Consider the following 53,959-nt stretch of genomic DNA (forward strand, 5'->3'; position numbering starts at 1 on the left):
TCCCGTACGAGGCCTCGCGCCCGGCACGCCGAGAGCACGCACCTGACGCCGCGGGGCCGCCCTCCGGGCGACGGCGGGAGTTCGACGACAGGCCCCAGGGCGCGACAAATTCCGTGGGCGGAGCGGGCCCGCGTGCGTAGGGTCGGGGGATGGCTGTCGAACTGCGCGTGGTGACCGAGTCCGAATTCCCCGACTGGCTGCGGGCGTTGCGGACGGGCTTCCTGAACGAGCCGGTCGTCTCCGACCGGGTGGTCGCCGACCGGCTGGCCCATGTCGACCTGGACCGCACGCTGGCCGCCGTGGACGGCGGCCGGGTGGTCGCCACCTTCCGTTCCTTCCGGCAGGAGCTCAGCACCGTCGGTGGCGGCGGTCTCGTCGCGGACGCGATCACGCAGGTGACCGTCTCGCCGACGCACAAGCGGCGCGGGCTGCTGAGCCGGCTGATGGCGCGGGACCTGGCGGCGGCCCGGGAGCGGGGGGACGCGGTGGCGACGCTGATCGCCGCCGAGTACCCGATCTACGGCCGGTACGGCTTCGGCCCGGCGAGCTGGTCCACCGAGTGGAGCGTGGACCTGCGGCGGGCGGGTCTGGATCCGCGCCGCAGCGGCCGCCCGGAGGACGGGGGCCGGATCGATCTGACCGACGGGGCGGAGATCCGTCGGATCGGGCCCGGGCTGCACCGGCGGCTGGCCGGCGTCCGGGCCGGCGTGACCGGGCGGCTGCCCCGCAACTGGGACGTGGGCACCGGCGGCGGGCAGCACCTGGAGCCGTGGACGGAGCCGTACTACGCGGTGTACCGCTCGGCGTCCGGGGAGCCCGAGGGGTACGTGTCGTACCGCTGCGACGACAAGTGGGGCGACGGCAAGCAGCCGGAGAACACGCTGACCGTGCGGGATCTGATCGCGGCGACGCCGGCCGCCGAGCACGCCCTGTGGCGGTACGTCTGCTCGCTGGACTGGGTGGCGACCGTCCGCAGCGGTTCGCGGGCGCCGGACGACCCGCTGCCGCTGCTGCTGCCGGATCCTCGGGCGGCGCGGACGGTGACCCACGCGGACATGCTGTGGCTGCGGGTCCTCGACGTGGTGCGGGTCCTGGAGGAGCGGACGTATCCGGTGACGGACGGGCTCGTCCTGGACGTGCGGGACGCCGACGGCTTCGCGGGCGGGCGGTACCTCCTGGACGCCTCGCCGAAGGGGGCCTCGTGTGTGCCGACGACCGCCTCCGCGGACCTGGTGCTCGACGTGGCCGAGCTGGCCCGGCTGGTCCTCGGCGACGCGTCGCCGGTGCGGCTGGCGCTGCTCGGCCGGATCGAGGAGGCGGTGCCGGGGGCGGCGGCCCGGGCGGAGCTGCTGTTCCGGACGCCGCTGCGGGCGTTCTCGCCGGACATCTTCTGACGCCGGTCCCCGGTTCCGCCCGGCCTGTTCCCAGGACAGCCGCACCCTGCGCCGGCCGGTGGATCCGGGGTGTCGGCGCGGGCGGCGGGGCTGCTCGACTCGGGGGTCCTGGACCGGACCGGCGCTTCCCGGGCCGCCGTCAGGCGGCCATCGCCACCTCGGGATCCGCGCTCCCCGCGCTCTCCGCCCTCTCCCCCCGCTTCGTGCGCAGGACGGCCGCGGCGATCACGAGGGCGGTGACGAGGAGTCCCGTGCCGACCCCGAAGGCCAGGCGGTAGCCGCCGGTCAGGGCCTCCGCGGCGCTCCGTCCGGCCGCGTCGAGCGTCTCGGTGCGGGCGGCGGCCAGAGTGGTGAGGACGGCGACGCCGAGCGCCATGCCGATCTGCTGCGTGGTGTTGAAGAGGCCGGAGGCGAGGCCCGCGTCGGCCTCGTCGGCACCCGACATCCCGAGGGCGGTGAGCGCGGGCAGGGCCAGGCCGAATCCGGCGGCGAGCAGCATCGCGGGGAGCAGGTCGACGGCGTACGAGGCGTCCGCCGGGAGCCGGGTGAGCAGGCCGAGGACGCCGATCAGCAGGGTGAGGCCGGTGAGCAGGACGGCGCGCTCGCCGAAGCGGCCGATGAGCCGGGCGGCCGCGCCGAGCGAGACGGCGCCGATGGCCAGGGCGGCCGGCAGCATCGCGAGACCGGTGGCGGTGGCGCCGTACCCCTGCGCCTTCTGGAGGTGGAGGGCGACCAGGACCTGGAAGGCGAACAGCGCCGCGACCATGAGGAGCTGGACGAGGTTCGCGCCGGCGACGGCCCGCGAGCGGAGGATCCGCAGCGGCATCAGCGGGGTGGCGGCGGTGCGCTGGCGGACCAGGAAGCCGGCGAGGAGGGCGAGGGCGAGCGCCCCGAGGCCGAGGGTGTGGGCGGAGCCGGCTCCGTACTCCTCGATGCGCACGACCGCGTAGATGCCGGTCATCAGGCCCGCGGTGACCAGGAACGCGCCGAGTGCGTCGGCGCCGGCCCGCAGGCCGAGTCCCCGGTCGGCGGGGAGGGTGCGGGTGGCGAGGGCGATCGCGGCCGCGCCGATCGGCAGGTTGATGAGGAAGATCCAGTTCCAGGAGAGGGCGTCGGTGAGGAGTCCGCCGAGGACCTGGCCGACGGAGGCGCCGGCGGCGCCGGTGAAGCTGAACACGGCGATGGCGCGGGCCCGTTCACGGGGTTCGGTGAAGAGCGTGACGAGGATGCCGAGGCTGACGGCGGAGGACATCGCGCTCCCGGCGCCCTGGAGGAAGCGGGCGGTGATGAGGACGGCGGGGGAGGCGGCGGCGGCCGCGAGGAGGGAGGCGCCGGTGAAGACGGCGATCCCGGAGAGGAACATCCGTCTGCGTCCGATGAGGTCGCCGAGTCGTCCGGCGAGCAGGAGGAGCGAGCCGAAGGCGATCAGGTAGGCGTTGACGACCCAGCTCAGTCCGGCCGGGCTGAAGCCTAGGTCGGCCTGGATGGCGGGCATCGCGACGGTGACGATGCTGCCGTCGAGGACCGTCATGAGCATGGCGCTGGCGAGGACGGTGAGCGCGAGGGAACGGGTGCGCATGGATCTCTCCTGTCGAGGGAGGCAACAGGAGAGACGTTAGCAGAAGGTTTTGTTGCAGACTATTTTTTACGGAACCTTACGAGGGTGGCGAGAAAGCGCGGGCTCAGTTCTTCTGGCGGGCCCGGCGAGCGGTCGCCGGTGCCTCGACGGGCGTCTTCAGGTGGTCCTCGGCCAGCCGGCCCAGCGCGCGGACCAGCACCTCCCGCTCCTCCTCCGGGAGCGAGTCGAGGGCGCCCGCGTGCACGCCGTCCACGATCCGCCGGCTCTCCGCCGCGAGTCGCGCGCCCGCCTCGGTGACGGCGATGATCCGCGCCCGCCGGTCGGTGCTCGACGGCCGCCGCTCGGCCAGTCCGGCCTTCTCCAGGGCGTCGACGGTGACGACCATCGTCGTCTTGTCCATGTCGCCGATCTCCGCGAGCTGCGCCTGGGTCCGCTCCTCCTCCAGGGCGTGGACGAGGACGCAGTGCATCCGGGCCGTGAGCCCGATCTCCGCCAGCTCCGCCGCCATCCGCGTCCGCAGGACGTGGCTCGTGTGGTCGAGGAGGTAGGAGAGATCGGGCTCGCTGCGGCGGGGCGTCAAGGCGGTCATGCCGCCAGGATAGGCGAGGTCGGTCCGTCGCGGATTATCGGAAACCGGAGGACCGGTCCGGGTCGCCGACGGAGCTTCCGGGAGTCAGGAGAGCGGCTGCTGGAGGACGATCTGATTGCCCGCCGGGTCCAGGAAGGCGCACTCGCGGACGCCGTACGGCTGGTCCACCGGCTCGCGGAGCACCTCGGCGCCCGAGGCGGCGATCCGCTCGAAGGCGGCGTCGCAGTCGCCCGTGCCGAAGATCGCCGCCCGCAGCAGGCCCTTGCGCATGAGGTCCACGACCGCCTGGCGGTCGGCCTCGGAGGCGGTGGGGTCGGCCAGCGGCGATTCGAGGACCACCGACACGTCCGGCTGCGCGGGCGAACCCACGGTCACCCAGCGCATGCCCTGGAAGCCGACGTCCTTGCGGACCTCCAGGCCGAGGGCGTCGCGGTAGAAGCCGAGCGCCTTCTCGTGGTCGTCGACGGTGATGAAGGTCTGGGAGAGGTTGATGTCCATGCGCTCCACGCTAGGGAGCGCTGTCGAGCGGCGCTTCTCCGTTCCTGACCGGTCGCGAGGCGACCTTGGCGACGCAGGCGGGCAGGGCGGCGTCGCCGCCGTGCGCCCGGGCCCGGTACGCGCTCGGCGTCTCGCCCACCAACTGGGTGAAGCGCGAGCTGAAGGAGCCGAGCGAGGTGCACCCCACCTCCATGCAGACGTCCGTCACCGACAGGTCCCCGCGCCGGAGCAGCGCCTTGGCCCGCTCGATCCGGCGGGTCATGAGGTAGCTGTACGGCGTCTCCCCGAAGGCGGCCCGGAAGCTCCGCGCGAAGTGCCCGGTCGACATCAGCGCCGTCTGCGCGAGCGCGGCCACGTCCAGCGGCCGCGCGTACTCACGGTCCATCCGGTCCCGCGCCCTGCGCAGGCGCCGGAGGTCGTCGAGGGGGATGCGGCTCGTCACGTCCTCACGGTACCGGGGACACTCTTGCAAGCAGCATGCTTGCAAAAGTTAGCAAGCGGTGGCAGGGTACGGACCATGGCATCGCTCAACGTCGGCAATCTCGGCAGCCTCGGCGACTACCTCCGCGAGCAGCGGCGCACCGCGCAGCTCTCGCTGCGGCAGCTCGCCGAGGCCGCCGGGGTGTCGAACCCGTACCTGAGCCAGATCGAGCGCGGACTGCGCAAGCCCAGCGCCGAGGTGCTCCAGCAGGTCGCCAAGGCGCTGCGGATCTCGGCCGAGACGCTCTACGTGCGGGCCGGCATCCTCGACGAGAAGGACCGCGAGGAGCTGGAGACGCGGGCCGTCATCCTGGCCGATCCCTCGATCAGTGAGCGGCAGAAGCAGGTGCTGCTCCAGATCTACGACTCCTTCCGCAAGGAGAACGCGGCGGAGTCGGAGGCGACCGGCTAGCACGCCGGCCCGTGCGCCGCGTTCGGACGCCGCGCCGGTACGCCCGTTTGCATGCCACACGCTCGTACGCCCTACCCGGGAGGACCATCAGCATGGCCATCATCGACGAACTGCGTACCCCCCTCTACTTCGCCGCCGGCACCGCCGACCTCGCCGTGCGCCAGGCCCGCAAGGTGCCCGCCCTGATCGAGCAGCTCGCCGCCGAGGCGCCCGGCCGGATCGAGGCCGTGCGGAAGACCGACCCGAAGGCCGTGCAGGAGAAGGTCCAGGAGAAGGTGCAGGCCACCGTCGCCGAGGTCGTCGGGGTCGTCGGCGGTCTGGACACCGACCTCAAGAAGCTGGGCGAGACGGCGCAGGACCTCGCCCTGCGGGGCGTCGGCGTGGCCGCCGAGTACGCGGTGAAGGCGCGCGAGAAGTACGAGGAGGTCGCCGCCCGGGGCGAGGAGACCGTCCGCGCCTGGCGCGGCGAGACGGCCGAGCCGGCCACGGAGATCACCGTCGTGGTCGAGCCGGAGCCGGAGGCCCCGGCCGCGGAGCCCGAGCCGGCGGCTGCGGCGGCGGAGCCCGAGCCGGCCGTGGAGGCCGGGGCCGCGTCCAAGCCCGCCGCCCGCAAGCCCTCCACCCGCAAGGCCCCCGCCAAGAAGACGGCCGCCGCCAAGGCGGACGTGACCGCCGAATAGCGGATCCGGGCACCATTCCCGGGGTCCGACGCGTTGGAACGGGTACCTTGACCGCGAGGCGCGTACGTACCCCAATGATTCCTAGGCGGTGTTCAGCATGCTGATGGACCGGTTCGACAACACCCTGAACCTGTTGATGTTCCTGGTCTTCACCGGCTTCGCCGTCGCCTCGTTCGTCATCGCGGCGATGGTGAGGGAGGACGCGTACCGGGCCGCGGACAAGCAGACGAAGAAGTTCTGGCTGATCCTCCTCGGGGTCAACCTCGCCCTGAACCTCTTCCTGCCCGGTCTCCTCTTCCTCCTCATCGCGGGCCTGATCGCCGCCATCGTCTTCATGGTCGACGTCCGCCCGGCCCTCAAGCAGGTCATGGGCGGCGGGGGCCGCCGCGGCGGCTCCAGCAGCGACGGCCCGTACGGTCCCTACAACGGCGGCCGGTAGGCGGCTGGGCGCGAGGGCGCGCCGTCACGCATGAGGGCGGCCGGTGGCCGTCCCGTACGAGGGCGGACGCGGCCGTGACCTATGAGGGCGGGCGGTGGCCGTTCACCGCGTCGGGCGCGGGGCCCGGGGGACTCACCCCCGGGCCCCGCCGCGTTCCAGGGCCAGCAGGGCCACGTCGTCGGTCAGCTCGCCGCCGTTGAGCGTGCGGGCCTCCGCCATCGCCGCCTCCAGGAGCGCCTCGCCGCGCAGGCCCCCGGTCATCTGCCGGTTGATCATGTCGACCATGCCGTCCTGACCCAGCCGGGGCGAGCCCGGTCCGGCGGTCCGGCCCTCGATCAGGCCGTCGGTGTAGAGCAGCAGGCTCCACGCCCCGCCCAGCTCGACCTGGCGGCGCGGCCAGCGGGCGCGCGGCAGCAGGCCCAGGGCCGGGCCCCCGTCCTCGTACGGCAGCAGCCGCGCCGTCCCGCCGTGCTGGGCGACCAGCGGCGCCGGGTGGCCGGCCAGGCAGAGCCCGGCGCGCCGCCCGTCGGGCGCGATGTCGACCGTGCAGAGGGTCGCGAAGATCTCCTCGCTCTCCCGCTCGTGCTCCAGGACCCGCTGGAGGGTGGAGAGCAGCTCGTCGCCGCAGAGCCCGGCGAAGGTCAGGGCGCGCCAGGCGATCCGCAGCTCGACGCCGAGGGCGGCCTCGTCGGGGCCGTGGCCGCAGACGTCGCCGATCATGGCGTGGACGGTGCCGTCCGGGGTGCGGACGACGTCGTAGAAGTCGCCGCCGAGCAGCGCGCGGGAGCGGCCCGGCCGGTAGCTGGCGGCGAAGCGGAGGTCGGAGCCGTCCAGGAGCGGGGTGGGCAGCAGGCCGCGCTCCAGGCGGGCGTTCTCCTGGGCGCGCAGCCGGGACTCGGCGAGCTTCACCTTGGCGGCGTCGTTGCGCTTGCGCTCGACCGCGTACCGGATGGCGCGGCTGAGGAGCCGGCCGTCGAGCTCCTCGCGGAAGAGGTGGTCCTGGGCCCCGACGCGGACCGCCTCGGCGGCGAGCCCCGCGTCGGCGGAGGGGGCGAGGGCCAGGACGGCGTGCCGGGGCGCGAGGCGCAGGATGTGCCGCAGCGGGGCGAGCGGGTCCTCGTCGGCCGCGCCCCGGGGCACGGGCAGCGAGAGGTCGACGAGCACGCAGTGCACGTCGTCGGTGAGGAGCCGCTCGGCCTCGGTGAGGTTGCGCGCGGTGCGGATGCGGATCCGGGTGCCCGCGGCGCCGGCGGCGTCCAGGAGTTCGGGTACGGCGAGGGAACCCGCCGGGTCGTCCTCGACGACCAGGAGGGTGAGGTCGGTGCGGTCGCGATCGGTTCCTGTGCCTGTGGTCGTGCTGGTTCCTGCGCCTGTGCCGGTCCCTGCGTCGGTCGCGGCGTCGGTCGCGGCGGTGGCGTCCATGGCTGCGGTGTCGCATGGCCCCGCAGCAGAGACGATTCTCTGGCGCGGTACGGATACGGGCATCGGTCCGGGTTTCCTTCCCTCCCCCGAGGGTGCGCCGGGCGCCGGGTGGCGTCCCGCCCGTCCGGGACCATAGCGGCAGTGCGGCGCCCGGCGGAATGGCGATCACTCCGCGGGCGCCGGGGTCTTCCTTGGCATATGCCGCGGAAGGGGAGGTAGTTGCGCCGCGAGGGGGCGCGGACGGGCCCGCGACCCATGAGAAAGGTCACTCGGTCCCGGTGCTCCGCGCCCCGGAGTCCCGGTGTCCCGGTGCCCCGGTCGTGCGTCGGGCCATGGGGGAGGGGAGTGGAGGGGCGGGATGGGCCCGGGTGTCAGGAGGGGCGGACGATGCCGAGGATCTCCATCGAGCCGGCGCCGGCGACGGTCACGTTCCGGCCGGGCCGGGGGGCGTGGACCATCTTCCCGTCGCCGATGTACATGCCGATGTGGCTGGCGTCCTTGTAGTAGACGATCAGGTCGCCGGGGCGCATGTCCTTCGGCTGCACCCGGGGGAGCAGCCGCCACTGCTCCTGCGAGGTGCGCGGGATGCGCTCGCCCGCGGCGGCCCACGCGGACTGGGTGAGGCCGGAGCAGTCGAAGGAGTCGGGCCCCTCGGCGCCCCACACGTACGGCTTGCCGACCTGCGCGAGGGCGGCCTCGACCGCCTTGCGGCCCTCGGCGGTGGAGGCGCCGCCGAGCTCGTCGAGGATGCCGGTGTCCAGCCACTTGGTCTGGGCCCGCTGCCGGGCCTGCTCCTCCAGGCGGCGCAGCCGCTCGCGCTCCTCGGCGGCGAGTTCGCTCTCCAGCTTCTTCGCGGCGGCGATCTTCTCGTTGATCTCCTTCTTCGCGGCGGCCTGCCGGACGCGGTCGGCCTCCAGCTTGGTCCAGTTGTCACCGGCCTCGGAGGCGTAGGTGTCCAGCTCGGCCTGGGCGCGGGTGAGTTCGCCGAGGAGGTCGGTGGTGGCCTTGGCGCGCTCGCGGAGCCGGCCGGCCGTGTCGAGGTAGAGCTGCGGGTCGCCGGCGAGGGCGAGCTGGGCGCTCCGGGGGATGCCGCCGCTGCGGTACTGGGCGCGGGCGGCGGCGCCGGCCTCGGCCTTGAGGGTGTCGATCCGCTTGCGGCCGCCCTCGATCATCCGGGCGAGCCGGACGATCTCGGCGGACTGGGTCGCGGTGCGCTCCTCGGCGAGGTTGTACGCGTCGGTGGCGGCGGCCGCCTGGTGGTACAGCTCCTCGATCTCCGTCCGGACCTCTTCGAGGGTCTTCGCGGGCGCGGCGGGCGGCGGCGGGGGGAGCGGGACGGCGGCGGCCTGGAGGGTGAGCGCCGGGGAGGCCAGGACGGCCAGGGCGCAGGCCACGGTGACCGCGGCGGCGGCGTACGGACGTCGGCGTCGTCGGTTCACTGGTTATCCCCCTCACGGCCCGGGTTTCCCCCCTGGGCCGCTTCCTGATTTACCGTCAGTAACTTGTGTGGTCCTGGCGATAGTGCCACGTGAATCCGGAAAACGACAGGTACCCCACCAGAGTGACGCCCGTGGACCGGCTGACGTTCCCCCGCTCGGGCGTCATGATCGGAAACCTGGCCCGCGCGGCCCCGGACGCCGCCCGCGCGCCCCGGACGTCGCCCGTGCGCCCGGACTCGCCTGCGTACCCGGTCGTCGCCTACGCGCGCGGCGCCAGCGCGTCCCAGCGGACCGTGACCTCGCCCTGGCGCCAGCGCTTCGGGCCGTCCGTGACCGGCCAGTCCGCCGCCAGGTCCCGGACGGCGCGGATCCAGCGCTGCCGGGCGCCGAGGGAGGCGTACGGGGCCGCCGCCGCCCAGGCCCGGTCGAAGTCCCGCAGGAACGCGTGGACCGGCTCGCCGGGCACGTTGCGGTGGATCAGCGCCTTCGGGAGGCGTTCGGCCAGGTCCGAGGGGCGGTCGAGGGAGCCGAGCCGGGTCGCGAGGGTGACGGTGCGCGGTCCGTCCCGGTCGAGCGCCACCCACACGTGCCGGCGCCCGATCTCGTCGCAGGTCCCCTCGACCAGGAGGCCGTCCGGCGCGAGGCGCCCGCACAGCCGCTCCCACACGGTCGTGACCTGCTCCTCGTCGTACTGGCGCAGCACGTTCGCGGCGCGGATCAGCGAGGGCGCCCCCGGCACCGGCACCTCGAAGCCGCCGTGCACGAAGCGCAGGCCCTCGTGCCGCTCCTCGTACGGCTTCGCGGCCTCGACCCTGGCCGGTTCGATCTCGATCCCGTACAGCAGGGTGCGGGGCTCGGCGGTGCGCAGCCGCGCCAGCAGCTCCACGGCGGTCCAGGGGGCGGCGCCGTACCCGAGGTCGACGGCGACGGGCGGCTCCGGGGACCGGCGCAGAGCCGGCCCGTGGACGGCGGCGATCCAGCGGTCCATGCGGCGCAGCCGGTTGGGGTTCGTGGTCCCGCGGGTCGGCGTGCCGACGGGGCGGGTGGTGCGCGGGGCCATGGGACGAGGATACGGAGCCGGTCACGGGCCCGGCCCCCCCCGCCTCGGCTCGCGGGGGCCGGGCCGTTTCGGCTCCGGCATGAGCGCCTTCCCGTGCGCCGCGCGATCACCCCGCTCGCCGACCGAGCGGCACCCCCGCCGGGCGACCAGCCCCACCAGGCGCCCGGGCCCCATCCCGCACGCACCCAACCCCTCACCCCCACCCCCCCACACCCCCCGTAACCACCCGCATCCGTCCCCGTAAGCCCCAGCCGCCCCTCAAGTAATGAATTGGCAAAACGCCGGACGTGACGGAAAGGGCGGAAATGAAGGAGGTCGTTCCGGCGTTGTGCGGGGCGGAGGGCGTGGATCGCGTCCTCCGCCTGTCATGTCCGCACGCCAGGCCCCTCTCGCGGAAGGACCGCCGACGTGAGCCAGTACGTGTCCCGGTTCGCCGGCACCCGGCACCGGCACCCGGCAGCGGCCTCCCGGCTCCGGCTGCCGGGCCGCTCCCGGGCCCCCCGCCGGGTGGCCATGCTCTCCGTGCACACCTCCCCGCTGCACCAGCCGGGCACCGGCGACGCGGGCGGCATGAACGTCTACATCGTCGAGCTCGCCAAGCGGCTCGCCGCCATCGACATCGAGGTCGAGATCTTCACCCGGGCCACCACCGGCGGCCTCCCCCCGGTGGTCGAGCTGGCGCCCGGCGTCCTGGTGCGGCACATCGACGCCGGCCCGTACGAGGGCCTCGCCAAGGAGGAGCTGCCGGCCCAGCTCTGCGCGTTCACGCACGGCGTGATGCAGGCGTGGGCGGGCCACCGCCCCGGCCACTACGACCTGGTGCACTCGCACTACTGGCTCTCCGGACACGTCGGCTGGCTCGCCGCCGAGCGGTGGGGCGTCCCGCTCGTCCACGCCATGCACACCATGGCCAAGGTCAAGAACGCGGCGCTCGCCGAGGGCGACACCCCCGAGCCCGCCGCGCGGGTCATCGGCGAGACCCAGATCGTCGCCGCCGCCGACCGGCTGATCGCCAACACCACCGAGGAGGCCGACGAGCTGGCCCGCTTCTACGACGCGGACCCCGGCAAGATCGCGGTCGTCCACCCCGGGGTCAACCTCGACCGCTTCCGGCCCGCCGACGGCCGCGCCGCCGCCCGTGCCCGCCTCGGGCTGCCGGAGGACGCCTTCGTGCCGGTCTTCGCCGGCCGGATCCAGCCCCTCAAGGCCCCCGACATCCTGCTGCGCGCCGCCGCCCTGATGGTGGACCGGGACCCCTCGCTGCGCTCCCGCATGGTGGTGCCGGTCGTCGGCGGTCCCAGCGGCAGCGGCCTCGCCAAGCCGGAGCAGCTCCAGAAGCTCGCCGCCCGCCTCGGCATCGCGGACCTCGTCCGCTTCCACCCGCCGGTCGGCCAGGAGCGGCTCGCCGACTGGTTCCGGGCCGCGTCGGTCCTCGTCATGCCCTCGTACAGCGAGTCCTTCGGCCTGGTCGCGATAGAGGCGCAGGCGGCCGGCACCCCGGTCGTCGCGGCCGCGGTGGGCGGCCTGCCCGTCGCCGTACGGGACGAGCGCACCGGCTTCCTGGTGCGGGGGCACGACCCGGCGGAGTACGCGCGGGTGCTGGACCGTTTCGCCGCCGACCCGGGCCTCACGGACCGGATGGGCGAGGCGGCCGCGCGGCACGCGGGGTCCTTCGGCTGGGACACGGCCGCGTCGGGCACCGCCGACGTGTACACGGCCGCCCTGCACGACCACCGCCAGCGCACGCACCACCGTCGCGTACGCTCCCACCATGGCTGACGCTCAGGACGCACGGCAGACCGAGGCCCGGCGGATCGTCGAGGACACCCTCACCGAGGCGGAGCTGGAGTGGGAGAGCCCCGCGCCCGGCTCGTACGTGGTCAAACTCCCCGGCACGCGCAAGCTGTTCACCACGCTGTCGCTGCGCCTGGGCCGCCACTCCCTCTCCCTCAACGCCTTCGTCGTCCGCCACCCGGACGAGAACGAGGCCGGCGTCCACCGCTGGCTCCTCGAACGGAACCTCAAGCTGTACGGGGTGGGGTACGCGATCGACCCGCTCGGCGACATCTACCTCGCCGGCAAGCTGCCGCTGGCCGCCGTCACGCCGGAGGAGCTGGACCGGCTGCTCGGCTCGGTCCTGGAGGCGGCGGACGGCGACTTCAACACGCTGCTCGAACTCGGCTTCGCGTCGGCCATCCGCCGGGAGTACGCCTGGCGGGTCTCCCGGGGCGAGTCGACGCGGAACCTCGACGCGTTCAGGAGCCTGACGCGGGAGCCGACCGCTTCCGCTCCGGCTTCGGCGCCGGCTCCGACTCCGGCGTCGGCTTCCGCTCCGACTCCGGCTCCGTCGGAACGGGACTGACGGGCTCCTCCTCGGCCAGCGCCCCGCGCAGCCGCAGCGTGTAGCCGACGGCGGCGAGGACGCCGACGCCGAAGGTGCCGGCCCACAGCACGTCCGAGCCCGGCCCGTCGACGATCGCGCCGGCCAGGATCGGCGCGACGAAACTGGCGACGGCCCACGACATGCCCATCACGCCCTGGTAGCGGCCGCGGGCGTGCTCCGGCGCGAGCCGGGCGGTGGCGGCGGCGTTCGTCGGCACGTGCACCATCTCGCCGACCGTCCACACGACGACCGTGGCGGCGAAGGCGACGGACGAGCCGGCCAGCGCGGTGGCGCCGGTGCCGACGGCGTAGAGCAGCGAGGAGAGGGCGAGCAGGACCACCGGCGAGCGCCGCTCGGTCACCTTGTTGACCAGCAGCTGGAAGCCGACGATCACGACGCCGTTGACGGCGATGACCAGACCGTACGAGGACGGCGGCAGGCCCTGCTCGGCCATGGTCAGCGGCAGTCCGATCCAGGGCGCGGTGAAGACCAGGCAGACCAGCAGGTTGAGCAGCACGAGCGTCCGGAAGGGCGCGTCCCGCAGCACGTCGAGCATGGACACCTTCTCCGCCGGCTCGCTCCGCCCGGCCTTCGCCGCGGGCCGCTCCGGCCGGGTCTCCGGCAGCCGCAGGAAGACGATCACGGCGCAGAGGGTGGTGGCGACGGCGTCGACGAGGAAGAGGGTGCGGTAACCGAGGAAGGCGGCGGCGCCGCCCGCGATCGAGGCGACGGCGAAGCCGAGGTTGAGCGCCCAGTAGTTGAGGGCGTAGGCGCGGCGCACGTCGTCGGCCGGGACCATGTCGGCGATCGTCGCGTTGATGGAGGGGCGGACGGCCTGCATGGCGACGCCCATGAGGAGCACGACGGCGGCCACGCCCCAGGCGCTGGTGACGAAGGCGAGCGCGGCGGCGCACGCGGCGGCCCCCAGATGCATGGTGATCATGGTGGGCCGGCGGCCCCAGCGGTCGGTCAGCATGCCGCCGAGCGGGGAGCCGGCGACGCCGCCGAGTCCGTGGAGGGCGACGACGAGACCGGCGAACCAGGCGGAGTGCCCGAGCTCGACGGTCAGGTAGTACGAGAGGAAGGTGAGGACGAAGGCGCCGGTCCTGTTGACGAGGGTCGACAGCCAGAGCCACCAGAAGCCCTGGGGAAGGCCGGAGACGGTGGAGTACGCCGACCGTCTGAGCGATTCGATGGACATATGAGGTGCTCCCCCCGCGTGCTGTAAGACCCTCCAACAGCTCACGAAACTTACGCATCTCGGCTGGCGGACGCCAGCGAATTGACGACGCGCGTCAATCGTCAGCGGTCCATTAGGCTCGTACGCATGGCCGACGCACCGTACAAGCTGATCCTCCTCCGCCACGGCGAGAGCGAGTGGAACGAGAAGAATCTGTTCACCGGATGGGTGGACGTGAACCTCACCGCGAAGGGCGAGAAGGAGGCGACGCGCGGCGGCGAGCTGCTCAAGGACGCCGGCCTGCTCCCCGACGTGCTGCACACCTCTCTCCAGAAGCGCGCCATCCGCACCGCGCAGCTCGCCCTCGAGGCCGCGGACCGCCACTGGATCCCGGTGCACCGCTCCTGGCGCCTGAACGAGCGTCACTACGGCGCCCTCCAGGGCAAGGACAAGGCCCAGACCCTCGCCGAGTTCGGCGAGGAGCAGTTCATGCTCTGGCGCCGCTCGTACGACACCCCGCCGCCGCCGCTCGCCGACGACGCCGAGTACTCCCAGGCCGGCGACGCCCGCTACGCCACCATCCCGCCGGAGCTGCGCCCGCAGACCGAGTGCCTCAAGGACGTCGTGGAGCGCATGCTCCCGTACTGGTACGACGGCATCGTCCCGGACCTCCTCGCCGGCCGCACCGTCCTGGTCGCCGCCCACGGCAACAGCCTCCGCGCCCTGGTGAAGCACCTCGACGGCATCTCCGACGCCGACATCGCGGGCCTCAACATCCCCACGGGCATCCCCCTGGCCTACGAGCTCGACGAGAACTTCAAGCCCCTCAACCCCGGCGGCACCTACCTCGACCCGGAGGCCGCCGCGGCCGCCATCGAGGCCGTCAAGAACCAGGGCAAGAAGTAACCCCCACCCACGAAAGAGCCCCCCGCCGGCGGACTGCCGGCGGGGGGCTCTTTCGTGGGGGTGGGGTGGGTCAGGAGACGTGGTTGTAGGGGGGCTGGTCGGTCAGGATCGGGCTGGTGGCGCGGCGGGCGAAGGGGGCTCGGTGGTCGCCGGTGCCGGCGTAGAAGTAGGCCGTCTTGTTCGGGCCGTACGCGAGCAGGTCGGGTCGGCCGTCGTAGTTGGCGTCGCCGATGCCGATGGTGTCGGTGTAGGCGCCCCAGCCGCCGCCGATCTGCTTGCGGGCGGTGAAGGTGCCGTCGCCCTTGCCGAGGTAGAGCCAGAGGACGCCGTCCTTGTCGCGGGCGATGAGGTCGCCGGCTCCGGCGCCGCCGATGTTGCCGGTGGCGGTGATCTGGTTGTAGATCCCCCAGCCGCCGGTGCCGATCTTCTGGCGGCGGCTGAAGGGGGCGCTGATGTCGCCGGTGCCCTTGTAGAGCCACAGGGCGCCGGTCTTGTCGGCGGCGACCAGGTCGGGGCGGCCGTCGCCGGTCAGGTCGCTGCCGCCGGTGATCTGGGCGTAGGTGTTCCAGCCGCCGCCCAGGGACTTCCGGGGCGCGATCGTCGCGTGGTAGCCGTTGCCGGTCACGTCGTACAGCCAGAGGGTGCCGGCCTTGTCCCGGGCGATGAAGTCGGCGGCGCCGCCGCCGATGCCGCCGACGGTCTCGATCCGGTCGTAGCCCTGCCAGCCGCCGCCGATCTTCCAGGCGGGGAAGCCCCTGCCGAGCGTCTTCCCGCGGCTGTCGTACGCGGTGTCGAGGTTCCAGAGCACGCCCTGGGCGTCACGGGCCAGCAGGTTGGGGGCGCCGTCCCCGTCCAGGTCGTGCTGCGAGGGAACGTTCCTGCCGGCGGTGAAGCTGCCGGACGCCTTCAGGTCCGGTCCGACACCGTTCTGCGGGCGGGCCGTGAACGTCCAGTCGTACGTCCCGGTCGCCGCGTCCTTGCCCATCTGGGACTCGGCCGCGATCTCCTTCCAGGTGATGCCGAACTGCCCGTCGCCGTAGTAGTACGGGCTGCCGGCGGACTCGCTGTAGAGGTGCAGCGTCTTCGAGAACGACGTGCCGGTCGCCCGGTGGGTGATCTTCAGGTCGACGTCCGCGTTCTCCCGGGACAGCTCCCACTTGAGCGGGGTGGGGGAGGCGAGGTCGAAGGGCTGCGGGATCCGCGTGCCGAGGTGGACGAGCCCCACGGGCTTCCCCGTGGTGGCGACGAGCTGGGCGGTCGGCTTGCCGTCGGCGGCGAGGGAGACGCGGTAGAGCCCGTCGCCCCGCTCGACGTGACCGCCGCGGACGTACAGCGTGTTGTCGGGGCCGGGCTCGATGGTCGAGACGTAGTCGAGGAGCCGGATGCTCTCGCCCGTGGTCAGGGACTTCGCCGTGAGGGGGAGCAGCCGCGGGCCCAGGCCGGTGCCGTCGCCCTCCAGGGATCCCGGGGTCCCGTACATCGCCCACGCGCCGAGCAGGCCGACGGTCAGGCTCTCGCCCTCGGGGAGCTCGGTGTCCTCGATCACCGTCTCGACGCCGGTGGCACGGTCCACGGAGTAGAGCTTTCCTCCCGCGTCCGCCCAGGTCAGGTGGGTGTCGGAGATCGCGGGGGAGCCCGGGTAGTAGGCGAGCCGGCGGACGGGGACGGCCTTGGCGGCGGCGAGGTCCACCACGGCGAGCTCACGTTCCCACGACGTTCCGTCCTGCACGGAGTACGAGAGCAGGACCGATCCGTCGCGCACCGGCGTGGCGGCGGGGGACTGGGCCGCGGCCGGGACGCCCTCGACCTTCCGCTGGGTGAGGGTGCCCCCGGTGCTGGTGACCAGGTGCAGCTCCACCGTGCCGTCCGTCTTCGTCACCTTCGCCAGGATCGTGTCCTTGGAGACGGCCTTGACGTAGGTGGCGTTCAGCGGGCGGAGGTCCATCGTGACCGTGCCGCCGCCGGGGGCCATGTCGCGCAGCTGCAGCACCAGGGAACGGGCGGGCGTCGACCCCTGCCCTGTCATGATCACGTCCGAGCCGCTGGAATCGGCCACCGGGGCGTCGATCGTGATGACCTTGCCGTCCGCGTACCGGGTCCACTGGTACGTCCGGCCCTTGTCCCACGCCCAGGCGAGGAAACCGGTCCTTCCGGCCGCGGTGAGGATCCCGTAGTTCGGGTACGGCAGGGGCGCGGTCCGCGTGTCCGTCACGGCCGCTTCCGCCGCGGGCAGGGGGGCGGCAGTGGCAGGGGCGGAGAGGAGGCCGGCTCCGAGCGTTGCGGCGAGGACGGTGGTGATCGCGGCGGAGACACCCCGACGGGTCGTGCGGGCGGAGATCAAGGTTCCTCCTGGGAAGTCGATATCGACGCCTTTTGTCGCCGGCGCCGTTCCGTCAGACTCCCGCCCCCGTCGAAGGGTTGTACGGGACGGCCCGGTTCAGTGCTCCTGGGTGCCGCCCGCGGCCTCGTCGCAGGCGCGGTCGCGGAAGTCGTCGAGGGAGGAGACGCGGATCTCGTCGTCGAGGGTGTAGCGGACCTGGCCGGGCTTGAGGCGGGCCAGGTCCTCCGGGGTGAAGCTGACCGGGGTTGCCGACCAGGTGTCGTCCTCGGTCCAGCCGGCGAGGCGGTAGCTGCGGCCCTTCTCCAGGCGGGCGGTCCGGGTCTCCGGGGTCCAGCGCTCCGCCTCGGGGGCGCCCGCGGTCTGCATCAGGGGCCAGGAGGTGAAGCCGGTGACCGGGCCGTCGTGGCGCCAGTCGCCGGTGATCTCCCGGGACTCCTTCGGCACGTCGTCGGGGTAGAGCATCGCCCCGTCCACGTGGTCGTGGCACATCAGGAGGACGCCGAGCGGGGTGCCGTCCTCCGCCACCGAGACGCCCGCGAGGCCGGCCGGGGTCGTCGCGCAGCCCGTGAGCAGCAGGGCGGCGGCACCGGCCGCTGCCGCCGTCAGAAGGGTCGCTCGCGCGGAGGGCATGGCCGCAATTCTGGCGGGCCGAGGGGCGGCCTGCCCAGGGGGTGACCGGCGGTAATTCGAGGTCGGCCGGGGCGCGCGGGCGTTAACGTCCTGTCCATGACACGATCACCGCGCCTGGAGCCGGTCACCCCCGCCACCCTGGACGCCGCCCTCGCCCTGCGGGTCCACCCCCATCAGGAGGGGAACGTCGCGCCCGTCGTGAAGTCGCTGGCCGAGGCGTACGTCCACGGCGAGGCCGCCTGGCCCCGCCTGATCCTCGACGGCGACCGGGCCGTCGGTTTCCTCATGGCCTTCCTCGACCTCGTCTGGGACGCGGAGAAGGACCCGGACGACCGGCGCAGCGGACTGTGGCGGCTGAACATCGCCGCCGACGCGCAGGGCGAGGGGTACGGCCGCTTCGCCGTCGACGCCCTCGCCGAGGAGCTGCGCCGCAGGGGGACCGGCCGGATGTACGTGACCTGGGAGCCCGGCGAGGACGGGCCCGGCGCGTTCTACCGCCGGCTCGGCTTCCGCACGACGGGGGAGGAGAGCGGCGGACAGGTCGTCGGCGTGCTGGACCTGTGAGGGAGTGAGGGAGGGAGAAGGGGAGCGCAGGGCGGGGGGAGGGAACTCCCTCGGAGTCCCCTCCCCCCGCCCGTCACGTCAGCCCGAGCAGCCGCCGCACTGGCACGGCGCGCCGGACTGGCAGCCGCAGCCGCAGCCCGAGCCGCAGCCGCACGCGCCCAGGACCGGCAGGTGCGTCCGCTCGTGCGGGGTCTGGGCCGCGGTCTCGGTCGTGATGGGGGAATCGGCCATGAGGTCCCTCCCTGGCGGGACGCGGATCGTCCCTCGTCCCCCATTCCATGCCCGCCCGCACCGGCGCATCAACGGCGCACGGAAGCCCCGTGCGCCCGTGCGCCCTCTCCGCGCGCCTTACGCGCCCTCGACCGGGGCGTCCTGCGGCTGGAGCTCGTCGGCGTGCTCGCCCGTCACCAGGTAGACGACGCGCTTCGCCACCGACACCGCGTGGTCGGCGAACCGCTCGTAGTACCGGCCCAGCAGCGTCACGTCCACGGCCGTCTCGATGCCGTGCTTCCACCGGTCGTCCATCAGGTGCTGGAAGAGCGCCCGGTGCAGCAGGTCCATCTCGTCGTCGTCCTGCTCCAGCTGCATCGCCAGGTCGACGTCCTTGGTGATGATGACCTCGGCGGCCTTCGCCATCAGGCGCTGCGCGAGCTGGCCCATCTGGAGGATGGTCGCGTGCAGGTCGTCGGGGACCGCGCGGTCCGGGAACCGCAGCCGGGTCAGCTTGGCCACGTGCTGGGCCAGGTCGCCGGAGCGCTCCAGGTCGGCGCTCATCCGCAGCGAGGTGACCACGATCCGCAGGTCCGTCGCCACCGGCTGCTGGCGGGCGAGCAGCGCGATCGCCCGCGCCTCCAGGTCGTGCTGGAGGTCGTCGACCTTCTGGTCCGCGGCGATCACGCTCTCCGCGAGCTTCAGGTCCGCGTCGAGCATCGCCGTGGTGGCGCGCCCGATCGCCGATCCGACCAGGCGGGCCATCTCGACCAGGCCCTCGCCGATCGAATCAAGTTCCTCGTGGTACGCGTCCCGCATGGATGTCCCTCTCTCCGGGAGTGCTGCCTCTTCTACGGTGGGGTCGCTCTGGACCCCCACGCTCCCACGTTCGGCCCCCTGTGCGTCCGGCTCCATCCCCTCATGTGAACCGCCTCTGGCCTGAAGGTGAACTCTGGGCGACGCGGGCCCCCGCCCCCTCCAGGGCAAATGAACCGGCCCCGTCTCCAGGGTGAACTCTGAGCGACGAGTGTTCGAGCAGGCACTCGGACGGCTGGGAGAGTGTCCGTGACCACGCATAACCTGGATGGCATGGACGTGAACGCGGCGGTCGCCGCATTGGCCGCGATCGCCGGCGTGTGCACCGGCGTGATCGCCATGCTGGCGTTCCGCTGGAGCGAACGCGACCAGGCGCGACCCACCCGAACCTCCCTGCACACCGATGCCGTGCTGCCGCCCGGCGTCGACACGGTGCTCTCCGTGCTGCGCTCCTCCGCGGTCGTGCTCGACGAGAGCGACTCCGTGGTGAAGGCCAGCTCGGCGGCGTACGCCCTCGGGCTCGTCCGCGGCGGGAAGCTGGCCGTGGAGCCGATGCTCAACATGGCCCGCGACACCCGCAGGGACGGGGAGATACGCCAGGTCGAGCTGGACCTGCCCCGGCGCGGCGGCGGACGCGGCGAGGCCCTCGCGGTCTCGGCGCGGGTGGCCCCGCTCGGGTCGCGGCTCGTGCTGCTCCTGGTCGAGGACCTGACGGAGGCCCGCCGCATCGAAGCGGTACGGCGCGACTTCGTCGCGAACGTGAGCCACGAGCTGAAGACCCCGGTCGGCGCGCTCTCGCTGCTCTCCGAGGCCGTCATGGACGCCTCGGACGACCCCGAGGCGGTCATGCGCTTCGCGGGCCGGATGCAGATCGAGGCGACCCGGCTGACCAACCTGGTGCAGGAACTCATCGACCTCTCGCGGGTGCAGAACGACGACCCGCTGGAGGACTCCGAGCCGGTGTCCGTGGACGAGCTGGTCGCCGAGGCGATCGACCGCTCGCGGCACCCGGCCTCCACCAAGCAGATCACCATGGCGTCCGGCGGCTCCGCCGACCTCTTCGTCTGGGGCAGCCGGGGCCAGCTCGCCGCGGCCCTCGGCAACCTCGTCGAGAACGCCGTCAACTACTCGCCGGCCCGGACCCGCGTGGGCATCGCCGCCCGCCGCGTCGCGGCCCCCGGCGGGGACCTCATCGAGATAGCCGTGACCGACCAGGGCATCGGCATCCCGGAGAAGGACCGCGAGCGGATCTTCGAGCGCTTCTACCGCGTCGACCCGGCACGCTCGCGTGCCACCGGCGGTACGGGGCTCGGGCTCGCGATCGTCAAGCACGTGGCCGCCTCGCACGGCGGAGAGGTCACGGTGTGGAGCACCGAGGGTCAGGGCTCCACGTTCACCCTGCGGCTTCCCGAGGCGGGCTCCGCACGGGACCGTAGGACCGCCGCCTCCCTCACCCCCGATCTCATGACCGAACCGCTTCCCGCACCGGAGGTCCTTCCGTGACCCGAGTCCTTGTCGTCGAGGATGAGGAATCCTTCAGCGACGCCCTGTCGTACATGCTCCGCAAGGAGGGCTTCGAGGTCGCCGTGGCGGCGACCGGGCCCGACGGCCTCGACGAGTTCGAGCGCAACGGAGCGGACCTCGTCCTCCTCGACCTGATGCTGCCGGGCCTGCCCGGCACGGAGGTCTGCCGGCAGCTGCGGGGGCGCTCCAACGTGCCGGTCATCATGGTGACCGCGAAGGACAGCGAGATCGACAAGGTCGTCGGCCTGGAGATAGGAGCCGACGACTACGTGACCAAGCCCTTCTCCTCGCGCGAGCTGGTCGCCCGCATCCGCGCGGTGCTGCGCCGGCGCGGCGAGCCGGAGGAGGTCACCCCGGCGGCCCTGGAGGCCGGCCCGGTCCGCATGGACGTCGACCGCCACGTGGTGACGGTCGGCGGCGGCAAGATCGACCTCCCCCTGAAGGAGTTCGACCTCCTGGAGATGCTGCTCCGCAACGCGGGCCGCGTCCTCACCCGTATGCAGCTCATCGACCGCGTCTGGGGCGCCGACTACGTGGGCGACACCAAGACCCTCGACGTCCACGTCAAGCGCCTGCGCGCCAAGATCGAGCCCGACCCCGGCGCCCCGCGCTACCTGGTGACGGTCCGCGGCCTGGGCTACAAGTTCGAGCCGTAGGAACCCCCGCCGGGCCGACGGCACCGGACGGAGCGGGGCGCCCGCGGGGCCGGTGCGAGCCGGCCCCACGGGCGCCCCGCGCGGCTGCCCTGCGGCGACGGTCCGCGCCTACGGTGCACGGCCGCGGTTGTGCAACGAGTCGTGAGAGCCGTAGTGCAGAGGGCCGCCGTGGTACAGCGGACCGTCGCACCGGAAGGCCGTCGACCGGCGAGTCGTCATACGGCGAGAGGGGCGCCCCCATCCAGGGGCGCCCCTCTCGCCGTCGTGCGGGCGTGGCCGCGGCTCAGTGGCCGGCGGCCGGGCCGGCGTCGCTGCCCTCGGTGCCGTGCCCGCCGGACTCCGCGTGCTCGCCGGCCTCGGCCGAGGCGGTCGCGGAGGGGGTGGCGCCGGGCGGGAGCGGGACCTCGGACGGGCCGAAGTCCTTGAAGTAGCTCGTCGACGGGACGACGAAGGCCTCCAGGGCGACGTCGCCGGTCTCGCTGAGCGTGAAGACGACCTTCTGCGCGTCGCCGTTCTTCGCGGCCTCGCTGCCGTTGGCGATGGTGGCGGTGGCGTTGCCCTCGCCGCCGATGACGACGGAGCCGCCGGCCGGGACCACGACCGGGCCGGAGCCCTTCGCGGACTTCAGGGTGACCGACGCGTTGCTGCCGGGCAGGCTGATCGACTCCAGCGTCTGCGGGGCGCGGCCGTTGTTGAAGACGGTGGCCGAGACGACGGCCGGGCCCTTGGCACCGGGCGTCGGCTGCGTGATGACGAGGGCGTTCTGGATCTTGACGTCGTCCACCGAGACGGCGGCGTTGTCGGGCCGGATGCCGAGCGTCTGGGCGTCGTTGCCCGCCCCGCATGCGGACAGCGCGGCGATCGAGAAAACGATGGCGGTGGCGGCGAGGGCACCGCGTCGAAGGCTGCGGCTCACGGCGGCGGCAACTCCTAGGACGTACGGACTGTGGACGGAAACGGCTAAGGACCGGCTAAAGGTGCGTCAGCGCGCTTAGGTTACCGAGCCTGACTCTCCGTCCCGCACCCGACCCGCCCCTTGGCGTCCGCCGCCCCGTCGGGCGCCGGTGTGGGAGACGCCAGTGCGCGGTCCGCGTGTGGCCGGAACACACCCCATTGGCCCCGCGTTCACATAACCGACGTGATCAATTCGGGGCGGTGTCGCATTCCGCATGCTTCCCCTTACGGAAAAGCACCACCGGAGCGCCCGCTGATCAATTCGGGAATCCCGGCTTGATCCGTCCGTACGGGTGGTCGATCCTCGAACGGAGTACGTGAAGAGGCCCACTCCTGGCCGGATGAAACGGGACAAAACGCCCTCTCGGGTAGGAGCCGGATGTGTGTAACGTGCGGGTTTCTCTCCGTCGACGCAGCCGCTCCCACCTGCGAATACCCCCTTCCGGAAGCCCTCCGCAGCATGGGGGCGAGGCACTTGTCAAGCCCTGAGATATGCCCTGACCTGCGGAAACGCCATTCAGAAGAAGCAGTTTCCGTGTTACCCTGGATAGCCACGGAAGGGGTACCTGTCACATGACGTTCAAGGTTGGCGACACCGTGGTCTATCCCCATCACGGGGCCGCGCTGATCGAGGCCATCGAAACTCGCCAGATCAAAGGCGTGGACAAGACCTACTTGGTGCTCAAGGTCGCGCAGGGCGACCTGACGGTTCGCGTACCGGCGGACAACGCGGAGTTCGTAGGCGTGCGCGACGTTGTCGGGCAGGACGGGCTGGACCGGGTCTTCGAGGTGCTGCGCGCGCCGTACGCCGAGGAGCCGACGAACTGGTCCCGTCGCTACAAGGCGAACCTTGAGAAGCTCGCCTCCGGCGATGTCATCAAGGTCGCCGAAGTGGTCCGGGACCTCTGGCGCCGCGAGCGCGAGCGCGGTCTCTCCGCAGGTGAGAAGCGCATGCTCGCCAAGGCTCGCCAGATTCTGGTGAGCGAACTGGCACTCGCCGAGAACACCAACGAGGACAAGGCCGAGGCCCTCCTCGACGAGGTGCTCGCGTCCTGATCCATGGCTCACGCCATGCCGGGAAGCGATCCCAGCAGCAATGCCGCGGTGCCCGCTGACGCGCTGTGAATCCCACGATTCCACAGTGCCGTCGCCGGGCACTGCGGCATGTTCGTCTCTTCTTTCCCTCCCCTGAGCCGCGAGCTCCATGCCCGCGGCATGTCGACGCCTCGACCGTCGTCACGGAAAGGGCCCGGTCGAGGCGTCGCATCTCAGCCTGCTGACGCCATACCCACGCCGCCCGCGGAAACAAACCTGCCGGAGTGCAACCGATGTCAGACGAAGCGCGTCCTCCTCGTACCGCCGTGGTGATCCCGGCCGCAGGACGGGGCGTACGCCTCGGTCCGGGCGCCCCCAAAGCGCTGCGCGCGCTGAGCGGCACCCCCATGCTCGTCCACGCCGTCCGTGCCATGGCCGCCTCCCGCGCGGTCCGGCTCGTCGTCGTGGTCGCCCCCGCCGACGGAGTCGCCGAGGTCAAGCGCCTCCTCGACGACCACGCCCTGCCCGACCGGACCGACTACCTCGTCGTCGCCGGCGGCGACACCCGCCAGGAGTCCGTCCGCCTCGGCCTGGAGGCGGTCCCCGAGGACGTCACCATCGTCCTCGTCCACGACGCCGCCCGGCCCCTCGTCCCCGTCGACACCGTCGACGCCGTCATCGAGGCCGTCCGCGACGGCGCCGTCGCGGTCGTTCCCGCGCTGCCCGTCGCCGACACCGTCAAGGAGGTCGAGCCGGCCACCGAGCCCGGCGGCCCCGAGCAGGTCGTCGCCACCCCGGTCCGCGCCCGCCTCCGCGCCGTCCAGACCCCCCAGGGCTTCGACCGCGCCACCCTCGTCGACGCCCACGCCACCGTCGCCCTCGCCGGCGACGGCGCCACCGACGACGCCGGCATGGTCGAGAAGCTCGGCGCCCCCGTGGTCGTCGTCCCCGGCCACGAAGAGGCCTTCAAGGTGACCCGCCCCCTCGACCTCGTCCTCGCCGAGGCCGTTCTCGCCCGCAGGAGGGCCAACGATGGCTTCTGACACGCCCAAGGCCACGCCCGCGGCCACGCCCACGACCGCGCCGCTCGTCCCCCGCACCGGAATCGGCACCGACGTGCACGCCTTCGAGGAGGGCCGCGAGCTCTGGTGCGCCGGACTCCTCTGGGAGGACGAGCAGTACGGCCTCGCCGGCCACTCGGACGGCGACGTCGCCGCCCACGCCGCCTGCGACGCCCTCTTCTCCGCCGCCGGCATCGGGGACCTCGGCGCCCACTTCGGCACCTCGCGCCCCGAGTGGGCGGGGGCCTCCGGCACCACCCTGCTCGCCGAGGCCGCCCGGATCGTCCGCGCCGAGGGATACGAGATCGGCAACATCGCCGTCCAGGTCGTCGGCGTCCGCCCCAAGATCGGCAAGCGCCGCGACGAGGCCCAGAAGGCGCTGAGCGAGGCCGCCGGCGCCCCCGTCTCCGTCTCCGGCACCACCACCGACGGGCTCGGGCTCACCGGCCGCGCCGAGGGCCTCGCCGCCCTCGCGACCGCCTTGGTGTACCCCGTGTCGCGCTAGGCCGGGGGAAAAACGTGCCCCGGGACCGGCAATCGGTCGCGGGGCACTACCACCCGCCCACTACCCTGGACCCGTGACTATTCGCCTGTACGACACCAGCGCGCGGCAGATCCGTGACTTCACCCCGCTCACGCCGGGCCGCGTCTCGATCTACCTCTGTGGCGCCACCGTCCAGGCGGCCCCGCACATCGGCCACATCCGGTCGGGGCTGAACTTCGACATCATGCGCCGCTGGTTCGCCTACCGCGGCTACGACGTCACGTTCATCCGCAACGTCACCGACATCGACGACAAGATCATCGCCAAGGGCAGGGACCAGAACCGTCCCTGGTGGTCGATCGGCTACGACAACGAGCGCGCGTTCAACGCCGGCTACGAGGCCCTGGGCTGCCTGCCGCCCACCTACGAGCCCCGCGCCACCGGCCACGTGCCCGAGATGATCGAGATGATGCGCGGCCTCATCGAGCGAGGCCACGCCTACGAGGCCGACGGCAGCGTCTACTTCGACGTGCGCTCCTTCCCCGGTTACCTGGAGCTCTCCAACCAGGACCTGGACGACCTCCGCCAGCCCGACGAGGGCGTCTCCGGCAAGCGCGACCCCCGCGACTTCGCCATGTGGAAGGCGACCAAGCCCGGCGAGCCCGACTGGGAGACCCCGTGGGGCCGCGGCCGTCCCGGCTGGCACCTGGAGTGCTCGGCCATGGCCCACAAGTACCTGGGCTCCGCCTTCGACATCCACGGCGGCGGCCTCGACCTGATCTTCCCGCACCACGAGAACGAGATCGCCCAGGCCAAGGCCTTCGGCGACGAGTTCGCGCACTACTGGGTGCACAACGCCTGGGTCACCATGAGCGGCGAGAAGATGTCGAAGTCGCTCGGCAACTCGGTCCTCGTGAGCGAGATGGTGAAGAACTGGCGGCCCATCGTCCTCCGCTACTACCTGGGCACCCCGCACTACCGCTCGATGATCGAGTACAGCGAGGAGTCCCTGCGCGAGGCCGAGGCCGCCTTCGGCCGCATCGAGGGCTTCGTCCAGCGCGCCACCGAGAAGGCCGGGCGGACCGTCCCGCCCGCCGCCGAGGTGCCGCCGGCCTTCGCCGAGGCCATGGACGACGACCTGGGCGTCCCGCACGCGCTGGCGATCATCCACACCACCGTCCGCCAGGGCAACAGCGCGCTCGGCGCCGACGACAAGGACGAGGCCATCGCCCGCCTCGCCGAGGTCCGCGCCATGCTCGGCGTCCTGGGCCTGGACCCGCTCGACCCCCAGTGGGCCGACGAGTCCGGCGGCGGCGAGGAGCTCCACGGCGTCGTCGACACCCTCGTCCGCCTCGTGCTCCAGCAGCGCGAGGCCGCCCGCGAGCGCAAGGACTGGGGCACGGCGGACGCGATCCGCGACCAGCTCACCCAGTCCGGCCTGACGATCGAGGACAGCCCCGACGGCCCCCGCTGGACCGTCGCCAACCGATAGAACACCCCGAAGACGTGCCGCCCGGAGCCCCGGGCGGCACACTTCACTTAAAGACTTCCGCACGTACGCCAGAGGAACAGGTAGCAGTCATGGCCGGGAACAGCCAGCGCAGGGGACGTCGCACGTCCAACAAGAAGGGCGCGACGGTCGGCAGCGGTGGCAAGCGACGCCGCGGCCTGGAAGGCAAGGGCCCGACGCCGAAGGCCGAGGACCGCAAGGGTCACAAGGCGTTCCGCGTCTCCAACGCGATGGCCCGGAACGCGGCCAAGCGCAAGCCCGTCGCCCGCCGCGGCGGCAAGGGCCAGTCCGAGATGGTCGTCGGCCGCAACCCGGTCTTCGAGGCGCTGCGCGACGGCGTCCCCGCCACCACGCTCTACGTCCAGCAGTTCATCGACAACGACGAGCGCGTGCGCGAGGCCCTCAACCTCGCCACCGGCCGCGGCAACATCCACATCATGGAGGCGCCGCGCCCCGAGCTCGACCGGATGACCAACGGCCTGAACCACCAGGGCCTCGTCCTCCAGGTGCCGCCGTACGAGTACGCGCACCCCGAGGACCTCGCCGCGGCCGCCTACGACGAGCACGAGGACCCGCTGATCGTCGCCCTCGACGGCGTCACCGACCCGCGGAACCTCGGCGCGGTCGTCCGCTCCGTCTCCGCCTTCGGCGGCCACGGCGTCGTCGTCCCCGAGCGGCGTGCCGCCGGCATGACCGCCGGCGCCTGGAAGACCTCGGCCGGCACCGCCGCCCGCACCCCGGTCGCCCGCGCCACCAACCTCACCCGCTGCCTGCAGGAGTACCAGAAGGCCGGCCTCACGGTCGTCGGCCTCTCCGCGGACGGCGACACCGAGGTCCACGAGCTGGAGGCGCTCGCCGGCCCGGTCGTCATCGTGGTCGGCTCCGAGGGCAAGGGCCTCTCCCGCCTCGTCGGCGAGAACTGCGACTTCCTCGTCCGCATCCCGATGCCCGGCGGCGCCGAGTCCCTCAACGCCGGCGTCGCCGCCGGCGTCGTGCTGTACGAGGCGGCCCGCCGCCGCATGGCCTGACCGGAACAGGCAGGGCCCGACGGAGACCTACCCCGTCGGGCCCACCGGGCCCGCCCGCCGGGCCCCCACACTGGGCGTACCCGCCCGCCGTCGGTGATCTTGACGGGTCTCGGACATTTCCCGGCTGTCAAGGCAGTGTCCTAACCCCGCGTCACTCGGTTAGATGAGTGTGGACACCAGAACGCCCCGGCCGGGGTTCGACGATCAGCCGGCGTTGAGCATGGTCAAGGTGGATTCCGATCCCGCCCAGGTGATCGTGAACCACGCCAGCTTCCGGGTGCGGCTCGCGCCTGCCCATCCGCCGAGGTCCGCCGGGAACCCGCGCCTGGCCGGGCTCTCCGGAGCCGGTGGTGCGGGAGCGCCGCGGCGCCGCCCCGTCGTGTGGAGCGGGAAGGCGACGCCGGGCGCCACCGGGCTCCTGCAGGCGGTGCGGGCGGCCGAGGCCGCGCCGGGGGCGGCGGTCTCCACGCTGGAGCCGACCACCCGGACCATCCCGCGCGTCGACGACACGATGCCCACGCCCATCGTGCCCGCCGGTGCCTCCGGCCCCCTGCTGCCGCCCATGCGGCGCGCCGAGGGCGCCTACGACGAGGTGTACGAGCCGCGGCCCGAGCCGGAGGAGTACGAGGAGGACCGCGGCCCGCAGCGGCAGGGTGCCGACGCGGTGCGGCACGCCTACTACCCGGGCCGCCGGATGAACCTCGGCGTGGTGCTGCTCCCGCTCCGCGTCTTCCTCGGCCTCATCTCCGTCTACGCCGGCATGGGCAAGCTCTGCGACCCCGTGTACTTCGACGGCGGCGAGCGCGGCTCCATGGTCAAGTGGCTGACCCAGCTGCACCCGTGGCCGCTCGCCGAGCCGCTGCGGGACTTCGCGCTCCAGCACCCGGTCGGCGCCGGACTCACCGTCGCCTTCCTCCAGGTCGTCGTCGGCGTCCTCACCGTCCTCGGCCTCTGGCAGCGGGCCGCCGCCGTCGTCGGCGCGCTGCTGTCGGCGGCGCTGATCCTCACCGTCAGCTGGCGGACCGTGCCCGTCTACGACGCGCCCGACATCATCTACCTGGCCGCCTGGTCGCCCCTGATCATCGCCGGCGCCCCCGTCTACTCCCTGGACGCCCGGCTCGCGGGCGAGGCCTGGCGGACCCTCGGGCCGCGGGCCGAACTGTGGGAGCTGCGCCGCCGGGTGGTGCGCCGCTCGACCCTCTTCGCCGCGGTCGTCGTCGGCCTCACCCTGCTGGTCGGCTCGGTCCTCGGCGGTGCCGTCCGCTCCACCGAGATGGTGACGGTGCCGGGCCCCAACGACGACCCGATCAACCACCTGCCGGGCCAGCCGCTCCCCACCGAGCCGGAGCGGCGCCGGACCCCGTCGGAGTCGCCGCGCGGCGAGCGCCCGGAGCCGACCGCGTCGACGAGCACCGAGACCCGCGAGGAGGAGACGGCGGAGGAGACCCGGGAGGCGACCCGGCCGACGGAGACCGGCAGCGGCAGCTCCTCGCCGACGCAGGAGACGCGTCCGACGGCGCCGCGCACCACCGGCGGTGCCACCAGCGGCAGTTCCTCGCCGACCCAGTCCAAGCCCGCGCCGCCGCCGTCCACCAGCGACGCCCCGAGCACCACGGGCGGGACGACCGGCTCCGGCTCCGGCTCCACCGGTTCGACGAGCGAGCAGCCGCCGACCGAGGAGGCCCCGACGGAGGGCGAGGCCCCGCGGAACCCGATCGGCGGCCTGCTGGGCTGAGCCCGGAGCCGTACGCGCACGGAAGAGGCGGCACCGTCCCACCGGACGGTGCCGCCTCTTCCGTGCGCCGGTCTCTTCCCGGGGCGACTCAGAGGCCCTGGGCGGCGAGCTCCTTCGCGGCCTCCGTGAGGTCCTTCGCGGTGTCGATGGCCCTCCAGTACGCCCCCTGGGGCAGCGGGAAGCCGGCCAGGCGCCGCTCGCGGGCGAGGCGGGGGAAGGTGGTCCGCTCGTGGTCGCCGAGGTCGGGGAGGAGCTCGGTGAAGGCGGGGGAGAAGACGTACACGCCGGCGTTGATGAGGAACGGCGACGGCGGGGCCTCGACGAAGTCGGTGATGTGCCCGAAGGTGTCGGTCTCGACGGCGCCCCACGGGATGCGGGGGCGGGCCAGGGCGAGGGTGGCGGTGGCGTCGCGCTCGTCGTGGAAGGCGGCCATCTCCCGCAGCGAGAAGCGGGTCCAGATGTCGCCGTTGGTGGCGTACCACGGCCGGTCCGGCTCGGGCAGGTGCGTGGCGGCGTACTTGAGGCCGCCGCCCCGGCCCAGCGGCTCGGTCTCGACGACGGTGGTCACCTTGAGCGGGAGGTCGGCCGACTCCAGCCACTCCTGGAGGACCTCGGCGAGGTGCCCGCAGGAGACGACGGCGTCCGTGACGCCCTCGGCGGCCAGCCAGGACAGCTGATGGCCGATGATCGGGGTCCCGGTGCCCGGGATCTCGACCATCGGCTTGGGGCGGTCGTCGGTGTAGGGGCGCAGCCGTGAGCCCTGGCCGCCCGCCAGGACCACGGCCTGCGTCGGAGTGGTGTGCATACGGGGAACGATAGGTGCCCCGTGGGCGCGGGTGCGGCGAGCGCGCTCAGGCCGTCGCGCGCATCACGCCGGTCGCGTACGCGGTGTCGCAGACCGGGCGGGAGAAGGACTGGGCGCGGGCCGGTCCGTAGTGCTCGACGGCGGCGCGGCCGAGGGCGCGGGCGATCGACACGCAGTGTTCGGCGAGCGAGGGGCGGTTCTCCACCTCGCGCTGGAGGTGGGTGAGGGCGACGCCCGGGTCCTTCTCCTGGAGCTCGGCGAGGAGCCGGTCGCGCAGGACGTCCTGCGGGGCGCGGGACTTGGCGCGGGTGGAGACGTCCGCCGAGGAGGCGGTCAGCATCTGGCCTTCGGCGTCCTGGCCGGCCCACGGGACGGCGGACACCGCGAGCGTTCCCGACAGGACCAGGACGACGGGCAGGACGAGGGCGAGGGAGCGGCCGATTCGGCGGGCAGTGTGCGTCACGCAGGTGAGCGTAGCGGGCGGTAGTGATATGGCGACATTTAGTCACTCTCGCGAGGGATGGTTCGACGCGGCTTTTCGAATCCCGTGTTGACGCGGGGTGATGGAGCGGGCCCCGAATGCCGGGATTTTCCGGGGTGAGCCCGCTTCTCCGCGGCGTGCTCCCGTTTAAACGAACGACCCCGCATCCGCCAGGGACACGGGGCCGTTCGCCACGGGCCGTTTCCGGCCCGGCGGGTCACTCGCTGATGCGCTGCTCCGTGGACTTGGAGAAGACGTGCAGCTCGCCGGCGCGCGGGACGACGTGCAGCGTGGAGCCCTTGGCGGGGATCTCGCGGCCGCCGACGCGGATGACGATGTCCTTGTCCTCGCCGCCGACGCGGGTGGAGCCGTAGACGAAGCCGTCGGAGCCGAGCTCCTCGACGACGTTGACGGTCACGGCCACGCCGTCCTTGCCGGTGGGGCCGGAGACGTCGAAGTGCTCCGGGCGGACGCCGACGACCACGGTGGTGTCGCCGTTGGCGGCGGCGGTGGCGAGCGCGTCACGGGAGACCGGGACGACGCTGTTGCCGAACTTCACGCCGCCCTCGGTGATCGGGACCTCGATCAGGTTCATGGCGGGGGAGCCGATGAAGCCGGCGACGAAGAGGTTCGCGGGCCGGTCGTACATGTTGCGCGGAGTGTCGACCTGCTGGAGCAGACCGTCCTTGAGGACGGCGACGCGGTCGCCCATGGTGAGGGCCTCGGTCTGGTCGTGGGTGACGTAGACCGTGGTGATGCCGAGGCGGCGCTGCAGGCCGGCGATCTGCGTGCGGGTGGAGACGCGGAGCTTGGCGTCGAGGTTCGACAGCGGCTCGTCCATGAGGAAGACCTGCGGCTCGCGGACGATCGCGCGGCCCATGGCGACGCGCTGGCGCTGGCCGCCGGAGAGCGCCTTCGGCTTGCGGTCGAGGTACTCGGTGAGGTCGAGGATCTTCGCGGCCTCCTCGACCTTGGCGCGGATCTCGGCCTTGTTGACGCCGGCGATCTTGAGCGCGAAGCCCATGTTGTCGGCGACGGTCATGTGCGGGTAGAGCGCGTAGTTCTGGAACACCATGGCGATGTCCCGGTCCTTCGGCGGCAGGTGGGTGACGTCGCGGTCACCGATGCGGATGGCGCCCGCGTTCACGTCCTCCAGGCCGGCGAGCATGCGCAGCGAGGTGGACTTGCCGCAGCCCGAGGGACCGACGAGGACGAGGAACTCGCCGTCCGCGATCTCGATGTCGAGCTGGTTGACGGAGGGCTTGGTGGCGCCCGGGTAGATGCGGGTCGCCTTGTCGAAAGTGACGGAAGCCATGGTGATGTGTCCCTTCACCGGCAGGAACGTGCCGGACGATCCGAGTAAAGGAAGGATTGCGGTCTAGTCCACCAGGGTGAACTCCGCTCGACGCTACCCCGGCGGCGTCGGGTCTGTCAGTAGTCGCAGGCGGTGACTTTTTCGGATAATCGTCCGGCACCGCCCCTGCCGCTCCCCCCCACCGATGGAGGCGTCCCATGCGGCTCTCCGCCGACGACCGGCGCTCCCTGAAGCGGGTGCTTCAGCGGCGCCGGGCCGCGATATCCCCGGTGACCAGGGGGTTTCCCCCTCGGCTCCCGGGGCCCGGGAGACGGGCCGAGGGGCTGAGCCAGGAGCAGATGGACGAGCTCCTCGCGCGCGCCCGGGGCACGTACAACCGCCTGGAGAACGGCCGGCTCGCCCACCCGGGCGCCGACCTCCTCACCGCCGTGGCGCGGGCCCTGGAGCTCGACGAGCACGAGTGGACCTTCCTGTGGCGGGTGACGCGCAAGGAGAACCCGCCCGGCGCCCTGCACGACAGCGCGGGCACCGACGTCGCCGGGGTGTGGCGGCGGATCGTCGAGGGGATCACCGGCACGCTCGTGTACCTCAGCGACGTCGAGTACGGCGTGGTCGCCCACAACGAGGAGTTCCGCGCCTTCTTCCCCCGCCGGCAGGCCCCCGCCAACGTGATGCGCTGGCTGCTCCTGGACCCGGAGGCCCGCACCGAGGTCCTGGTGGACTGGGCGGACAGGTGGGCGCCGGCGATCATGCCGCACCTGCGGCAGACGGCGGAGTCCCGCCCCGACAACGCGGCCCTGGCCCGTCTGGAACGGGACGTCCTCGCCGACCCGGTGGCCGGACCCCTCTACCGCGACCTGGCGGCCGCGCCCCTGCCGTACGAGGACGGCGCCGAACTCCCGGTCCGCCACGCCCTCCACGGGCCGGGCCGCCTCACCACCTGCCTCGCCGAACCCATCGTCGCCCCCGGGGCCCGCCTCAACCTCAGCATCTACCTCCCGGACGGCCCCGGCCCCGCCCTTCCGCCCGCCCCGCCCCCGGGATCGCCCCCGGACCGATTTCGGGACCCTGTGTAGAGTGGGCCACGCGCGCGTGCCCGACGTGCGCGCCCGCCGCCTTAGCTCAGTTGGCTAGAGCGCTTGACTTGTAATCTTGAGGTCGTCGGTTCGATTCCGACAGGCGGCTCGTACGACGAAGGCCCCGGCCCCCGTGAGGGGTTCGGGGCCTTCCTCGTGTCCGCCGCGTCCGACGCGGTCGTTCCGTCAGCGGCCCGCGATGCGGTCGGCCCAGCGGGCAACGCGGTCCGTGGTGGCGGTGTGGGTGGTGGCCTCGCGGTGGTCGGCGCCGCGGTACGCGGTGTAGAGCGCGTGGACGCCGAGCCAGCGGAAGGGTTCCGGTTCCCAGGCGCGGACCTTGTGGTTCACCCAGGGGAGGGTGGTGAGGTCGGTGGGGCCGGACTGGCCGGAGTCCTGGCGGATGAGGTCGCGGAGGGTGCGGGCGGCGAGGTTGGCGGTGGCGACGCCCGAGCCGACGTACCCGCCGGCCCAGCCGAGGCCGGTGGAGCGGTCGAGGGAGACGGTGGCGCACCAGTCGCGGGGGACGCCGAGGACGCCGGACCAGGCGTGGTCGACGCGGACGCCGGCGAGCTGGGGGAAGAAGCGGACGAGGACGTCGCGGAGGTCCTCGATCGTCCGCGGCCGGGTGCGGCCGTCGTTGTCGGTCTTCGAGCCGTAGCGGTACGGGACGCCCCGGCCGCCGAGCGCGATGCGGCCGTCGGCGGTGCGCTGGGCGTACATGTAGGCGTGGGCCATGTCGCCGAGGGTCTCCAGGCCGTTCCAGCCGATGGACTCCCACTGGGCGTCCGTGAGCGGCTCGGTGGCGATCATGGAGGAGTTCATGGGGAGCCAGGTGCGGCGCCGGCCCGGGAGGGAGGCGGTGAAGCCCTCCGTGCAGCGGAGCACGTAGGGGGCGCGGACCGTGCCGTAGGGGGTGACCGCGTGCTTCGGCTTGATCTCGGTGACCGGCGTGGACTCGTGGAGGGTGACGCCGAGGGCCTCGACGGCGGCGCGCAGGCCGTCGACCAGCTTCACCGGGTGGACGCGGGCGCCGTGCGGGGTCCACGAGGAGCCGACGGCGCCGGCGACGCGGATGCGTTCGGCGGTCTCGCGGGCGCCGTGGATCTCCCGGTCCGTCTCGCCGAAGGCGTGCTCGACCGCGTGGAACTCCTTGAGGCGGGCCAGCTGGGCGGGGGTGAGGGCGACCTCCAGGACGCCGCCGCGGTGCTGGTCGGCCTCGATCTTCTCGGCGTCGAGGACGTCGAGCACCTCGGTCACGGTGGCGTTCATCGCCTGCTGGAGGCGGACGGCGGCGTCGTGGCCGTGCAGCTCGGCGTAGCGGCCGCGGCCGGCGATGCCGTTGTAGAGCCAGCCGCCGTTGCGGCCGGAGGCGCCGTAGCCGCAGAAGCGGGCCTCCAGGACGACGATGTCGAGGAAGGGCACCGCCTTCTTCAGGTAGTAGGCGGTCCACAGGCCGGTGTAGCCGCCGCCGACGATGCAGACGTCGGCGGTCCGGTCGCCGGGGAGCGGCTCCCGCCGCTCCGGCAGGCCCTCCTGGGCGAACCAGAAGGAGATGCCGCCATTGACCGTGCTGGTGTTCATGTTGTCCCTCTTCCCGGTGCGTGGCGGGAGGGTACCGGGGGCGTGGGGGCCCTGGAAACGGTTCTTCCGGCGGACGGGTGCGACAGGGGGCACGGCAGGGGCAGGGGGCTGTGGGAGGCGGGGCCCGGGTCGTAGGGTCGGGCGGGTGATCGACGTACCCGGGGAACTCGCGGCCAGCCAGGCGAAGTACAACGGTGAGGCGGGGCGGGCGTTCGTCGCCGCCCTGCCGGGGCGGGCCGAGGAGTTCCTCGACCGGTGGGGGCTGCGGCTGACCGGCCCCTCGATGCACGGGGTGGCGTCGCTGGTCCTGCCGGTGCGGCGGGCCGACGGCACACCCGCCGCGCTCAAGCTCCAGCTCCTCGACGAGGAGAGCGAGGGGGAGCCGGTCGCGCTCCGCGCGTGGGACGGGGACGGGGCGGTCCGGCTCCTGGAGCACGACCCGGAGACGGGCACGATGCTCCTCGAACGGGCCGACGAGCGGCGGCACTTGTCGCGCCTCGGCGACGAGCGGGAGGCCGTGCGCATCCTGGCAGGACTGCTCGCCCGGCTGTCCGCGCTCCCGGCGCCGCCCGGGCTGCGGCGGCTCGACGCGATCGCCGGACGGATGCTCGCACGGGTCCCCGCCGCGACGGCCCGGCTGGGCGCCGGGGACGCGGCGCTGCTCGCGGACTGCGCCGCCGCCGTCCGCGAGGTCGCGGACGAGCCCGGCGACCGGCTGCTCCACTGGGACCTGCATTACGACAACGTGCTGGGCGCGGAGCGCGAGCCCTGGCTTGCGATCGACCCGAAGCCGCTCGCCGGCGACCCCGGCTTCGAGCTGCTGCCGGCCCTGACGGACCTCTGGAACCCGGACCCGGCGGAGATCCGCCGTCGGTTCGACCTGCTCACCGAGCACCTCGGCCTCGACCGGCAGCGGGCCCTGGCGTGGACGCTGGGCCGGGTGCTCCAGAACGGGCTCTGGGAGGTCGAGGACGGCGCCTCCGCGCTGGACGCCCACCAGGTGGTCATCGCGCGGGCGCTGCTGGCACGCTGAGGGCATGATCCGTACCGCCACCCCCGCCGACGTGCCCGTCATCCACGCCCTGATCCGCGACCTCGCGGAGTACGAGAAGGCCCTCGACGAGGTCCGCGCCACGCCCGAGCAGCTCCACGAGGCGCTCTTCGGCGAGCGGCCGGCCGCCTTCGCCCACCTCGCCGAGACCGAGGACGGCGAGCCGGTCGGCTTCGCGCTCTGGTTCCTCAACTTCTCGACCTGGCGCGGCGTCCACGGCATCTACCTGGAGGACCTGTACGTCCGCCCGGAGGCGCGCGGCGGCGGCCACGGCAAGGCGCTGCTGACCGAGTTGGCGCGGATCTGCGTGGAGCGCGGCTACGAGCGCCTGGAGTGGTCGGTGCTGAACTGGAACCAGCCGTCGATCGACTTCTACGAGTCGCTGGGCGCCCGCCCGCAGGACGAGTGGTCGGTGTACCGGCTCACGGACGGGGCCCTGGCGGCACTCGGCGGGCGGGGCGGGGTGTAGGAAGTCCCCATGTGCAATGACGACAAGGACCACGGTCACGACATGGGCGTCGAGGCCCGTTTCCAGCGGATCACCGACTTCGTCGAGGCCCGGCTGACCCCGCTCTTCGACCCCGCGAACGGCAGCGACCACGGCTTCGGGATGGACGACACCTCCCGCGCCCTGCGGGCGCTGCGCTACACGGTGCAGGCGGCCTCGCAGGTCTCCGGCCTGGTGGAGAAGCGGGAGACGGCGCCGGAGCTGCGCCAGGTGGTGGACCAGGCGCTGGAGCACAACTGGGACTCGCTGCGCTCCATCGCCCGGATGTGGGAGGACCACGAGGACTTCCGGAAGGAGTTCAAGGCGCACTCCTGGGACGTCCTCGGCGTCTGAGGTCCCGGCTCACGGGATCAGGACCACCTTGCCCATCGTGCCCCGGTTCTCCAGGGCGCGGTGGGCTTCCGCCGCTTCGGCGAGCGGGAAGCGGTGGACGGCGGGGCGGAGGGTGCCGTCGGCGGCGGCGGCGAGGGCGGCGAGTTCGAGGGCGCGGACGTCGCCGCCGGCCTTCCGGATCATGACGGGGCCGAGGACGGAGCCGGAGGTGATGCCGCGTGCGGTGAGTTCCTCCTCGGTGTAGGTGAGGGGCTCGCCGTCGTGGAGTCCGGCGCTCGACCAGCCGAAGACGAGGTGCTGTCCGCCCTTGCCGAGGAGGTCGACGGCGGCGCGGCCGGTGTCGCCGCCGACCGAGTCGAAGACGACGGTGGCGGTGCGGTCGCCGAGGAAGGCGCGGACCTCGGCGGGCCAGTCGGGGCGGGTGTAGTCGACGGCGAGGTCGGCGCCGTTCTCGCGGACGCGGGTGACCTTGGCGGGGCCGCCGGCGAGGCCGACGACGGTGGCGCCGGCGTTCTTGGCGTACTGGACGAGGAGGGTGCCGATGCCGCCTGCGGCGGCGGGCACGATCGCGACCGAGTCCGGGCCCAGTTCGGTGAACTGGAGGATGCCGAGGGTGGTGCGGCCGGTGCCGATCATGGCGACGGCCTCGGCCTCGCCGAGGTGGTCGGGGAGCTCGTGGAGGCGGGCGGCGTCGGCGACGGCCAGCTCGGCGTAGCCGCCGGGGTTCATGCCGAGGTGGGCGACGACGCGCTTGCCGAGCCACGACGGGTCGGTGCCCTCCCCGACGGCGTCGACGGTTCCGGCGACCTCGCGGCCGGGGACGGTGGGGAGTTCCGCGGGGGCCGGGAAGGGGCCGGGGGCGCCCTCGCGGAGGGCGGTGTCGAGGAGGTGGACGCCGGCGGCGGCGACGGCGACGCGGACCTGGCCGGGGCCGGGGGTGGGGTCGGGCACCTCCTCGTGGGTGAGGTTCTCGGCGGGGCCGAAGGCGTGGAGGCGGATGGCGTGCATGACGGTTCCCCTGACGTCGTGGCGTGCGGTCGAGACCCACGTTCGTACCTGAACCTCGCTTGAGGTCAAGGGCGGGTGGCTGTCGGTGGCGTGCGTCACGATGGGCGCATGACGCGAAAGACCAAGGCGCCCCGGCGGGTGGAGCTGCGGCTGCCGCCCCTGGAGCCGTACGAGGGCGGGCTGGAGCCCGACGGGGACTACGACGGCGTGGAGCTGGCCGGGCTCGACCTGACGGGCGCCTCGGGGGAGGGTGCCCGGTTCCTGGACTGCCTGGTGCGGGAGTGCGCGCTCGACGAGGCGCGGCTGACGGGGGCGCGGTTCCTGGACACGCGCCTGGAGGCCGTACGGGGCGTGGGGGCCGACCTGTCGGGGGCGCAGCTGCGGGACGCGGAGGTGCGGGAGGCGCGGTTCGGGGGGACGCAGCTGCACGGCTCGGTGTGGGAGCGGGTGCTGGTCAGGGGCGGCAAGTGGGACTACCCGAACCTGCGGGCGGCGCGCCTGCGGGACGTCGTCTTCGAGGGGTGCGTCCTGGTCGAGCCGGACTTCGGCGGGGCGGTCCTCGAACGGGTCTCGTTCGTCGACTGCGAGCTGGTCGGGGTGGACTTCGCCGGGGCGCGGCTGACGGACGCGGACCTGCGCGGGGTGCGGCGCCTGGAGATCGCGCGCGGGGTGGAGTCCCTGGCGGGCGCGGTGATCTCCTCGGTGCAGCTCCTCGACCTGGCCCCGGTCCTCGCGGCCCGGCTGGGGGTGCGGGTGGAGGACTGAGGCGGACCGCACGCCCCGGGGGTCACTTCACGCGCGGGAAGCGGGACTGGAGGGCCCAGACGGCCGGGTTGTCGGCCAGGCCCTCGTGCATGTCGGTGAGGTCCGCGATCAGGTCGTGGAGGAAGTCCCGCGCCTCCCGGCGGAGTTCGGCGTGCGCGAAGGTGAGGGGACGTTCGTCGCCGGGCATCCAGTCCGCCTCGACGTCGACCCAGCCGAAGCGGCGCTCGAAGAGCATCCGGTCCGAGGACTCGGTGAAGTCGAGCTCGGCGTACTGGGGACGGGAGGCGCGGCTGCCGGCCGGATCCCGGTCGAGCCGCTCGACGATGTCGCAGAGCGCCCACGCGAAGTCGAGGACTGGCACCCATCCCCAGGCTGTGGACACCTCGCGGTCCTCCTTGGTGTCCGCGAGGTACACGTCGCCGCAGAAGAGGTCGTGCCGCAGCGCGTGGACGTCCGCCGCCCGGTAGTCGGTCTGCGGGGGGTCGGGGAAGCGCCGGGAGAGGGAGTAGCCGATGTCGAGCACCCACCGATGGTGTCACGCCCCCGGGCCCGCGTCAGACGCGGTGGGTCGCCCGGGCCAGCCGCGGGCCGAGCCAGCGCTTGAGGCGGCGCAGCGGCTCCAGGCTGCCGGCGGCGCGGTCGAGGCGGTAGTAGAGCTGCGGGGGGACGTGGGGGAGGAGCGGGGAGTGGCGCTGGCCGAGGAGGGCGAACATCCGGTCCGGCTCCAGGGCCATGTAGCGGGGGAGGTTCTCGTACCACTGGGCGCTCAGGCGGGCCGCGCTCTGCGCGGAGACGAGTTCGGCGCGGCGGCGCCGCCCGTAGGCGCCGAGGGCGGTGTCCAGGTCGTCCGGGTGGGTGCGGAGGGCCTCGGCCAGGGCCAGGGCGTCCTCCAGGGCCAGGGTGGTGCCCGCGCCGATCGAGTAGTGCGTGGTGTGGGCGGCGTCGCCGAGGAGGACGGTCCGGCCGTGGTGCCAGGCGCGGGTGGTGAGGGTGCGGAAGCGGAGCCACTGGGCGGGGTCCGCGCCCCGGTCGCGGCCGATGAGCGCGTGGCCGTCGAGGAGGTCGTGGAAGAGCTTCTCCAGGAGGGCGAGGCAGTCGCCCTCGGGCATGGTGTCCAGGCCCAGGCCCGTCCAGGTGCCAGGGGCGCACTCCACGACGCAGGTGGAGCGCTCGCCGCTGAAGCCGTAGGCGTAGCACCAGATCCAGCCGTGTTCGGTCTCCTTGAAGGCGAAGCTGAAGGAGTCGAAGACCTTGCCGGTGCCGAGCCAGATGTACGGGTTGCGGCCGGTGGTGAAGGCGGCGCCGAAGGGCTCGGGGTCCGCCTCGCGCAGTGTGCTGTGGATGCCGTCGGCCGCGACGACGAGGTCCGCGCCGGCGAGCTCGGGGGCGTCCGGGCCCGCGATCGGATGTTCGTACGCGACCTCGACGCCGAGCTCGGCGGCCCGGTCGGCGAGCAGGCCGAGCATCCGGCGGCGGCCGATGCCGAAGCCCGCGTCGCCGCGGTGCACGGTCCGCTCGTCGCGGACGATCGCGAGGCCGTCCGTCCAGGTCACCGACGCCTCGGCGACGGCCGCGGCGGACTCCGGGTCGCCCGCCCGCAGCTTGTCCAGGAGCCCGGCCCAGTACGTGACGCCCCAGCCGTACGTGGAGCCGGCCGCGTTCCGCTCGTACACGGTGATCTCGTGCGACGGCTCCTGGCGCTTGAGCAGGATCGAGAGGTACAGGCCGGCGGGCCCGCCACCGACGACGGCGATCTTCACGAGCGCTCCCGGGGAGAACGTGACACTGTGCGATGGAACGACAGCGCACGGTAGCAGTCCCGGGGGCCTCAGGGGAGCAGGCGCTGCTCCTTCGCGACCGCCACGGCACCGGCCCGCGTGTCGACGCCGAGCTTCGCGTAGATCCGGCCCAGGTGGGTCTTGACGGTGGCCTCGCTGATGAAGAGGGCGCGGGCGATCTCCTTGTTGCCGAGGCCGTGGGCGAGCTGGCCGAGGATGTCGCGCTCCCGGTCGGTGAGGGACGGCCCCGCGGCGCCCCGCATCCGGTCCATGACCCGGCTCGCGACCGGCGGGGAGAGGGCCGTGCGCCCCTGGGCGGCGGAGTGGATGGCGGCGAACAGCTCCTCGGGCCGCTCGGCCTTCAGGAGGTAGCCGGTGGCGCCCGCCTCGATGGCGCGGGTGATGTCGGCGTCGGTGTCGTACGTGGTGAGGACGAGGACGTGGACGCCGGTGGGCGCGATCCGCCGGGTCGCCTCCACCCCGTCGATGCCCGGGCCGAGCTGGAGGTCCATCAGGACCACGTCCGGCTTCAGCTTGGCGGCCATCGCCACGGCCTCCTCACCGCTGCCGGCCTCCCCGACGACCTCGATGTCGGGGGTGGAGCCGAGGAGGGCGAGCAGCCCGGCGCGGACGACGACGTGGTCGTCGCAGAGGAGGATGCGGACGGTCACGGGCGGGCCTCCACGGGGGGCGCGAGGGGGATGGCGGCGGAGAGCACCGTGCCCTCGCCGGGAGTCGACTCCACCGTAAGCGTGCCGCCCAGCTGCCGGGCCCTGACCCGCATCGCGGGCAGGCCGTGGCCGCGGACGCCTTCCCCGTCGCGGGCCGCCGACGGGTCGAAGCCGCTGCCGTCGTCGGCGACGTCGAGCACGACCTGGTCGTCGAGGTAGGTGAGGGTGAGGGCGGCGGAGGTCGCGCCGGCGTGCTCGCGGATGTTGGCGAGCGCGCCCTGCGCGATCCGCAGCAGCGCCGACTGCGCCCGGTCCGGCAGCGGCACCGGCGTGCCGTCGACCCGGAAGGCGGCCGACTCGCGCTCCGCGAGCCCGCGCAGCGCCTGCTCCAGACCACCGCCCTCGGCGAGGTCGGCGGGGGCCAGGTCGTGGACGAAGCGGCGGGCCTCGGCGAGGTTCCGCTCGGCGATCGACTCGGCGGTGCGGACGTGCCGGCGGGCGGTCGCCGGGTCGCTGTCCCAGGTGCGGTCGGCGGCCTGGAGCAGCATCTGCTGGCTCGACAGGCCCTGGGCGAGGGTGTCGTGGATCTCCATGGAGAGCCGCTGCCGCTCGGCGAGGGTGCCCTCGCGCCGCTCGATCGCGGCGAGTTCGCGGCGGGTGCGGATCAGGTCGTCGATGAGGGCGCGCTGGCGGGCCGCCTGCCGGTCGGCGTGGACGAAGACACCGGTGGCGATGGCGGCGACGGCCGGCGGGGCCACGATCAGATTGGGGTCCCAGCCGCCGTGCGAGAGCTGCACCTGCGCGAAGACGACGAAGGCGGTGAGGAGGGTGACGAGGACGAGGGCGGCTCGTGCCGGGAGGGTCCGCAGGCCGGTGTAGAAGAGCGGGACCGCGCACCAGGCGAAGCTGGGCGCGAGGACGACGAGGACCACCCAGACGGCGACGACGGTGCACAGCCAGGCGATCCGGCCGGGGGTCGCGCGGGTGCCGAGGACCGGGCCGAGGAGGTAGAGCGCGGCGAGCGCCACGGAGAGCGCGACGATCCACAGGCCGCGGTCCGCCCACTCGTGGCGGATGAGGAAGCGGACCAGGGAGGCGCCGAGCAGCAGGAAGAACGCGACGTGCATGACGCGCGCCAGCCACCCGGCGTCCGGGTCGTGCGGCTGCCCGCCGCGCGGGGCGCCGCCGCCCGCGGGAGGGCCGTACGGGCTCCGCCCGTCGCGGCCGGACGGGGCGTCCGGCGCGGCGCGGTCGGGGGCGGCGGCCTCGGGCCGGTGCCGCCCGGACGGGGCGGGGGCCGGGCGGGCGCCCGGGGTGTGCCGTGCGTGCCGGCCGGTCCGGTCCACCGTGACGCCTCCTCGACCCGCGCTGACCTCGGTGTGCGCATCCATGCTGACCTGGGTGTACGGATCCATGCTGACGCGCGGGGACCACGCGGGCATCAGCCGATCGGCTGACACCGGCATCGTCCGGTGCGCGCCCGGAGGGCAGCCGGACCGTCGACCGTACGGAGCCGGGGCCGGACCCAGCATGGAGGCGGAGCGGACGGAGCGCCCCTCCTCGGAGCGGACGGAGCGCCCTCCTCGGAGCGGACGGAACGCCCGCCCTCCTCCTCCAGCCGGACCGGCCAGGTCCGCCCACGACCTCCTCGGGAGCCCACCATGAAGAAGAAGCTCGTTCTCGGCACCGCCGTCGCCGCCGCCCTGGCCGCCGGCACCTTCGGCGCCGTCTCGGCGAACGCCTCCGCCCCGGCCGCCGCCCCCGCCGCCGTCGTGAAGGCCGACGCGGGCGGCGACCACCTGTTCCAGACGAAGCACCTCACCGTGGAGGCCGCCACCGACGCCGCCGAGGCCGTCCTCGACGCCGCGGCGAAGGAGAACCAGCGGGTCTCCGTCGCCGTCGTCGACCGCAACGGCAACACGATCGTCACCCTGCGCGGCGACGGCGCCGGCCCGCAGTCCTACGAGTCGGCCGTGAAGAAGGCGTTCACCGCCGTCTCCTGGAACGCCCCGACCTCCGAGCTCGTCAAGCGCCTGGAGCAGGCCCCGAACCTGAAGGACATCCCGGGCACCCTCTTCCTCGGCGGCGGCGCCCCCGTCACCGCCGCCGGCGCCCCCATCGCCGGCATCGGCGTCGCCGGCGCCCCCTCCGGCGACCTGGACGAGAAGTTCGCCCGCGCCGGCGTCGCCGAGCTCGCCAAGTAGGGCGAGCCGCCTGGACCGGTGGGGGCGTCCGATTCCCCCCGACGGACGCCCTCACCGCCACCCCCTGTCCGACTTGTCTAGGATCCGTACCGTGATCCGCACCGCGATCCGTACCGCGACCCCGGCCCGTCGGACCGGACGGTCCCCCCGGGCCGCCGCCTCCCTGGCGGCGGCCCTCGCCGTGCTCGGCGGCCTCCTCGCCGGCTGCGTGCCGGAGACCGGCGGGGTGCGGGGCACGCCCGGCGCGGCCGGGCTGCGCGACCCGTACTTCCCGAGGCTCGGCAACGGCGGTTACGACGTCGGCCGCTACGCCCTCGACCTCGCCTACGACCCGGACACCGGCCGGCTCGACGGCACCGCGCGGATCACCGCCCGCGCCGCCCAGGACCTCTCCGCGTTCAACCTCGACCTCTCCGGACTGACCGTCGCGGGCGCGACCGTCGACGGCGCGCCCGCCGCCGTCAACCGCGCCGGCACCGAGCTGACGCTCCGCCCCCGCGACGAGCTCCCGCGCGGACGGGAGTTCACCGTCACGGTCGAGTACGCCGGGGTGCCCGAGCCGCTCACCGACCCCGACGGATCGGTCGAGGGCTGGCTGAGGAGCGCCGACGGGGCCGTCGCGGTCGGCGAACCGGCCGGCTCCATGACCTGGTTCCCCGGCAACCACCACCCCTCCGACAAGGCGGCGTACGAGATCGCGCTGACCGCCCCGAGCGGGCTGACGGCGCTCTCCAACGGCGTGCGCGTCTCCGCCGAGCCCGCCTCCGGCGGCCGCACCCGCACGGTCTGGCGCCAGCCGGAGCCGATGGCGAGCTATCTCGCGACGGTGATGATCGGCCGGTACGAGACCACCACCGGCACGGCGCTCGGCGACGTCCCGGTGGTCACCGCCGTGGAGCCGGGGCTCGTCCGCGGGACGGCCGGCCTCCGCGCCGAACTCCCCACCCTCCTCGCCCGCCAGCGGGAACGCTTCGGCCCGTACCCCTTCTCCGCCACCGGTGCCGTCGTCACCGCCGACGGGTCCCTCGGCTACGCCCTGGAGACCCAGACCCGGCCCGTCTTCCCGCCCGGCTCCTTCGACCGCACGACGCTCGTGCACGAACTGGCCCACCAGTGGTTCGGGAACTCCGTCACCCCGGCGTCCTGGCAGGACATCTGGCTCAACGAGGGCTTCGCCACCTACGCCGAATGGCTGTACGCGGAGGAGTACGGCTCCGTGCCCGCCGCGGAGAGCTTCGCGGCGGCCTTCGCCGAGGACGCCAACTGGGCCTTCCCGCCGGCCGATCCGCCCACCGCGGAGAACCTCTTCGACCCGCCCGTCTACCAGCGCGGCGCGATGGTCCTCCACAAGCTCCGCGAGACCGTCGGCGACCGCGCCTTCGACGGGCTGCTGCGCGGCTGGGCCGCGAAGTACCGCCACGCCAACGCGTCCACGGAGGACTTCACGACGTACGCGGAGTCGGCGGCGGGCCGCGACCTGGACGCGGTGTGGGACGTCTGGCTGTACGGCGGGGGACGGCCCCGCACCCCTTAGGACACGGCCAGGACCAGGGGTTTGCGCAGGACCACGCACGGGCGGCCGTGCGCGCGGTCCGGGCGGCGCGCCGTCTCCTCGTAGCCGAGGGAGGTCCAGAAGGCGAGGGCCCGCGCGTTCTCCTCCAGGACGGCGAGCTTCAGGCCGGTGCGGCCCCCGGCGCGGAAGCCGTCCTCGACGTGCCGGGCGAGGCGGCGGCCGAAGCCGGCGCGCTGCTCGTCCGCGTGGACCATCAGGAGGCCGAGCCAGGGGTCCGGGTCGGCCGGGTCGGGGTGGTGTCCGAGCGTCACGGCGACGGCGACGAGGCGGCCCTCGGAGCGGGCCAGCAGGACCTCGGCGGAGGGCTCGGCGAGCTCGTCGGCGAGGGCGGCCGCGACCTGCTCGGGGCGGATCGCGTCCGGGTCCGGGAAGTCACCGCTGAGCTGCTGGAACGCGCGGTTCGAGGCGTACAGCGCGGTGAGTTCGGTGAGCAGCGGCCCGGGCAGCGCGGCGCCGTCCTCCAGGGCCTTGGGCGCGAGGGTCTCGACGATCACCGGGCAAGGGTAGGGCCCCGGCGGGTCGAAACCCGGCCGGGGCCCGGCGGCTCCACGAGCCGTGTGTCAGAGGTTCACACCGAAGTCGCGGGCGATGCCCTCCAGGCCGGAGGCGTAGCCCTGGCCGACGGCGCGGAACTTCCACTCGGCGCCGTTGCGGTACAGCTCGCCGAAGACCATGGCGGTCTCGGTGGCCGCGTCCTCGGAGAGGTCGTAGCGGGCGAGCTCGGCGCCGCCGGCCTGGTTCACGATGCGGATGTACGCGTTGCGCACCTGGCCGAAGTTCTGCGAGCGGGAGACCGCGTCGTAGATGGAGACCGGGAAGACGATCTTCTCGACGTTCGCCGGGAGGCCCGCGAGGTTGACGTTGATCTGCTCGTCGTCGCCGCCGCCCTCACCCGTGCGGTTGTCACCCGTGTGGACGATCGTCTGGTCCGGGGTGGACTTGTTGTTGAAGAACACGAAGTGGGCGTCCGAGGCCACCTTGCCGGCGGCGTCGACGCCGATCGCGGAGGCGTCCAGGTCGAAGTCGGTGCCGGTCGTCGTGCGGACGTCCCAGCCGAGGCCCACGGTGACGGCGGTCAGACCCGGCGCCTCCTTGGTGAGGGAGACGTTGCCGCCCTTGGTGAGGCTCACAGCCATGGGGGAGACCCTTTCATCGCGGTTCATCACGTTCTCTTCGCCGGGACAAACGCCGAACGGCGCTCCATGGTTCCCGTCGGCGAAAACAGGATGACGGTCCGTGCCCGTGGCGGGGAACATGGAGGGCATGTCAGGTCCGTATCAGATCCGCGGCTCCGTCTCGCTGCCCGAGGCCGAGCTCCAGTGGCGTTTCTCGCGCTCCTCGGGTCCCGGCGGCCAGCACGTGAACACGTCCGACTCCCGCGTCGAGCTGCTCTTCGACCTCGCCGCGACCCAGGCGCTGCCCGAGGTGTGGAAGGCCCGCGCCCTGGAACGGCTCGCCTCCCGCCTCGTGGACGGCGTGCTGACCGTGCGGGCCTCGGAGCACCGCTCCCAGTGGCGCAACCGCGAGACGGCCGCCGTCCGGCTCGCCGCGGTCCTCGCCGAGGCGACCGCGCCGCCGCCGAAGCCGCGCCGCGCGACGAAGATCCCCCGGGGCATCAACGAGCGCCGGCTGCGGGAGAAGAAGCAGCGTTCCGAGACGAAGCGCGGCCGGCAGGGCCGCGGCTGGGGCTGACGGGACGACGTGCCGACCGGCTGACGGGACGGCGTACCGACGGGCCGACCGGCCGACGGGACGGTCGCACGGCGGTCGCGGGCGTTCAGCCCAGGTGGCGGTAGCGGCCCCGGAAGTAGGTGAGGGGCGCGCCGTCCGGCGCCGGCAGGCCGACCGAGAGGACGCGGCCGACGACGAGGGTGTGGTCGCCGGCCACCACCCGGCTCTCCGTGCGGCACTCCAGCGTGGCGAGCGCCCCGTCCAGCAGCGGCGCCCCGCTCTCCGCGCCGCGCGCGTACGGCAGGTCGGCGAAGAGGAGGCGGTCCGAGACGCGGCCCTTCATCGAGAAGCGGCCGGCGATCTGCCGCTGCCCCTCGGCGAGGACCGAGACCGCCCACACCGGTACCTCCTCCAGGAGGTCGTCCATCCGTGAGCCGTTGCGCAGGCTGACCAGGACCAGCGGCGGGTCCAGCGAGACGGAGAGGAAGGCGGTGGCGGTCATGCCGACGTCCTCGCCGCGCGGGCCGTCGTCGGGGTCGTGCGCGGTCACCAGGACCACTCCGGCCGCGAGGCGGGACATGGCCGCCCGGAACTCGTCGTCGCTCACCCCCTCAGCATGAGGGATGGCGAGGTCGGTGACGGGCGGCGAGGGCGGGGTCTTCTGCAGCACACCGGAACGCTAGGCCGGGGCCCGCGCGGGCCGCATCGGGCCGGGGGACCAGAGTGGCGCCCGGCAAGGGTCCTAGGACCCGGGCCCGGGCCCGGGCGCGCCAACTCCTGTGACTTAAGTCACAGAGGGCAGTATTTGCTGACCCTGTGTACCGGGTGCGCAGCTCGCTGTGATTCAGTGGCGGGGACAGTACAGCACGAAGCCGATGAGAACCCTGGAGTTGCTGTCGAGGTCTCGGGGAGAGCGAGCGATGGAGACCGAGTCGGAGCCTTACGTCCGTCTCTCGACCCTGCGGCAGCTGCATCAGGTCGTGGCGGACCTGAACACCGCCCGCAGCCTCGCGGACACCCTGCAGACCGTCGCCGACGGCGTCGTCGCCGGCCTCAACTACCAGCTGGCCTGCGTGAACCTGGTCCGGCCCGACGGCGACCTGGTCGTCGCCGCCTTCGCCGGAGACCCCGCCGCCGAGGCCCTCATCACCGGCCGCGTCGGCTCCCGCGAGGCCTGGGAGCGCCGGCTCAACATGGCCGTCCCCTGGGGCGACCTGCGGTTCATACCGCACACCGAGGGCTGGGTCCTCATGGACGACGACGTGCCCCAGTGGCACACCGACGGCCCCGCGCCCCGCTTCGAGGACGAGTGGCACCCCCACGACCGGCTGTACGCCCCCATGTACGCCTCCGGCTCCGGCCAGGAACTGCTCGGCGTCATATCCGTCGACCGGCCGCGCAACGGCCGGCACCCCGGTCCCTGGGGGCAGGAAGCCCTCCAGATGTACGCCTCCCAGTCCGCCATCGCGATCAGCAACGCCCGGCTCCGCTCCAACATGCAGCGCGCCCTCATCCGCCTGGAGCGCGAGCAGCAGGCCCTCCGCGCCAGCGAGGAGTCCTTCCGGCAGGCCTTCGAGTACGCCCCCTCCGGCATGGCCATCGCCGAGCTCGGCGGCGACCAGCACGGCCGGCTCCTCCGCACCAACGACGCCCTCTGTCGGCTCCTCGGCCGCCCCGCCTCCGTGATGCGCCGCTACTCCTTCGCCGACCTCGTCCACCCCGAGGACATCGGCACCCTCCTCCGCACCTCCGCCGAGGGCGGCCGCGCCGAACTGCGGCTGGGCCGGCGCGACGGCACCTACGTCTGGGTCTCGCTGCGGAACTCGGTGGTCGCCGACACCGCCGACGGGCCCCGTTTCCTCCTCACCCACGTCGAGGACATCGAGGAGCGCAAGCGGCACGAGCTCCAGCTCGCCCACCGGGCCTCCCACGACGCCCTCACCGGCCTGCCCAACAGCGCCGAGCTGCGCTCCCGGCTCTCCGCCCGGCTCTGCGAGCGCCCCGCGCACGCCGGCGCCTACCAGGGCCCCGGCCCCGACCCGCTGGCCGCCGCGTACGGCGGCGGCGCCCACGAGGCGTACGAGGGCGGGTACGAAGGGGGTCACGACGGCGGGTACGAGTACGGCCACGAGCACGAGCACGGCTTCGGATTCGAACCGGCGGGCGGCGGGGCGTACGACCACCACGTGCACATGGTCGCGCCGACCGGCGGTGAGGTCGACGACGGCACCAAGGGGCTCGCGGTCCTCTTCTGCGACCTCGACGGCTTCAAGTCGATCAACGACCGCTTCGGGCACCACACCGGCGACGCCGTTCTCATCGAGGTGGCCCGCCGGCTCACCACCGGCGTCAGGGACGGCGACACGGTCGCCCGACTGGGCGGCGACGAGTTCGTCGTCCTCGCCGACGGCCTGGGCGCCGCCGACGCCGCCGACCTCGCCGTCCGGCTGCGGAACGCGATCATCCCGCCCATCCGGGTCGACGGCCGGGCGGTGCGGGTCGGGGCCAGTTTCGGCATCGGCTGGGCCGAATGCGGCATGACCGTCGAAGAGGTCCTGAACTCCGCCGACCAGCGGATGTACGTGGAGAAACGGTCCCGTGCCAAGGTGCACCGGCGGGCCGGTTGATCGTTCCCGGGACGGGGACTTCATTCGTTCGGGGTAGGCTCGCCGGGTCGGCGACGGCTGGCGAGCATGGAGAGGATGACCCGGATGGCTGCCGGTAACGACGGCGCGAACAAGCCCGAGGACGACGATCCGTTCGGCTATCTGTACGCCGACGGGCAGGCCGCGGCAGGCCGCGGCCAGCAGGGTGGCGGCTACGGCTACCCGGGTCCCGCACCCGCGCAGCCCGGTGTGCCGCGCACCTCGTACAACCAGGTCAGAACGGTCGGCGAGCGCCAGTACGGCCAGCCGCCCGCGCAGCCCTACGTGCCGCCGCAGCAGCAGGCGCCGTACGGCCAGCCGCACCCGCAGTACGCGGCCCCCGAGACCTACCCCGGCAACGAGCGGACCCGTCCGGCCCCGATGCCGCCGCAGCGCGGTCGCGGCCCCAACACCAAGGGCCTGCTGATCGGCGCGGTCGCGGTCGTCGCGGTCGTCGTCGCCGGCATCACCGCGGCGATCATCGGCAACCAGAACGGCGAGAAGGACCAGACGGCGGGCACCACCCCGACCGCCTCGGCCCCCGCGACCCCGAGCGAGGACCTCTCCGGCTCCGCCGAGCCGACCACCGAGCCGACGAAGGCCGCCCTGCCCAAGCAGGACGCGGCCACCCTCACGCTCAGCGGCAGCGCCACGCTGGCCAAGGACGTCAAGGGTGCCGAGGGCGCCGACGGCGCCTATGTGGCGGGCTTCAACGCCCCGGGCTCGTCGGTCACCTGGAAGGCGAACATGCCCGAGGGCGGCAACTACTCGCTCACGGTCAGGTACGCGATCCCCGCGGTCGACGCCAACGCCACGCTGACGGTCAACGGCAAGCCGAACACGCAGCCGATCGGCCTGAAGAACTTCATCAAGTCCTCGGACCCGAACCTGGAGAAGAACTGGCAGACCACCTGGGCGCCGGTCGAACTCCAGAAGGGCGACAACGAGATCAAGATCTCGTGCGAGGCCGGCAACCAGTGCGACGTGCTCCTGGACTGGCTGGAGGTCACCCCGCCGAAGCAGGGGTAGCCGCCGGCGGGGCGAGGACGGCCGTCAGGTCGTCTCCTCCGTGACGCGGATCCTCGGGAGCAGGTCGGCGTAGACCGTCGGGTCGTACTCGCCGGCGACCGGCGCGGCGACCGTGGCCGCCGAGAGGGCGGCCGCCCGGGCCAGGCGGTCCGGCCAGGGAGCGCCGGTGACCAGACCGGCGAGGAGCGCGGCGACCGCGGAGTCGCCGGCTCCCGTCGGGTTGCCGTGCACCGGGGCCGGGGGCGTCGCCTTCCACAGGCCGTCCGGGGTGGCGGCCAGCAGGCCGTCGGGACCGAGCGAGCCGACGACGGCGTGGGCGCCCCTGCGGCGCGCGTCCTGGGTGGCGCGGCGCGGGTCGCGGGAGCCGGTGAGGCCGGCGAGCTCGTCGGCGTTGGGCTTCACGAGGTCGGGGCGGGCGGCGATGCCGCGACGGAGCGGTTCGCCGCCGGTGTCGAGGAGGACCGGGACGCCGGCCGATCGGGCCGTCCGGATCAGCTCGGCGTAGGCGCCCACGTGGATGCCGGGCGGCAGGCTGCCGCAGAGGGCGACGGCCGCGGCGCCGGGCAGCAGCTCCGCGTACCGGGCCCGGAAGGCGGCCCACTCCTCGGGCGTGACGGCCGCGCCGGCCTCGTTGAACTGGGTGGTGTCGCCGGCCGCCGCGTCGACGACGGCGAGGGTGCGGCGGGTCGTCGCCCCGACGGTCACCAGGGCGTCGGTGAGGCGCGGGACGGGCGCGAGGAGCGCGCGGAGGCGGTCCCCGGTGGGGCCGCCGGCGAAGCCGGTGACGACCGTCTCGTGGCCGAGCGCGGCCAGCACCCGGGCCACGTTGACGCCCTTGCCGCCGGGCCGCTCGGCGTGGTCGGTGACCCGGTGGCCGGCGTGCGGGACGAGGGCGGGGACGCGGTAGGTCACGTCCAGCGCCGTGTTGAGGGTGACCGTGAGGATCACCTGTCCACCCCCCCGTACTTCCGGTAAGACCTGTGGAGACAGCCGCGATCATGCCAAAGGGACGGCGATCGGCCCAGTCCCTGGGCCGGTTACCGTCCCCTTTCGGCCTGATCAGGCGGTCTGTCGGGCGGTGCCCGGCGGGGTCGGGCGGTGTCAGGCGGTCTGCGGCACCCGGGTCGGGACGCCCTGGGGGGCGACGATCCACTCGCCCTTGCGCATGACGCCCTTCATGTCGAACGCGGCGTCGAGGACGACCATGTCGGCGTCCTTGCCGGGCTCCAGGGAGCCGACCCGGTCGTAGACGCCGAGGAGGCGGGCCGGGTTGGCGGAGATGGCCTGGACGACGGATTCGACGGGGAGCCGGTCGACGGTGACGGCGCGCTTGAAGGCGCGGTCCAGGGTGAGGGTGGAGCCGGCGATGGAGCCGCCCTCGACGAGGCGGGCCACGCTGTCCTTCACCTCGACCTCCAGCGGGCCGAGCATGTAGCGGCCGTCGCCGAAGCCGGCCGCGTCCATGGCGTCGGTGATGAGGGCGACGCGCTCGGGGCCGGCGTGGTGGAAGGCGAGTTCCAGGGCCGCCGGGTGGAGGTGGGTGCCGTCGTTGATGAGTTCGACGGTGATCCGCTCGTCCTCCAGGAGGGCGGCGATCGGGCCGGGCGCCCGGTGGCCGAGGCCGGGCATCGCGTTGTACAGGTGGGTGGCGACGGTGGCGCCGGCGTCGATGGCCTGGACGGTCTGCTCGTAGCTGGCGTCGGTGTGGCCGATGGCCGCGATGACGCCGTGCTCGGCGAGGAGGCGTACGGAGTCGAGGCCGCCGGGCAGCTCGGTGGCGAGGGTGACCATCTTGGCCCGGCCGCGGGCGGCGTCGATCAGCTTGAGGACCTCGGCCGGGTGCGGGTCGCGCAGCAGGGTCTCGTCGTGGGCGCCCTTGCGGCAGGGGGAGATGAACGGGCCCTCGAAGTGGAGGCCGGCGATCTCGCCCTGCTCGGCGAGCTCGGAGAGCAGTCCGGCCCGGGCGGTGAGGAAGTCCATGTCGCCGGTGACGAAGGAGGCGACGACGGTGGTGGTGCCGTGCAGCCGGTGGGTGTGGACGCCCTTGAGGACCTCGTCGACGGTGCCGGAGGTGAAGGAGGCGCCGCCGCCGCCGTGGTTGTGCATGTCGACGAAGCCGGGCACCAGCCAGTGGCCGCTGAGGTCGAGGACCTCGGCGTCCTCCGGTGCCGCGCCCGCGATGCGGCCGCCGTCGACGATCACGCGCCCGTTCTCGACGATCCCGGTGGGCAGCACGACGCGCGCGCCGGCGAGAACCTTGTGATCGGACTGATCGGACATCAGGCGGAAACCTCCGGGTCGGTGGTGCGCGGGTCGGCGGCGTCGGTGGGGCGCCGCTCGGCGAGCAGGTCCCAGGCGAGGAGCCCCGCGCCCAGGCATCCGGCGGTGTCCCCGAGGGCCGCCGGGACGATGACGGGCAGCTTCTGGAAGGTCACGCGTTCCTCCACGGCGGCCCGCAGGGGTGTGAACAAGGTTTCCCCGGCCTCGGCGAGACCGCCACCGATGATGAGCGTGCGGGGGTCCAGCAGGGTGAGGGCGGTCACCAGTCCGTCGGCGAGGGCGTCGACCGCCTCCTGCCAGACGCGTACGGCCACGGGGTCGCCGGACTCGACCGCCTTGGCGCAGTCGGCGGCGTCCGCCTCCGGGTCGCCGGACGCCGCGGCCCAGGCGAGGGAGACGGCGGAGGCGGAGGCGTACCGCTCCAGGCAGCCGCGCTGGCCGCAGCCGCAGTCGGTGCCGCCGGGGCGGACGACGATGTGGCCGATCTCGCCGGCGTAGCCGTGGGCGCCGGCCTCGATGCGGTCGCCGATGCCGATGGCGCCGGCGATGCCGGTGCCGAGGGGCACGAAGAGGAAGCGGTCGGCGCCGTGGCCGGCGCCGATGCGGCCCTCGGCGAGGCCGCCGGTGCGCACGTCGTGGCCGAGGGCGACGGGGAGGCCGCCGAGGCGTTCGCTGAGGAGGGCGCGGAGGGGGACGTCGCGCCAGCCGAGGTTGGCGGCGTAGACGGCGATGCCGCGGTCGGCGTCGACGATGCCGGGGACGGCGACTCCGGCGGCCGCGGCGGGCTCCCCGTAACGCTCCTCGCCGAGGGCGCGGAGGTCCTCGGCGAAGGCGAGGATCGTCTCGACGACGGCTTCCGGGCCGCGATCGCGCCCGGTGGCGCGGCGGGCCTCGTGGAGCAGGGTGCCGTCCGCCCCGACGAGGGCGGCCTTCATGCCGGTGCCGCCCACATCGAGGGCGATGACGTGTCTCACGGGGACAGTCTCGCGCGAGACCGCCCTAAAGGTCTAGTCCACTGCCGAGGATTGTTGCGCTCGGATACAAATTCGAGCCGGTGGTGTGGGGGGTTTGTGGCGAAGGTCCCCCGGGAGTTGCGGAAGTGATACCCGACTGGTGTAGACCTCTAGTTCGAGACTGGGGGAGACTTTCGACCCCCGACCCTGTGAATGTGCAGCTCACTGCTGCTCAATGACGAGCAAAAGGTGGATGAAGCCGTGGAGCGGCGACGATTCCTTGGACTGACCGCGGCCGCCGCCGCCCTGGGCCTGACCGCCACGGTCGCCGGCTGCGGCACCCTCGGCGGTGACGGCGGCGACGTGACCCTGCGCCTGGTCGCCGCCGACTACGACCTCACCGGCGGCAACACCACCAAGAAGTACTGGGACGACCTCGTCGCCGCCTTCCAGACCGCCCACCCCGGCATCAAGGTCCAGGTGCAGATCGAGTCCTGGGACGACGTCGACCGCAAGGTCGCCGAGATGGTCGAGGCCGGCCAGGCCCCCGACGTCGCCCAGATCGGCGCCTACGCCGACTACGCCGCCGCCGGGCAGCTCTACTCGGCCGACGACCTCCTCACCATCCCCGTGCAGGCCAACTTCGTCCCGGCCCTCGCCGAGGCCGGCGAGAACGACCGCACCCAGTACGGCCTGCCGTTCGTCGCCTCCACCCGCCCGCTCTTCTACAACGCCGACCTCTTCGAGAAGGCCGGCGCGAAGCCCCCCACCACCTGGGACGAGCTGGCCGCCGCCGCGAAGAAGCTCAAGGAGGAGGGCGTCCCCACCCCCTTCGCCCTCCCCCTCGGCCCGGAGGAGGCGCAGGCCGAGTCGCTGATGTGGCTGTTCGCCGGAGGGGGCGGCTGGACCGACGACTCCGACCGGTACGCCATCGCCTCCGAGGCCAACATCGCCACCTTCACCTGGCTCAAGGACGAACTGGTCGGCCAGGGCCTCACCGGCCCCGTCGCCCCCGGCAAGCTCAACCGCAAGGCCGCCTTCACCGCCTTCGCGCAGGGCCGGGTCGGGATGCTCAACGGCCACCCCTCCCTCCTCCAGGAGGCCGCCAAGCAGGGCGTCAAGGTCGGCCAGGTCCCGCTGCCCGGCGTCGACGGCCCCGCCAAGGTCTCCATGGGCGTCGCCGACTGGATCATGGGCTTCAAGCAGAACGGGCACCGCAAGGA

At 73.5% G+C, this 53,959-nt stretch carries 55 protein-coding genes and 1 tRNA gene (1 of these 56 cut by a window edge); 28 read left to right on the forward strand and 28 right to left on the reverse strand.

The annotated features are described in order from the left end of the window. Positions 1–149 precede the first annotated feature (149 nt). Positions 150–1,394 carry a GNAT family N-acetyltransferase gene (locus tag ACFZCF_RS28670; protein WP_391289799.1) on the forward strand — a complete coding sequence of 415 codons (1,245 nt, stop codon included), beginning with the start codon at positions 150–152 and terminating at the stop codon, positions 1,392–1,394. Positions 1,395–1,533: 139 nt separating this feature from the next. Here ACFZCF_RS28670 and ACFZCF_RS28675 read toward each other — a convergent pair whose 3' ends face one another. The 4 genes from ACFZCF_RS28675 to ACFZCF_RS28690 form a co-directional block, all read right to left on the reverse strand. After that, positions 1,534–2,973, reverse strand: coding sequence for an MFS transporter (locus ACFZCF_RS28675; RefSeq protein ID WP_391289801.1), 1,440 nt, complete (start codon positions 2,971–2,973; stop codon positions 1,534–1,536). A 103-nt stretch (positions 2,974–3,076) separates the two neighbouring features. Beyond that, entirely contained in the window at positions 3,077–3,562 is a 486-nt protein-coding gene (locus tag ACFZCF_RS28680) for a MarR family winged helix-turn-helix transcriptional regulator (RefSeq protein ID WP_388438686.1), read from the reverse strand. 84 nt (positions 3,563–3,646) lie between these two features. Continuing rightward, positions 3,647–4,060: a VOC family protein gene (locus ACFZCF_RS28685; RefSeq protein WP_388438683.1), complete on the reverse strand. Its 414-nt coding sequence runs from the start codon at positions 4,058–4,060 to the stop codon at positions 3,647–3,649. 10 nt (positions 4,061–4,070) lie between these two features. After that, positions 4,071–4,490: a helix-turn-helix transcriptional regulator gene (locus ACFZCF_RS28690; RefSeq protein ID WP_388438965.1), complete on the reverse strand. Its 420-nt coding sequence runs from the start codon at positions 4,488–4,490 to the stop codon at positions 4,071–4,073. 87 nt (positions 4,491–4,577) lie between these two features. Between ACFZCF_RS28690 and ACFZCF_RS28695 the strand changes: the two genes are divergently transcribed. The 3 genes from ACFZCF_RS28695 to ACFZCF_RS28705 all read left to right on the forward strand — a co-directional run bounded on the left by ACFZCF_RS28695 (position 4,578) and on the right by ACFZCF_RS28705 (position 6,071). Beyond that, positions 4,578–4,952 (forward strand): helix-turn-helix domain-containing protein, encoded by a 375-nt coding sequence (locus tag ACFZCF_RS28695; protein WP_169087762.1) that lies wholly within the window; start codon positions 4,578–4,580, stop codon positions 4,950–4,952. A 92-nt stretch (positions 4,953–5,044) separates the two neighbouring features. Continuing rightward, positions 5,045–5,632 (forward strand): hypothetical protein, encoded by a 588-nt coding sequence (locus ACFZCF_RS28700; protein WP_388438679.1) that lies wholly within the window; start codon positions 5,045–5,047, stop codon positions 5,630–5,632. 97 nt (positions 5,633–5,729) lie between these two features. After that, positions 5,730–6,071 (forward strand): DUF2516 family protein, encoded by a 342-nt coding sequence (locus ACFZCF_RS28705; RefSeq protein ID WP_360608259.1) that lies wholly within the window; start codon positions 5,730–5,732, stop codon positions 6,069–6,071. Positions 6,072–6,203: 132 nt separating this feature from the next. Here ACFZCF_RS28705 and ACFZCF_RS28710 read toward each other — a convergent pair whose 3' ends face one another. The 3 genes from ACFZCF_RS28710 to ACFZCF_RS28720 all read right to left on the reverse strand — a co-directional run bounded on the left by ACFZCF_RS28710 (position 6,204) and on the right by ACFZCF_RS28720 (position 9,992). Beyond that, positions 6,204–7,556, reverse strand: coding sequence for a SpoIIE family protein phosphatase (locus ACFZCF_RS28710; protein ID WP_391289806.1), 1,353 nt, complete (start codon positions 7,554–7,556; stop codon positions 6,204–6,206). Positions 7,557–7,864: 308 nt separating this feature from the next. Then, positions 7,865–8,932 (reverse strand): NlpC/P60 family protein, encoded by a 1,068-nt coding sequence (locus ACFZCF_RS28715; RefSeq protein WP_391289808.1) that lies wholly within the window; start codon positions 8,930–8,932, stop codon positions 7,865–7,867. Between the two features lie 259 nt (positions 8,933–9,191). Next, entirely contained in the window at positions 9,192–9,992 is an 801-nt protein-coding gene (locus tag ACFZCF_RS28720) for a class I SAM-dependent methyltransferase (RefSeq protein ID WP_391289809.1), read from the reverse strand. Between the two features lie 408 nt (positions 9,993–10,400). Here ACFZCF_RS28720 and mshA point away from each other — a divergent pair, with 408 nt between their 5' ends. Both mshA and ACFZCF_RS28730 read left to right on the forward strand, forming a co-directional pair. Further along, entirely contained in the window at positions 10,401–11,771 is a 1,371-nt protein-coding gene (gene mshA / locus ACFZCF_RS28725; RefSeq protein ID WP_388438667.1) for a D-inositol-3-phosphate glycosyltransferase, read from the forward strand. Continuing rightward, positions 11,764–12,354 carry a YbjN domain-containing protein gene (locus ACFZCF_RS28730; protein ID WP_391289812.1) on the forward strand — a complete coding sequence of 197 codons (591 nt, stop codon included), beginning with the start codon at positions 11,764–11,766 and terminating at the stop codon, positions 12,352–12,354. Before mshA ends, ACFZCF_RS28730 begins: the two co-directional genes overlap by 8 nt. On the opposite strand, the gene ACFZCF_RS28735 is transcribed toward ACFZCF_RS28730, so the two are convergent. Beyond that, positions 12,248–13,576: an MFS transporter gene (locus tag ACFZCF_RS28735; protein WP_391289814.1), complete on the reverse strand. Its 1,329-nt coding sequence runs from the start codon at positions 13,574–13,576 to the stop codon at positions 12,248–12,250. The two genes, ACFZCF_RS28730 and ACFZCF_RS28735, sit on opposite strands and share 107 nt — an antisense overlap. A 126-nt stretch (positions 13,577–13,702) precedes the next feature. On the opposite strand from ACFZCF_RS28735, the gene ACFZCF_RS28740 reads away from it, so the two are divergent. Further along, positions 13,703–14,461, forward strand: a complete 759-nt coding sequence (locus ACFZCF_RS28740; RefSeq protein WP_388438658.1) for a phosphoglyceromutase — start codon at positions 13,703–13,705, stop codon at positions 14,459–14,461. 70 nt (positions 14,462–14,531) lie between these two features. On the opposite strand, the gene ACFZCF_RS28745 is transcribed toward ACFZCF_RS28740, so the two are convergent. Next, positions 14,532–16,802, reverse strand: coding sequence for an FG-GAP-like repeat-containing protein (locus tag ACFZCF_RS28745; protein ID WP_391289816.1), 2,271 nt, complete (start codon positions 16,800–16,802; stop codon positions 14,532–14,534). Positions 16,803–16,898: 96 nt separating this feature from the next. Beyond that, entirely contained in the window at positions 16,899–17,432 is a 534-nt protein-coding gene (locus tag ACFZCF_RS28750; protein ID WP_391289817.1) for a hypothetical protein, read from the reverse strand. Positions 17,433–17,528: 96 nt separating this feature from the next. Between ACFZCF_RS28750 and ACFZCF_RS28755 the strand changes: the two genes are divergently transcribed. Then, complete coding sequence (locus tag ACFZCF_RS28755) at positions 17,529–17,996, forward strand: GNAT family N-acetyltransferase (protein WP_388438649.1); 468 nt, start codon at positions 17,529–17,531, stop codon at positions 17,994–17,996. 78 nt (positions 17,997–18,074) lie between these two features. On the opposite strand, the gene ACFZCF_RS28760 is transcribed toward ACFZCF_RS28755, so the two are convergent. Both ACFZCF_RS28760 and phoU read right to left on the reverse strand, forming a co-directional pair. Beyond that, entirely contained in the window at positions 18,075–18,227 is a 153-nt protein-coding gene (locus ACFZCF_RS28760) for a hypothetical protein (protein WP_388438646.1), read from the reverse strand. Between the two features lie 117 nt (positions 18,228–18,344). Beyond that, positions 18,345–19,025 carry a phosphate signaling complex protein PhoU gene (phoU, locus tag ACFZCF_RS28765; protein ID WP_391289821.1) on the reverse strand — a complete coding sequence of 227 codons (681 nt, stop codon included), beginning with the start codon at positions 19,023–19,025 and terminating at the stop codon, positions 18,345–18,347. 270 nt (positions 19,026–19,295) lie between these two features. On the opposite strand from phoU, the gene ACFZCF_RS28770 reads away from it, so the two are divergent. Together ACFZCF_RS28770 and ACFZCF_RS28775 are read left to right on the forward strand one after the other, a co-directional pair. Further along, on the forward strand, positions 19,296–20,525 hold the full coding sequence (locus ACFZCF_RS28770; protein ID WP_189950983.1) for a cell wall metabolism sensor histidine kinase WalK: 1,230 nt from the start codon (positions 19,296–19,298) through the stop codon (positions 20,523–20,525). Then, positions 20,522–21,202, forward strand: a complete 681-nt coding sequence (locus ACFZCF_RS28775; RefSeq protein WP_043226173.1) for a response regulator transcription factor — start codon at positions 20,522–20,524, stop codon at positions 21,200–21,202. The genes ACFZCF_RS28770 and ACFZCF_RS28775 overlap by 4 nt, the downstream gene beginning before the upstream one ends. 283 nt (positions 21,203–21,485) lie before the next feature. Here the strand turns inward: ACFZCF_RS28775 and ACFZCF_RS28780 are convergent, their stop codons facing one another. Then, a complete protein-coding gene (locus tag ACFZCF_RS28780) occupies positions 21,486–22,118 on the reverse strand; it encodes a DUF461 domain-containing protein (RefSeq protein WP_388438639.1) in 633 nt (210 codons plus the stop codon). A gap of 611 nt (positions 22,119–22,729) precedes the next feature. Between ACFZCF_RS28780 and ACFZCF_RS28785 the strand changes: the two genes are divergently transcribed. The 6 genes from ACFZCF_RS28785 to ACFZCF_RS28810 all read left to right on the forward strand — a co-directional run bounded on the left by ACFZCF_RS28785 (position 22,730) and on the right by ACFZCF_RS28810 (position 29,009). Continuing rightward, positions 22,730–23,212: a CarD family transcriptional regulator gene (locus ACFZCF_RS28785; RefSeq protein ID WP_003953493.1), complete on the forward strand. Its 483-nt coding sequence runs from the start codon at positions 22,730–22,732 to the stop codon at positions 23,210–23,212. 272 nt (positions 23,213–23,484) lie between these two features. Next, entirely contained in the window at positions 23,485–24,234 is a 750-nt protein-coding gene (ispD, locus tag ACFZCF_RS28790) for a 2-C-methyl-D-erythritol 4-phosphate cytidylyltransferase (RefSeq protein WP_391289824.1), read from the forward strand. Beyond that, complete coding sequence (gene ispF, locus ACFZCF_RS28795) at positions 24,224–24,757, forward strand: 2-C-methyl-D-erythritol 2,4-cyclodiphosphate synthase (protein WP_388438633.1); 534 nt, start codon at positions 24,224–24,226, stop codon at positions 24,755–24,757. The genes ispD and ispF overlap by 11 nt, the downstream gene beginning before the upstream one ends. 73 nt (positions 24,758–24,830) lie before the next feature. Then, positions 24,831–26,228: a cysteine--tRNA ligase gene (cysS, locus tag ACFZCF_RS28800; protein ID WP_388438630.1), complete on the forward strand. Its 1,398-nt coding sequence runs from the start codon at positions 24,831–24,833 to the stop codon at positions 26,226–26,228. An 89-nt stretch (positions 26,229–26,317) separates the two neighbouring features. Next, complete coding sequence (gene rlmB, locus ACFZCF_RS28805) at positions 26,318–27,274, forward strand: 23S rRNA (guanosine(2251)-2'-O)-methyltransferase RlmB (RefSeq protein WP_388438627.1); 957 nt, start codon at positions 26,318–26,320, stop codon at positions 27,272–27,274. Positions 27,275–27,437: 163 nt separating this feature from the next. Then, the gene (locus ACFZCF_RS28810; protein WP_391289828.1) at positions 27,438–29,009 is read left to right on the forward strand and encodes a DoxX family membrane protein; all 1,572 of its coding nucleotides are present in this window, start codon (positions 27,438–27,440) and stop codon (positions 29,007–29,009) included. Between the two features lie 88 nt (positions 29,010–29,097). On the opposite strand, the gene ACFZCF_RS28815 is transcribed toward ACFZCF_RS28810, so the two are convergent. The 3 genes from ACFZCF_RS28815 to ACFZCF_RS28825 form a co-directional block, all read right to left on the reverse strand. Beyond that, a complete protein-coding gene (locus ACFZCF_RS28815; RefSeq protein WP_388438620.1) occupies positions 29,098–29,814 on the reverse strand; it encodes an NDP-sugar synthase in 717 nt (238 codons plus the stop codon). 46 nt (positions 29,815–29,860) lie between these two features. Beyond that, positions 29,861–30,277 (reverse strand): hypothetical protein, encoded by a 417-nt coding sequence (locus ACFZCF_RS28820; RefSeq protein ID WP_388438617.1) that lies wholly within the window; start codon positions 30,275–30,277, stop codon positions 29,861–29,863. 235 nt (positions 30,278–30,512) lie between these two features. Next, entirely contained in the window at positions 30,513–31,610 is a 1,098-nt protein-coding gene (locus ACFZCF_RS28825) for an ABC transporter ATP-binding protein (protein ID WP_388438614.1), read from the reverse strand. A gap of 197 nt (positions 31,611–31,807) precedes the next feature. Here ACFZCF_RS28825 and ACFZCF_RS28830 point away from each other — a divergent pair, with 197 nt between their 5' ends. Both ACFZCF_RS28830 and ACFZCF_RS28835 read left to right on the forward strand, forming a co-directional pair. Continuing rightward, complete coding sequence (locus ACFZCF_RS28830; protein WP_388438611.1) at positions 31,808–32,686, forward strand: helix-turn-helix domain-containing protein; 879 nt, start codon at positions 31,808–31,810, stop codon at positions 32,684–32,686. Between the two features lie 35 nt (positions 32,687–32,721). Then, a tRNA-Thr gene (locus ACFZCF_RS28835) sits at positions 32,722–32,795 on the forward strand. A gap of 77 nt (positions 32,796–32,872) precedes the next feature. On the opposite strand, the gene ACFZCF_RS28840 is transcribed toward ACFZCF_RS28835, so the two are convergent. Then, on the reverse strand, positions 32,873–34,267 hold the full coding sequence (locus ACFZCF_RS28840) for an FAD-dependent oxidoreductase (protein WP_391289832.1): 1,395 nt from the start codon (positions 34,265–34,267) through the stop codon (positions 32,873–32,875). Between the two features lie 145 nt (positions 34,268–34,412). On the opposite strand from ACFZCF_RS28840, the gene ACFZCF_RS28845 reads away from it, so the two are divergent. Genes ACFZCF_RS28845 through ACFZCF_RS28855 form a run of 3 tightly spaced genes read left to right on the forward strand, consistent with a single transcriptional unit; the run spans position 34,413 to position 36,159 of the window. Then, entirely contained in the window at positions 34,413–35,300 is an 888-nt protein-coding gene (locus ACFZCF_RS28845) for an aminoglycoside phosphotransferase family protein (RefSeq protein WP_391289834.1), read from the forward strand. Positions 35,301–35,304: 4 nt separating this feature from the next. Beyond that, positions 35,305–35,787, forward strand: a complete 483-nt coding sequence (locus ACFZCF_RS28850) for a GNAT family N-acetyltransferase (RefSeq protein WP_388438602.1) — start codon at positions 35,305–35,307, stop codon at positions 35,785–35,787. 9 nt (positions 35,788–35,796) lie between these two features. Beyond that, positions 35,797–36,159, forward strand: coding sequence for a hypothetical protein (locus ACFZCF_RS28855; RefSeq protein WP_388438599.1), 363 nt, complete (start codon positions 35,797–35,799; stop codon positions 36,157–36,159). A gap of 9 nt (positions 36,160–36,168) precedes the next feature. On the opposite strand, the gene ACFZCF_RS28860 is transcribed toward ACFZCF_RS28855, so the two are convergent. Further along, a complete protein-coding gene (locus tag ACFZCF_RS28860; RefSeq protein ID WP_391289836.1) occupies positions 36,169–37,167 on the reverse strand; it encodes a zinc-binding dehydrogenase in 999 nt (332 codons plus the stop codon). Positions 37,168–37,275: 108 nt separating this feature from the next. Between ACFZCF_RS28860 and ACFZCF_RS28865 the strand changes: the two genes are divergently transcribed. Continuing rightward, a complete protein-coding gene (locus ACFZCF_RS28865; RefSeq protein ID WP_388438593.1) occupies positions 37,276–37,932 on the forward strand; it encodes a pentapeptide repeat-containing protein in 657 nt (218 codons plus the stop codon). A gap of 22 nt (positions 37,933–37,954) precedes the next feature. Here the strand turns inward: ACFZCF_RS28865 and ACFZCF_RS28870 are convergent, their stop codons facing one another. From ACFZCF_RS28870 to ACFZCF_RS28885, 4 genes are all read right to left on the reverse strand, one after another. Further along, positions 37,955–38,455 carry a hypothetical protein gene (locus tag ACFZCF_RS28870; RefSeq protein ID WP_391289838.1) on the reverse strand — a complete coding sequence of 167 codons (501 nt, stop codon included), beginning with the start codon at positions 38,453–38,455 and terminating at the stop codon, positions 37,955–37,957. 31 nt (positions 38,456–38,486) lie between these two features. After that, complete coding sequence (locus tag ACFZCF_RS28875) at positions 38,487–39,692, reverse strand: FAD-dependent monooxygenase (protein ID WP_391289840.1); 1,206 nt, start codon at positions 39,690–39,692, stop codon at positions 38,487–38,489. Between the two features lie 68 nt (positions 39,693–39,760). Beyond that, complete coding sequence (locus ACFZCF_RS28880) at positions 39,761–40,381, reverse strand: response regulator transcription factor (protein WP_150230132.1); 621 nt, start codon at positions 40,379–40,381, stop codon at positions 39,761–39,763. Then, positions 40,378–41,508: a sensor histidine kinase gene (locus ACFZCF_RS28885; protein ID WP_388438957.1), complete on the reverse strand. Its 1,131-nt coding sequence runs from the start codon at positions 41,506–41,508 to the stop codon at positions 40,378–40,380. Before ACFZCF_RS28885 ends, ACFZCF_RS28880 begins: the two co-directional genes overlap by 4 nt. A gap of 534 nt (positions 41,509–42,042) precedes the next feature. Between ACFZCF_RS28885 and ACFZCF_RS28890 the strand changes: the two genes are divergently transcribed. Both ACFZCF_RS28890 and ACFZCF_RS28895 read left to right on the forward strand, forming a co-directional pair. Next, a complete protein-coding gene (locus tag ACFZCF_RS28890) occupies positions 42,043–42,585 on the forward strand; it encodes a heme-binding protein (RefSeq protein ID WP_388438583.1) in 543 nt (180 codons plus the stop codon). Positions 42,586–42,691: 106 nt separating this feature from the next. Beyond that, positions 42,692–44,119 carry a M1 family aminopeptidase gene (locus ACFZCF_RS28895; protein WP_391289979.1) on the forward strand — a complete coding sequence of 476 codons (1,428 nt, stop codon included), beginning with the start codon at positions 42,692–42,694 and terminating at the stop codon, positions 44,117–44,119. On the opposite strand, the gene ACFZCF_RS28900 is transcribed toward ACFZCF_RS28895, so the two are convergent. Beyond that, positions 44,116–44,652: a GNAT family N-acetyltransferase gene (locus ACFZCF_RS28900; RefSeq protein WP_391289843.1), complete on the reverse strand. Its 537-nt coding sequence runs from the start codon at positions 44,650–44,652 to the stop codon at positions 44,116–44,118. The genes ACFZCF_RS28895 and ACFZCF_RS28900 overlap by 4 nt on opposite strands. A gap of 66 nt (positions 44,653–44,718) precedes the next feature. Then, positions 44,719–45,294 (reverse strand): TerD family protein, encoded by a 576-nt coding sequence (locus tag ACFZCF_RS28905; RefSeq protein ID WP_388438576.1) that lies wholly within the window; start codon positions 45,292–45,294, stop codon positions 44,719–44,721. Between the two features lie 118 nt (positions 45,295–45,412). Here ACFZCF_RS28905 and arfB point away from each other — a divergent pair, with 118 nt between their 5' ends. Next, on the forward strand, positions 45,413–45,850 hold the full coding sequence (arfB, locus tag ACFZCF_RS28910) for an alternative ribosome rescue aminoacyl-tRNA hydrolase ArfB (RefSeq protein WP_388438951.1): 438 nt from the start codon (positions 45,413–45,415) through the stop codon (positions 45,848–45,850). Between the two features lie 85 nt (positions 45,851–45,935). Here arfB and ACFZCF_RS28915 read toward each other — a convergent pair whose 3' ends face one another. After that, complete coding sequence (locus ACFZCF_RS28915) at positions 45,936–46,499, reverse strand: flavin reductase (RefSeq protein WP_391289846.1); 564 nt, start codon at positions 46,497–46,499, stop codon at positions 45,936–45,938. 250 nt (positions 46,500–46,749) lie between these two features. On the opposite strand from ACFZCF_RS28915, the gene cdgB reads away from it, so the two are divergent. Continuing rightward, positions 46,750–48,456, forward strand: a complete 1,707-nt coding sequence (gene cdgB / locus ACFZCF_RS28920) for a diguanylate cyclase CdgB (RefSeq protein WP_388438571.1) — start codon at positions 46,750–46,752, stop codon at positions 48,454–48,456. 84 nt (positions 48,457–48,540) lie between these two features. Continuing rightward, positions 48,541–49,503, forward strand: coding sequence for a CBM35 domain-containing protein (locus ACFZCF_RS28925; protein ID WP_391289847.1), 963 nt, complete (start codon positions 48,541–48,543; stop codon positions 49,501–49,503). A 24-nt stretch (positions 49,504–49,527) separates the two neighbouring features. Here ACFZCF_RS28925 and ACFZCF_RS28930 read toward each other — a convergent pair whose 3' ends face one another. From ACFZCF_RS28930 to ACFZCF_RS28940, 3 genes are all read right to left on the reverse strand, one after another. Next, positions 49,528–50,451 carry a 1-phosphofructokinase family hexose kinase gene (locus tag ACFZCF_RS28930; RefSeq protein WP_388438565.1) on the reverse strand — a complete coding sequence of 308 codons (924 nt, stop codon included), beginning with the start codon at positions 50,449–50,451 and terminating at the stop codon, positions 49,528–49,530. A 153-nt stretch (positions 50,452–50,604) separates the two neighbouring features. Continuing rightward, positions 50,605–51,783: an N-acetylglucosamine-6-phosphate deacetylase gene (gene nagA / locus ACFZCF_RS28935; RefSeq protein WP_391289849.1), complete on the reverse strand. Its 1,179-nt coding sequence runs from the start codon at positions 51,781–51,783 to the stop codon at positions 50,605–50,607. Next, positions 51,783–52,757, reverse strand: coding sequence for an ROK family protein (locus tag ACFZCF_RS28940; protein WP_388438559.1), 975 nt, complete (start codon positions 52,755–52,757; stop codon positions 51,783–51,785). Before ACFZCF_RS28940 ends, nagA begins: the two co-directional genes overlap by 1 nt. A gap of 228 nt (positions 52,758–52,985) precedes the next feature. On the opposite strand from ACFZCF_RS28940, the gene ACFZCF_RS28945 reads away from it, so the two are divergent. Then, positions 52,986–53,959: the 5' portion of an extracellular solute-binding protein gene (locus ACFZCF_RS28945; protein WP_388438556.1), read on the forward strand. Its footprint extends 310 nt past the window's final position; the window shows 974 of its 1,284 coding nt (coding positions 1–974); it begins with the start codon at positions 52,986–52,988; its stop codon lies beyond the right edge, outside the window.

It is taken from the genome of Streptomyces sp. NPDC007945, from assembly GCF_042958885.1.
Taxonomy (GTDB): domain Bacteria; phylum Actinomycetota; class Actinomycetes; order Streptomycetales; family Streptomycetaceae; genus Streptomyces.

Excerpts from the sequence above, each read along its gene's own strand:
- ACFZCF_RS28675 (WP_391289801.1), bottom strand. The coding sequence starts at position 2,973 with ATGCGCACCCGTTCCCTCGCGCTCACCGTCCTCGCCAGCGCCATGCTC.
- ACFZCF_RS28885 (WP_388438957.1), bottom strand. The coding sequence starts at position 41,508 with ATGCACGTCGCGTTCTTCCTGCTGCTCGGCGCCTCCCTGGTCCGCTTC.
- ACFZCF_RS28890 (WP_388438583.1), top strand. The coding sequence starts at position 42,043 with ATGAAGAAGAAGCTCGTTCTCGGCACCGCCGTCGCCGCCGCCCTGGCC.
- ACFZCF_RS28700 (WP_388438679.1), top strand. The coding sequence starts at position 5,045 with ATGGCCATCATCGACGAACTGCGTACCCCCCTCTACTTCGCCGCCGGC.
- ACFZCF_RS28670 (WP_391289799.1), top strand. The coding sequence starts at position 150 with ATGGCTGTCGAACTGCGCGTGGTGACCGAGTCCGAATTCCCCGACTGG.
- ACFZCF_RS28705 (WP_360608259.1), top strand. The coding sequence starts at position 5,730 with ATGCTGATGGACCGGTTCGACAACACCCTGAACCTGTTGATGTTCCTG.
- ACFZCF_RS28750 (WP_391289817.1), bottom strand. The coding sequence starts at position 17,432 with ATGCCCTCCGCGCGAGCGACCCTTCTGACGGCGGCAGCGGCCGGTGCC.
- ACFZCF_RS28850 (WP_388438602.1), top strand. The coding sequence starts at position 35,305 with ATGATCCGTACCGCCACCCCCGCCGACGTGCCCGTCATCCACGCCCTG.
- cdgB (WP_388438571.1), top strand. The coding sequence starts at position 46,750 with ATGGAGACCGAGTCGGAGCCTTACGTCCGTCTCTCGACCCTGCGGCAG.
- ACFZCF_RS28770 (WP_189950983.1), top strand. The coding sequence starts at position 19,296 with ATGGACGTGAACGCGGCGGTCGCCGCATTGGCCGCGATCGCCGGCGTG.
- arfB (WP_388438951.1), top strand. The coding sequence starts at position 45,413 with ATGGAGGGCATGTCAGGTCCGTATCAGATCCGCGGCTCCGTCTCGCTG.
- ACFZCF_RS28810 (WP_391289828.1), top strand. The coding sequence starts at position 27,438 with ATGAGTGTGGACACCAGAACGCCCCGGCCGGGGTTCGACGATCAGCCG.
- ACFZCF_RS28855 (WP_388438599.1), top strand. The coding sequence starts at position 35,797 with ATGTGCAATGACGACAAGGACCACGGTCACGACATGGGCGTCGAGGCC.
- ACFZCF_RS28860 (WP_391289836.1), bottom strand. The coding sequence starts at position 37,167 with ATGCACGCCATCCGCCTCCACGCCTTCGGCCCCGCCGAGAACCTCACC.
- ACFZCF_RS28755 (WP_388438649.1), top strand. The coding sequence starts at position 17,529 with ATGACACGATCACCGCGCCTGGAGCCGGTCACCCCCGCCACCCTGGAC.
- ACFZCF_RS28925 (WP_391289847.1), top strand. The coding sequence starts at position 48,541 with ATGGCTGCCGGTAACGACGGCGCGAACAAGCCCGAGGACGACGATCCG.
- ACFZCF_RS28735 (WP_391289814.1), bottom strand. The coding sequence starts at position 13,576 with ATGTCCATCGAATCGCTCAGACGGTCGGCGTACTCCACCGTCTCCGGC.
- rlmB (WP_388438627.1), top strand. The coding sequence starts at position 26,318 with ATGGCCGGGAACAGCCAGCGCAGGGGACGTCGCACGTCCAACAAGAAG.
- ACFZCF_RS28865 (WP_388438593.1), top strand. The coding sequence starts at position 37,276 with ATGACGCGAAAGACCAAGGCGCCCCGGCGGGTGGAGCTGCGGCTGCCG.
- ACFZCF_RS28685 (WP_388438683.1), bottom strand. The coding sequence starts at position 4,060 with ATGGACATCAACCTCTCCCAGACCTTCATCACCGTCGACGACCACGAG.
- ACFZCF_RS28785 (WP_003953493.1), top strand. The coding sequence starts at position 22,730 with ATGACGTTCAAGGTTGGCGACACCGTGGTCTATCCCCATCACGGGGCC.
- ispF (WP_388438633.1), top strand. The coding sequence starts at position 24,224 with ATGGCTTCTGACACGCCCAAGGCCACGCCCGCGGCCACGCCCACGACC.
- ACFZCF_RS28730 (WP_391289812.1), top strand. The coding sequence starts at position 11,764 with ATGGCTGACGCTCAGGACGCACGGCAGACCGAGGCCCGGCGGATCGTC.
- ACFZCF_RS28760 (WP_388438646.1), bottom strand. The coding sequence starts at position 18,227 with ATGGCCGATTCCCCCATCACGACCGAGACCGCGGCCCAGACCCCGCAC.
- ACFZCF_RS28905 (WP_388438576.1), bottom strand. The coding sequence starts at position 45,294 with ATGGCTGTGAGCCTCACCAAGGGCGGCAACGTCTCCCTCACCAAGGAG.
- ACFZCF_RS28680 (WP_388438686.1), bottom strand. The coding sequence starts at position 3,562 with ATGACCGCCTTGACGCCCCGCCGCAGCGAGCCCGATCTCTCCTACCTC.
- ACFZCF_RS28695 (WP_169087762.1), top strand. The coding sequence starts at position 4,578 with ATGGCATCGCTCAACGTCGGCAATCTCGGCAGCCTCGGCGACTACCTC.
- ACFZCF_RS28840 (WP_391289832.1), bottom strand. The coding sequence starts at position 34,267 with ATGAACACCAGCACGGTCAATGGCGGCATCTCCTTCTGGTTCGCCCAG.
- nagA (WP_391289849.1), bottom strand. The coding sequence starts at position 51,783 with ATGTCCGATCAGTCCGATCACAAGGTTCTCGCCGGCGCGCGCGTCGTG.
- ACFZCF_RS28830 (WP_388438611.1), top strand. The coding sequence starts at position 31,808 with ATGCGGCTCTCCGCCGACGACCGGCGCTCCCTGAAGCGGGTGCTTCAG.
- ACFZCF_RS28740 (WP_388438658.1), top strand. The coding sequence starts at position 13,703 with ATGGCCGACGCACCGTACAAGCTGATCCTCCTCCGCCACGGCGAGAGC.
- ACFZCF_RS28720 (WP_391289809.1), bottom strand. The coding sequence starts at position 9,992 with ATGGCCCCGCGCACCACCCGCCCCGTCGGCACGCCGACCCGCGGGACC.
- ACFZCF_RS28825 (WP_388438614.1), bottom strand. The coding sequence starts at position 31,610 with ATGGCTTCCGTCACTTTCGACAAGGCGACCCGCATCTACCCGGGCGCC.
- ACFZCF_RS28815 (WP_388438620.1), bottom strand. The coding sequence starts at position 29,814 with ATGCACACCACTCCGACGCAGGCCGTGGTCCTGGCGGGCGGCCAGGGC.
- phoU (WP_391289821.1), bottom strand. The coding sequence starts at position 19,025 with ATGCGGGACGCGTACCACGAGGAACTTGATTCGATCGGCGAGGGCCTG.
- ACFZCF_RS28710 (WP_391289806.1), bottom strand. The coding sequence starts at position 7,556 with ATGCCCGTATCCGTACCGCGCCAGAGAATCGTCTCTGCTGCGGGGCCA.
- ispD (WP_391289824.1), top strand. The coding sequence starts at position 23,485 with ATGTCAGACGAAGCGCGTCCTCCTCGTACCGCCGTGGTGATCCCGGCC.